Source organism: Franconibacter daqui, assembly GCF_014644275.1.
GTDB classification, from domain to species: domain Bacteria; phylum Pseudomonadota; class Gammaproteobacteria; order Enterobacterales; family Enterobacteriaceae; genus Franconibacter; species Franconibacter pulveris.
This window is the reverse complement of record NZ_BMKJ01000001.1, coordinates 1-55,246: the sequence shown is the minus strand read 5'-3', so window position 1 is coordinate 55,246 and position 55,246 is coordinate 1. Positions and strand designations below refer to the sequence as shown.

Annotated in this window: 51 protein-coding genes, 3 tRNA genes and 7 pseudogenes; 25 read left to right on the top strand and 36 right to left on the bottom strand. The window is 58.3% G+C overall.

Features of this window, described 5'->3' with window-relative positions; all coding sequences use genetic code 11:
* Window positions 1-63: 63 nt before the first annotated feature.
* The 3 genes and pseudogenes from IEX01_RS00290 to IEX01_RS00280 all read left to right on the top strand — a co-directional run bounded on the left by IEX01_RS00290 (window position 64) and on the right by IEX01_RS00280 (window position 1,629).
* Window positions 64-792, top strand: a complete 729-nt coding sequence (locus IEX01_RS00290; RefSeq protein WP_188723062.1) for a metallophosphoesterase — start codon at window positions 64-66, stop codon at window positions 790-792.
* Between the two features lie 156 nt (window positions 793-948).
* Window positions 949-1,152 (top strand): annotated as a pseudogene (locus IEX01_RS00285) (UbiD family decarboxylase); the annotation flags it as partial.
* 90 nt (window positions 1,153-1,242) lie between these two features.
* The gene (locus tag IEX01_RS00280) at window positions 1,243-1,629 is read left to right on the top strand and encodes an acyl-CoA thioesterase (protein WP_029590864.1); all 387 of its coding nucleotides are present in this window, start codon (window positions 1,243-1,245) and stop codon (window positions 1,627-1,629) included.
* Between the two features lie 53 nt (window positions 1,630-1,682).
* Here IEX01_RS00280 and IEX01_RS00275 read toward each other — a convergent pair whose 3' ends face one another.
* Window positions 1,683-3,278: an ABC transporter substrate-binding protein gene (locus IEX01_RS00275; RefSeq protein ID WP_188723061.1), complete on the bottom strand. Its 1,596-nt coding sequence runs from the start codon at window positions 3,276-3,278 to the stop codon at window positions 1,683-1,685.
* A 117-nt stretch (window positions 3,279-3,395) separates the two neighbouring features.
* On the opposite strand from IEX01_RS00275, the gene pepT reads away from it, so the two are divergent.
* Window positions 3,396-4,625 carry a peptidase T gene (gene pepT / locus IEX01_RS00270; RefSeq protein ID WP_024558385.1) on the top strand — a complete coding sequence of 410 codons (1,230 nt, stop codon included), beginning with the start codon at window positions 3,396-3,398 and terminating at the stop codon, window positions 4,623-4,625.
* A 131-nt stretch (window positions 4,626-4,756) separates the two neighbouring features.
* The gene (locus IEX01_RS00265) at window positions 4,757-5,203 is read left to right on the top strand and encodes a hypothetical protein (RefSeq protein WP_229701792.1); all 447 of its coding nucleotides are present in this window, start codon (window positions 4,757-4,759) and stop codon (window positions 5,201-5,203) included.
* Window positions 5,204-5,259: 56 nt separating this feature from the next.
* On the opposite strand, the gene IEX01_RS00260 is transcribed toward IEX01_RS00265, so the two are convergent.
* Both IEX01_RS00260 and IEX01_RS00255 read right to left on the bottom strand, forming a co-directional pair.
* A complete protein-coding gene (locus IEX01_RS00260; protein WP_024560489.1) occupies window positions 5,260-5,967 on the bottom strand; it encodes a DUF3142 domain-containing protein in 708 nt (235 codons plus the stop codon).
* Entirely contained in the window at window positions 5,937-8,081 is a 2,145-nt protein-coding gene (locus IEX01_RS00255) for a PA5441 family protein (protein ID WP_188723060.1), read from the bottom strand. Before IEX01_RS00255 ends, IEX01_RS00260 begins: the two co-directional genes overlap by 31 nt.
* Window positions 8,082-8,478: 397 nt before the next feature.
* Between IEX01_RS00255 and tssD the strand changes: the two are divergent.
* The 3 genes and pseudogenes from tssD to IEX01_RS00240 all read left to right on the top strand — a co-directional run bounded on the left by tssD (window position 8,479) and on the right by IEX01_RS00240 (window position 9,876).
* Window positions 8,479-8,963: pseudogene (gene tssD, locus IEX01_RS00250) on the top strand (type VI secretion system tube protein TssD).
* On the top strand, window positions 8,945-9,328 hold the full coding sequence (locus IEX01_RS00245; protein WP_308423919.1) for a tlde1 domain-containing protein: 384 nt from the start codon (window positions 8,945-8,947) through the stop codon (window positions 9,326-9,328). The pseudogene tssD and the gene IEX01_RS00245 overlap by 19 nt, the downstream one beginning before the upstream one ends.
* Window positions 9,325-9,876 (top strand): hypothetical protein, encoded by a 552-nt coding sequence (locus tag IEX01_RS00240; RefSeq protein WP_188723059.1) that lies wholly within the window; start codon window positions 9,325-9,327, stop codon window positions 9,874-9,876. Before IEX01_RS00245 ends, IEX01_RS00240 begins: the two co-directional genes overlap by 4 nt.
* Window positions 9,877-10,027: 151 nt before the next feature.
* Here IEX01_RS00240 and IEX01_RS21670 read toward each other — a convergent pair whose 3' ends face one another.
* Window positions 10,028-10,156, bottom strand: coding sequence for a hypothetical protein (locus IEX01_RS21670; protein WP_001347255.1), 129 nt, complete (start codon window positions 10,154-10,156; stop codon window positions 10,028-10,030).
* A gap of 388 nt (window positions 10,157-10,544) precedes the next feature.
* Between IEX01_RS21670 and IEX01_RS21775 the strand changes: the two genes are divergently transcribed.
* The gene (locus IEX01_RS21775) at window positions 10,545-11,174 is read left to right on the top strand and encodes a hypothetical protein (RefSeq protein WP_188723058.1); all 630 of its coding nucleotides are present in this window, start codon (window positions 10,545-10,547) and stop codon (window positions 11,172-11,174) included.
* 86 nt (window positions 11,175-11,260) lie between these two features.
* Here the strand turns inward: IEX01_RS21775 and IEX01_RS21770 are convergent.
* The 4 genes and pseudogenes from IEX01_RS21770 to IEX01_RS00220 form a co-directional block, all read right to left on the bottom strand.
* Window positions 11,261-11,437 (bottom strand): annotated as a pseudogene (locus IEX01_RS21770) (DUF6246 family protein); the annotation flags it as partial.
* Complete coding sequence (locus IEX01_RS00230) at window positions 11,434-12,027, bottom strand: hypothetical protein (protein WP_188723057.1); 594 nt, start codon at window positions 12,025-12,027, stop codon at window positions 11,434-11,436. The gene IEX01_RS00230 and the pseudogene IEX01_RS21770, both read right to left, overlap by 4 nt.
* Complete coding sequence (locus tag IEX01_RS00225) at window positions 12,009-13,466, bottom strand: glycosyltransferase family 2 protein (RefSeq protein ID WP_188723056.1); 1,458 nt, start codon at window positions 13,464-13,466, stop codon at window positions 12,009-12,011. The genes IEX01_RS00230 and IEX01_RS00225 overlap by 19 nt, the downstream gene beginning before the upstream one ends.
* Window positions 13,467-13,526: 60 nt before the next feature.
* Window positions 13,527-13,673: pseudogene (locus IEX01_RS00220) on the bottom strand (phage tail protein); the annotation flags it as partial.
* 172 nt (window positions 13,674-13,845) lie between these two features.
* Here IEX01_RS00220 and IEX01_RS00215 point away from each other — a divergent pair.
* Window positions 13,846-14,277, top strand: a pseudogene (locus IEX01_RS00215) (site-specific integrase); the annotation flags it as partial.
* Between the two features lie 14 nt (window positions 14,278-14,291).
* Here the strand turns inward: IEX01_RS00215 and IEX01_RS00210 are convergent.
* The 3 genes from IEX01_RS00210 to proB all read right to left on the bottom strand — a co-directional run bounded on the left by IEX01_RS00210 (window position 14,292) and on the right by proB (window position 16,849).
* Window positions 14,292-14,367: transfer RNA gene (locus IEX01_RS00210), tRNA-Thr, on the bottom strand.
* A 114-nt stretch (window positions 14,368-14,481) separates the two neighbouring features.
* Window positions 14,482-15,735 (bottom strand): glutamate-5-semialdehyde dehydrogenase, encoded by a 1,254-nt coding sequence (proA, locus tag IEX01_RS00205; protein ID WP_188723055.1) that lies wholly within the window; start codon window positions 15,733-15,735, stop codon window positions 14,482-14,484.
* Between the two features lie 10 nt (window positions 15,736-15,745).
* Window positions 15,746-16,849: a glutamate 5-kinase gene (gene proB / locus IEX01_RS00200; protein WP_024558395.1), complete on the bottom strand. Its 1,104-nt coding sequence runs from the start codon at window positions 16,847-16,849 to the stop codon at window positions 15,746-15,748.
* Window positions 16,850-17,143: 294 nt separating this feature from the next.
* Between proB and ompC the strand changes: the two genes are divergently transcribed.
* A complete protein-coding gene (gene ompC, locus IEX01_RS00195; RefSeq protein WP_188723054.1) occupies window positions 17,144-18,250 on the top strand; it encodes a porin OmpC in 1,107 nt (368 codons plus the stop codon).
* A 108-nt stretch (window positions 18,251-18,358) separates the two neighbouring features.
* On the opposite strand, the gene crl is transcribed toward ompC, so the two are convergent.
* The 3 genes and pseudogenes from crl to IEX01_RS00180 all read right to left on the bottom strand — a co-directional run.
* Entirely contained in the window at window positions 18,359-18,760 is a 402-nt protein-coding gene (gene crl, locus IEX01_RS00190) for a sigma factor-binding protein Crl (protein WP_024558397.1), read from the bottom strand.
* 57 nt (window positions 18,761-18,817) lie between these two features.
* The gene (frsA, locus tag IEX01_RS00185) at window positions 18,818-20,065 is read right to left on the bottom strand and encodes an esterase FrsA (RefSeq protein ID WP_024561763.1); all 1,248 of its coding nucleotides are present in this window, start codon (window positions 20,063-20,065) and stop codon (window positions 18,818-18,820) included.
* 108 nt (window positions 20,066-20,173) lie between these two features.
* Window positions 20,174-20,339 (bottom strand): annotated as a pseudogene (locus tag IEX01_RS00180) (type I phosphoribosyltransferase); the annotation flags it as partial.
* Window positions 20,340-20,518: 179 nt separating this feature from the next.
* On the opposite strand from IEX01_RS00180, the gene pepD reads away from it, so the two are divergent.
* Window positions 20,519-21,976, top strand: a complete 1,458-nt coding sequence (gene pepD, locus IEX01_RS00175) for a beta-Ala-His dipeptidase (RefSeq protein ID WP_024561762.1) — start codon at window positions 20,519-20,521, stop codon at window positions 21,974-21,976.
* 112 nt (window positions 21,977-22,088) lie between these two features.
* Here pepD and prfH read toward each other — a convergent pair whose 3' ends face one another.
* The 4 genes from prfH to dinB form a co-directional block, all read right to left on the bottom strand.
* Window positions 22,089-22,706, bottom strand: a complete 618-nt coding sequence (gene prfH / locus IEX01_RS00170; RefSeq protein WP_188723053.1) for a peptide chain release factor H — start codon at window positions 22,704-22,706, stop codon at window positions 22,089-22,091.
* Window positions 22,703-23,842: an RNA ligase RtcB family protein gene (locus IEX01_RS00165; RefSeq protein ID WP_188723052.1), complete on the bottom strand. Its 1,140-nt coding sequence runs from the start codon at window positions 23,840-23,842 to the stop codon at window positions 22,703-22,705. Before IEX01_RS00165 ends, prfH begins: the two co-directional genes overlap by 4 nt.
* A gap of 253 nt (window positions 23,843-24,095) precedes the next feature.
* Window positions 24,096-24,569, bottom strand: a complete 474-nt coding sequence (locus tag IEX01_RS00160; RefSeq protein ID WP_188723051.1) for a GNAT family N-acetyltransferase — start codon at window positions 24,567-24,569, stop codon at window positions 24,096-24,098.
* A 224-nt stretch (window positions 24,570-24,793) separates the two neighbouring features.
* A complete protein-coding gene (gene dinB / locus IEX01_RS00155; RefSeq protein ID WP_024558404.1) occupies window positions 24,794-25,849 on the bottom strand; it encodes a DNA polymerase IV in 1,056 nt (351 codons plus the stop codon).
* Between the two features lie 140 nt (window positions 25,850-25,989).
* Here dinB and IEX01_RS00150 point away from each other — a divergent pair, with 140 nt between their 5' ends.
* On the top strand, window positions 25,990-26,856 hold the full coding sequence (locus IEX01_RS00150; RefSeq protein WP_188723050.1) for a glycerophosphodiester phosphodiesterase family protein: 867 nt from the start codon (window positions 25,990-25,992) through the stop codon (window positions 26,854-26,856).
* Window positions 26,857-27,117: 261 nt separating this feature from the next.
* Entirely contained in the window at window positions 27,118-27,855 is a 738-nt protein-coding gene (dpaA, locus tag IEX01_RS00145) for a peptidoglycan meso-diaminopimelic acid protein amidase (protein WP_024558406.1), read from the top strand.
* Here dpaA and IEX01_RS00140 read toward each other — a convergent pair.
* Window positions 27,826-28,593 carry a class II glutamine amidotransferase gene (locus IEX01_RS00140; RefSeq protein WP_024558407.1) on the bottom strand — a complete coding sequence of 256 codons (768 nt, stop codon included), beginning with the start codon at window positions 28,591-28,593 and terminating at the stop codon, window positions 27,826-27,828. The genes dpaA and IEX01_RS00140 overlap by 30 nt on opposite strands.
* A 47-nt stretch (window positions 28,594-28,640) precedes the next feature.
* A complete protein-coding gene (gene lpcA / locus IEX01_RS00135; protein ID WP_024555167.1) occupies window positions 28,641-29,222 on the bottom strand; it encodes a D-sedoheptulose 7-phosphate isomerase in 582 nt (193 codons plus the stop codon).
* Between the two features lie 228 nt (window positions 29,223-29,450).
* On the opposite strand from lpcA, the gene fadE reads away from it, so the two are divergent.
* Entirely contained in the window at window positions 29,451-31,895 is a 2,445-nt protein-coding gene (gene fadE, locus IEX01_RS00130) for an acyl-CoA dehydrogenase FadE (protein WP_188723049.1), read from the top strand.
* A gap of 122 nt (window positions 31,896-32,017) precedes the next feature.
* Window positions 32,018-32,788, top strand: coding sequence for an amidohydrolase (locus tag IEX01_RS00125; RefSeq protein ID WP_188723048.1), 771 nt, complete (start codon window positions 32,018-32,020; stop codon window positions 32,786-32,788).
* Here IEX01_RS00125 and IEX01_RS00120 read toward each other — a convergent pair.
* The 6 genes and pseudogenes from IEX01_RS00120 to IEX01_RS00100 all read right to left on the bottom strand — a co-directional run bounded on the left by IEX01_RS00120 (window position 32,781) and on the right by IEX01_RS00100 (window position 38,517).
* Window positions 32,781-34,124 carry a nucleobase:cation symporter-2 family protein gene (locus tag IEX01_RS00120; RefSeq protein ID WP_024559185.1) on the bottom strand — a complete coding sequence of 448 codons (1,344 nt, stop codon included), beginning with the start codon at window positions 34,122-34,124 and terminating at the stop codon, window positions 32,781-32,783. The genes IEX01_RS00125 and IEX01_RS00120 overlap by 8 nt on opposite strands.
* Before the next feature lie 27 nt (window positions 34,125-34,151).
* Complete coding sequence (gene uraH, locus IEX01_RS00115; RefSeq protein ID WP_024559186.1) at window positions 34,152-34,487, bottom strand: hydroxyisourate hydrolase; 336 nt, start codon at window positions 34,485-34,487, stop codon at window positions 34,152-34,154.
* Complete coding sequence (uraD, locus tag IEX01_RS21455; RefSeq protein ID WP_268237259.1) at window positions 34,484-35,005, bottom strand: 2-oxo-4-hydroxy-4-carboxy-5-ureidoimidazoline decarboxylase; 522 nt, start codon at window positions 35,003-35,005, stop codon at window positions 34,484-34,486. Before uraD ends, uraH begins: the two co-directional genes overlap by 4 nt.
* Window positions 34,988-36,238: pseudogene (gene hpxK, locus IEX01_RS00110) on the bottom strand (allantoate amidohydrolase); the annotation flags it as partial. The gene uraD and the pseudogene hpxK, both read right to left, overlap by 18 nt.
* The gene (locus IEX01_RS00105; protein ID WP_188723046.1) at window positions 36,235-37,476 is read right to left on the bottom strand and encodes a pyridoxal-phosphate-dependent aminotransferase family protein; all 1,242 of its coding nucleotides are present in this window, start codon (window positions 37,474-37,476) and stop codon (window positions 36,235-36,237) included. The gene IEX01_RS00105 and the pseudogene hpxK, both read right to left, overlap by 4 nt.
* A gap of 201 nt (window positions 37,477-37,677) precedes the next feature.
* Window positions 37,678-38,517 (bottom strand): MurR/RpiR family transcriptional regulator, encoded by an 840-nt coding sequence (locus IEX01_RS00100; protein WP_024561196.1) that lies wholly within the window; start codon window positions 38,515-38,517, stop codon window positions 37,678-37,680.
* A 115-nt stretch (window positions 38,518-38,632) separates the two neighbouring features.
* Between IEX01_RS00100 and ggt the strand changes: the two genes are divergently transcribed.
* Genes ggt through hpxZ form a run of 4 tightly spaced genes read left to right on the top strand, consistent with a single transcriptional unit; the run spans window position 38,633 to window position 42,164 of the window.
* Window positions 38,633-40,216 carry a gamma-glutamyltransferase gene (gene ggt / locus IEX01_RS00095; protein WP_188723045.1) on the top strand — a complete coding sequence of 528 codons (1,584 nt, stop codon included), beginning with the start codon at window positions 38,633-38,635 and terminating at the stop codon, window positions 40,214-40,216.
* A gap of 9 nt (window positions 40,217-40,225) precedes the next feature.
* The gene (gene hpxX / locus IEX01_RS00090) at window positions 40,226-40,411 is read left to right on the top strand and encodes an oxalurate catabolism protein HpxX (RefSeq protein ID WP_024559191.1); all 186 of its coding nucleotides are present in this window, start codon (window positions 40,226-40,228) and stop codon (window positions 40,409-40,411) included.
* Window positions 40,408-41,784 (top strand): AtzE family amidohydrolase, encoded by a 1,377-nt coding sequence (locus IEX01_RS00085; protein WP_024559192.1) that lies wholly within the window; start codon window positions 40,408-40,410, stop codon window positions 41,782-41,784. The genes hpxX and IEX01_RS00085 overlap by 4 nt, the downstream gene beginning before the upstream one ends.
* The gene (gene hpxZ / locus IEX01_RS00080; protein ID WP_024559193.1) at window positions 41,781-42,164 is read left to right on the top strand and encodes an oxalurate catabolism protein HpxZ; all 384 of its coding nucleotides are present in this window, start codon (window positions 41,781-41,783) and stop codon (window positions 42,162-42,164) included. Before IEX01_RS00085 ends, hpxZ begins: the two co-directional genes overlap by 4 nt.
* Window positions 42,165-42,413: 249 nt before the next feature.
* On the opposite strand, the gene puuE is transcribed toward hpxZ, so the two are convergent.
* Genes puuE through IEX01_RS00065 form a run of 3 tightly spaced genes read right to left on the bottom strand, consistent with a single transcriptional unit; the run spans window position 42,414 to window position 44,834 of the window.
* The gene (gene puuE / locus IEX01_RS00075; protein ID WP_024559194.1) at window positions 42,414-43,367 is read right to left on the bottom strand and encodes an allantoinase PuuE; all 954 of its coding nucleotides are present in this window, start codon (window positions 43,365-43,367) and stop codon (window positions 42,414-42,416) included.
* 13 nt (window positions 43,368-43,380) lie between these two features.
* Complete coding sequence (hpxA, locus tag IEX01_RS00070; RefSeq protein WP_024561194.1) at window positions 43,381-44,118, bottom strand: allantoin racemase; 738 nt, start codon at window positions 44,116-44,118, stop codon at window positions 43,381-43,383.
* On the bottom strand, window positions 44,115-44,834 hold the full coding sequence (locus IEX01_RS00065) for a GntR family transcriptional regulator (protein WP_188723044.1): 720 nt from the start codon (window positions 44,832-44,834) through the stop codon (window positions 44,115-44,117). Before IEX01_RS00065 ends, hpxA begins: the two co-directional genes overlap by 4 nt.
* A gap of 141 nt (window positions 44,835-44,975) precedes the next feature.
* Here IEX01_RS00065 and IEX01_RS00060 point away from each other — a divergent pair, with 141 nt between their 5' ends.
* Window positions 44,976-46,457 carry an NCS1 family nucleobase:cation symporter-1 gene (locus tag IEX01_RS00060; RefSeq protein WP_188723043.1) on the top strand — a complete coding sequence of 494 codons (1,482 nt, stop codon included), beginning with the start codon at window positions 44,976-44,978 and terminating at the stop codon, window positions 46,455-46,457.
* 56 nt (window positions 46,458-46,513) lie between these two features.
* On the opposite strand, the gene IEX01_RS00055 is transcribed toward IEX01_RS00060, so the two are convergent.
* Both IEX01_RS00055 and dnaQ read right to left on the bottom strand, forming a co-directional pair.
* Window positions 46,514-46,590, bottom strand: a tRNA-Asp gene (locus IEX01_RS00055).
* Between the two features lie 133 nt (window positions 46,591-46,723).
* Complete coding sequence (gene dnaQ / locus IEX01_RS00050; RefSeq protein ID WP_024559198.1) at window positions 46,724-47,458, bottom strand: DNA polymerase III subunit epsilon; 735 nt, start codon at window positions 47,456-47,458, stop codon at window positions 46,724-46,726.
* Window positions 47,459-47,509: 51 nt separating this feature from the next.
* Between dnaQ and rnhA the strand changes: the two genes are divergently transcribed.
* On the top strand, window positions 47,510-47,986 hold the full coding sequence (rnhA, locus tag IEX01_RS00045; RefSeq protein ID WP_024561191.1) for a ribonuclease HI: 477 nt from the start codon (window positions 47,510-47,512) through the stop codon (window positions 47,984-47,986).
* Here rnhA and IEX01_RS00040 read toward each other — a convergent pair.
* The gene (locus IEX01_RS00040) at window positions 47,983-48,699 is read right to left on the bottom strand and encodes a class I SAM-dependent methyltransferase (protein ID WP_024559200.1); all 717 of its coding nucleotides are present in this window, start codon (window positions 48,697-48,699) and stop codon (window positions 47,983-47,985) included. The two genes, rnhA and IEX01_RS00040, sit on opposite strands and share 4 nt — an antisense overlap.
* Window positions 48,700-48,732: 33 nt before the next feature.
* Here IEX01_RS00040 and gloB point away from each other — a divergent pair, with 33 nt between their 5' ends.
* Together gloB and mltD are read left to right on the top strand one after the other, a co-directional pair.
* Window positions 48,733-49,488, top strand: coding sequence for a hydroxyacylglutathione hydrolase (gene gloB, locus IEX01_RS00035; protein ID WP_188723042.1), 756 nt, complete (start codon window positions 48,733-48,735; stop codon window positions 49,486-49,488).
* 71 nt (window positions 49,489-49,559) lie between these two features.
* A complete protein-coding gene (gene mltD, locus IEX01_RS00030; RefSeq protein WP_024561190.1) occupies window positions 49,560-50,930 on the top strand; it encodes a murein transglycosylase D in 1,371 nt (456 codons plus the stop codon).
* 100 nt (window positions 50,931-51,030) lie between these two features.
* Here the strand turns inward: mltD and IEX01_RS00025 are convergent, their stop codons facing one another.
* The gene (locus IEX01_RS00025; RefSeq protein ID WP_024559203.1) at window positions 51,031-51,834 is read right to left on the bottom strand and encodes an endonuclease/exonuclease/phosphatase family protein; all 804 of its coding nucleotides are present in this window, start codon (window positions 51,832-51,834) and stop codon (window positions 51,031-51,033) included.
* Between the two features lie 126 nt (window positions 51,835-51,960).
* Window positions 51,961-53,136, bottom strand: a complete 1,176-nt coding sequence (locus IEX01_RS00020; RefSeq protein WP_024559204.1) for an MFS transporter — start codon at window positions 53,134-53,136, stop codon at window positions 51,961-51,963.
* A gap of 106 nt (window positions 53,137-53,242) precedes the next feature.
* On the opposite strand from IEX01_RS00020, the gene yafC reads away from it, so the two are divergent.
* Window positions 53,243-54,145, top strand: coding sequence for a DNA-binding transcriptional regulator YafC (gene yafC / locus IEX01_RS00015; protein ID WP_024559205.1), 903 nt, complete (start codon window positions 53,243-53,245; stop codon window positions 54,143-54,145).
* Between the two features lie 13 nt (window positions 54,146-54,158).
* On the opposite strand, the gene dkgB is transcribed toward yafC, so the two are convergent.
* Both dkgB and IEX01_RS00005 read right to left on the bottom strand, forming a co-directional pair.
* Window positions 54,159-54,962 carry a 2,5-didehydrogluconate reductase DkgB gene (gene dkgB, locus IEX01_RS00010; protein ID WP_188723041.1) on the bottom strand — a complete coding sequence of 268 codons (804 nt, stop codon included), beginning with the start codon at window positions 54,960-54,962 and terminating at the stop codon, window positions 54,159-54,161.
* Window positions 54,963-55,120: 158 nt separating this feature from the next.
* Window positions 55,121-55,197, bottom strand: a tRNA-Asp gene (locus IEX01_RS00005).
* Window positions 55,198-55,246 lie beyond the last annotated feature (49 nt).

Genomic DNA, 55,246 nt, shown 5'->3' with positions numbered 1-55,246 from the left:
ATACAGGCACAGTGTGAACGGCGCTGATAAGCTGAAATCAACCGGCCGTTACAGGAGGAAGCGATGCGCATTGCGCACATTACCGATATTCACGCCACGCCCGATAACGGCAATCTGGGGCGACTGCGCCGGGTTATACGCTGGCTGGAGACGCTCGCGCCCGATCTGCTGGTGGTGACGGGCGACCTGGTGGATGACGGCTGGTATGAGGGATACGCGATCGTCGAAGCCGAACTGATGCGCGCGCAGTGCCGCCTCCTGATGCTGCCGGGCAACGCAGACAGTCGGGAGGCCATGCGCCATGTGTGGCAGGAAACGATGCGCTGGCCGCTCTGCGGCGCGCTGCACTTTAGCGACGTGATTAACGGCGTTCCCGTGATCGGCATCGATACCACCCTGCCCGGTGAAACCCGGGGCGATATCGCCCCGCATCTGACGTGGCTGACGGAAAAGCTGGCGAGCTTTACGCAGCCCGCGCTTATCTTCACGCACCATCACCTTTTTCGCTGCGGCATCGCGCCGATTGACGAGGTGATGTGCGGCGGCGACGCGGCGTTCTGGCAGGTGATAGCAGGCAACCCCGTTGCGCCGCTCGCGGTGTGCAGCGGCCACGTGCATCGCAGCATGTCGACGACGATAAGCGGCGTGCCCGCCTATATCTGCGGTTCAATCTGCCCTGCGAATCCGTTATGGCTGGACGAAAGCCGGATACCGCCGGTAACCGACCCGGCGGGACTAATGATTTATGACCTGCGAGGCGGTGGTCTCGTGGCAAGCCAGGTGAGCGTTTAGGGTGAGTAAGGACGACAATTCATTTGCCGATGCATTGCCTAACAGGGCGATGGATTTTTGACCGCTTCTGAGCGGGTGATAAACCACGCACTGCTCGCTCTCTTCAGGGCGGTCCAGCGCATCGAGCCAGGCCACATTTTCAAGGCGCATCGCATCGGCGTTCGCGGCCACCAGCTCGACCCTTCGCAGATGCCGGACTACAGCCCTTCCATTCGCGGCCAGGGCATTACCTGCAAGACTATCTTTGATTGCACCGTGCCCTGGGCGCTGAAGTCGCGCTTTGAGCGCGCGCCGTTTGCGGATGTCGACCCCCGCCCGTTCGCGCCGGACTATTTGGCAAAACGGGCGAAAAAACCGTAACCCCACGGGCACGCCGCCGCTCCCGCTTTATTCATCCGCTGAATTATGATCTGATGGGCGCATGACTTAATGCTGAAAAAGGATAAGTAGATGTTCGCTAAACACTATTCGGTTGATGAAAAGCATATCGATTTTCAGGGCGTGGTAGACGGTCTTTATTACCCGTTCTACATGGAGTGGGCGCGCCACGCCTACATGCGGGAAGGGCTGGGCATCGATATTGAAAAAGAGTTCACGTCAGGTCGCCTGTACATGGTGCTGGAGTATACGCTGCGCTTTCGCAAGAGCCTGCAAAAGGGCGACGAGATGGAAGTGACCTGCCAGCTTGTGAAAAACGAGAAGCGCAACCGGGTGAACTTCGAGCAGCAGATTCTGGTGGACGGCAAGGTCTACGCGGAAGCGACGTTTGTCGCCACCTGCCTTGAGAACGGCCGCCCCTGCGTACCGGCCGCCATTGCGGACTATCTGGCCGACTAAAACCGCGCCTTTTCTGACCCGGCGGGGTCCCTCACCCCGCCGTTTCGCCACGCTTACTTGTTAATATCCACCTGATAAAAAATATGCTTGCCGAACGGGTCGATTTCATAGCCCGTCACCTCCTTGCGCACCGGCTCGAAGATGGTCGAGTGGGCTATCATCACCGCCGGCATTTGTTCGTGCATCATCTGCTGGGCCTGCACGTAGAGCGCGGCGCGCTGCGGCTGATCGGTGGTGGCTTTGGCCTCGCTGATGAGCTTATCGAACGGGGCGTAGCACCACTTCGCCGAGTTCGAGCCGCCGTTGGCGGACTGGCAGGTGAAAAGCGGGCCGAAGAAGTTATCCGGGTCGCCCGTCGCGGTGGTCCAGCCCATCAGCGCCGCCTGGTGTTCACCGCCCTTCACGCGCTTGAGGTATTCGCCCCACTCGTAGCTGACGATTTTCGCCTTCACGCCGATTTTCGCCCAGTCGGCCTGGATGATTTCCGACATGCGGCGGGCGTTCGGGTTATAGGGGCGCTGCACCGGCATCGCCCAGAGATCGATGGTGAAGCCCTCCGGCAACCCCGCCTCTTTCAGCAGCGCCTTCGCCTTCTCTGGCGAGTACGCATAATCTTGTAAGCTCTCATCGGCGCTCCAGACGCCCGGCGGCAGCAGGTTTTTCGCCGCGGTGCCGGTGCCCTGGAAAACCGCATCGATAATGGCCGGCTTGTTAATGGCCATCGCCAGCGCCTGGCGCACTTTCACGTTATCCAGCGGCGGCTTCTGGGTGTTGAGCGCCAGGAAGCCGGTGTTCAGCCCCGATTTGCTCATCAGTTTGATATCCGGGTTCGCCTTCATGCGCGGCAGGTCCGCCGGGTTGGGGAAGGCCATCACCTGGCATTCGTTTTTCTCAAGTTTGGCATAGCGCACCGAGGCGTCGGGCGTGATGCTGAAGACCAGCCGGTCGAGCTTCGCCTTGCCCTGCCAGTAGTCATCAAACGCGGTGAAGAGAATGCGCGAGTCTTTCTGATACTGGGTGAGCTTAAACGGCCCGGTGCCGATCGGGTCCATATCCACCCGCTCCGGCGTGCCCGCTTTCAACATCGCATCGGCGTATTCCGCCGACAAGATAGAGGCAAAATACCAGGCGAGATCGGGCACGAACGGCGCTTCCGGGTGGGCCAGGGTAAAGCGTACGGTGTGGTCGTCTATTTTATCTATCGCGGTGATGAGCTTGCCGAACTCCAGGCTTTCAAAGTTGGAGTAGTTGCCGTTAGAGACGTTGTGATACGGGTGCTTTGGGTCTTTCTGGCGCATAAACGAGAAGATAACGTCGTCGGCGTTAAAATCCCGCGTCGGCTTAAAGTATTTATTGCTCTGAAACTTCACGCCCTTGCGCAAATGGAAGGTGTAAACCTTGCCGTCTTCGCTCACCTCCCAGCTTTCGGCGAGGCTCGGCACCAGCTCTGTGGTGCCGGTTTTAAAATCCACCAGCCGGTTGTAGACCGGCACAGCGCTGGCGTCCACGCTGGTGCCGGAGGTGTAGAGCTGCGGGTTGAAGTTTTCCGGTGAACCTTCAGAGCAATAAACCAGAGTTTTAGCGCCAGCCGCCGAGCTGGCTGTCAGGATGGCGAGCGTCAGAGCATGAATCGTGTGCTTGCTAATCATCGTAATTCCTTTATGTTTTTTTACTACGTGCCAAAGGATTCTGATTCTTCGTCACTCATCAATAACATTAAAAACACAACGCAAACACCTGATAACACAAATAGAGAAGGATCCACCATGCCATCTGCGCTCGGTAGTCAATTAACCCAACGCTTCTTTCGCTACCTCGCTATCACCAGCCAGAGTAATGCGTCCGCCACTACCCTCCCCACCACGCCGGGCCAGCATGAGATGGCGCGCGCGCTGGCGGAAGAGCTGAGAATGCTGGGCCTGGAGCAGATAGAGATAGACGAACACGCCACCGTCACCGCGGTGAAAAAAGGCAATGTGGCGGGCGCGCCGCGCATCGGGTTTATCACCCATATCGACACCGTGGACGTCGGCCTCTCGCCGGAGATTCATCCGCAGATCCTCACCTTTACCGGTGAAGATCTCTGTCTGAATGCGAAAGAAGGGATCTGGCTGCGGGTAAACGAACGCCCGGAGATCAAGGCTTACCCGAACGAAGAGATTATTTTCAGCGACGGCACCAGCGTGCTGGGCGCCGATAACAAAGCCGCGGTGACGGTAGTGATGACGCTGCTGGAGAACCTGACGCCAGAGATGCGGCACGGCGATATCGTGGTGGCGTTTGTGCCGGATGAAGAAGTCGGCCTGCGCGGCGCGAAGGCGCTGGATTTGACGCGTTTCGACGTGGACTTCGCCTATACCATCGACTGCTGCGAGCTGGGCGAAGTGGTGTATGAGAATTTCAACGCCGCGCAGGCGGAGATCCGCTTTACCGGCGTGACGGCGCACCCGATGGCCTCTAAAGGCGTGCTGGTAAACCCGCTGCTGATGGCGACGGATTTCATCAATCACTTCGACCGCCAGCAGACGCCGGAGCACACCGCCGGGCGCGAGGGCTATATCTGGTTTAACGGCATGCAGGCGAGCCAGAACAGCGCGCTGCTGAACGCCAGCATTCGCGATTTCGACCTCGCCTCTTTTGAGCGCCGTAAGCAGCAGCTCAACGACGTGGCGCAGAAGATTGCCGCCGAACACCCGACGGCGAAGGTGGAAGTGAGCATCAGCGACGTGTACAGCAATATCAGCAACGCGATTGGTGAAGACCGCCGACCGATTGAGTTGATTTATCAGGCGCTGGATGAGCTGGGCATTACGCCGAAAACCATCCCAATGCGCGGCGGCACCGACGGCGCGGCGCTTTCCGCCAAGGGGTTATTAACGCCGAACTTCTTTACCGGCGCACACAACTTCCACTCGCGCTTTGAGTTCCTGCCGATTACCTCGTTTGAGGCGTCTTATCACGTGGCGCTGAAGCTCTGTTTGCTGGCGGCGAAATAACGTTAAGGGGCCGGGAGACCGGCCTTTTTTATTTCTGGTAGCTGGCTACCTCCGCTTCGCCAGGGTATTTATGTCGCAGGTTATCAACGCGATGCTGTTTCGCTGAAAGTAAAAAAAAAGGACAGGGTTAAATGAAGGGTTATAACGGCCTGATTATGGCGGGGTTAATTGGTTTGTCTTTACCTGCGTACGCAGACATTACCTATTTCTCATGCGAAACCGGGAAAGGCACGGTCGCGTTGAAAGAAGCGAGCGGCGTGCTTCACTATACGATGACCAAAAACGGCAAAGAGGCGTTCAGTTTTGCCTCGAAGGGGCAAGATTTTGCGGGCTTTACGTATAATCACTACGCCCGCTACCAGACGGATTACCTGAATGTCTCCTTCAGCAATGGCGGATACCGGTACCTGGTGTTCAGCAATGAAGAAGGTAATCAAGAGCGCCGCGGCGTGACGGTCATTAACCTGAAAAACAGCAAAGATTATACTTACGATTGCACGTCTGCGGCCGTGGATCGCCTGAATGAGTTATCAGAGAAGCTGACGTGCGACATCGACTCGGCTCAGGGGTGCGAGTAGCCCTGCCCTGCTCTTTTTTCTTCACCGGCTTTTTGCGCTGCCCGGCGCCATCGGCCTTATGGCTTAAGCATAAAGACCACGGTGCCGCGATACCAGGGTGAGGCATTTAGCTGCGCCTCGGCCTGCGGTTCGCGGCTGCCGTTTTGCACCAGCCCAAGCTTAAACGGGATACGCAGCCGGGCGAGCGCGGGCAGGTACGCCTGATAATTCGCAACCGTATGCCGCCCCTGATAGCTTTGCACCACCAGTTCATCCACCGGCAGCGCATTCAGCGTGGCCACCTCGCCCGTTTTGGCCCAGTCGAGCAGCCCGGTAACGCCCAGCGCAAATTCCGGCGGCAACTGCTGGCGTAGCTCACGCAGAAAACGGGCGTAGTCTGCAAGCTGATGCGTCGCCGCATCAAAATCGACCTGCAACCCCACCACGTGATTCCCCGCCGCCTGCCAGCGTTGCATCAGCCGGACAAGCCGCGCCGGGATCGCCTGTGGCACCTCCAGCGTGGTGAAGCGCACGGTTAGCCAGATAGACGGAAACGTCAGGCGGCTGACCGGCAGCCCGAGTCGTTGAAACACGACCTGGCCCGAGCGCGTCAGCACCTCGCCCTGATGAAGATAGACCGTCTGCGCGTTTCGCAGCTCGTCGCTGGCCTTCACGCCGGACCACAGCCAGAAGGCGGCGTGGCGGCTTGCCGACACCGTCTCCGCCGCCTGCGCCTGGCCTGCCAGCAGCGCGGTTACCAGTAGTATTTGAGCTGTTGCGCCCACGGGCTCCCCGGATACTGCGTTTTTAACTGTGTGAACCACCCTTTGCGCTTCAGCTTATCGACCTCTTCCCCGCCGCAGTCGTTCGCGCCGGAGGGGGCATAACACATAATGGCGCGATAGAGCGCATAGCTTTTATCTTCGGGTTCCGCTTTGGGTGACGCGATGATGCGCTGGTAATAGCGCTGGCGATCGGACTGGCCGAACGGCTCCTTGCGGGAGATTGCCGCTTCGAGGACGCCATTGCCCGCACTCTCTTTCCACAAATCAACCTGCGTGCGCGTGGTGCGGAAAAACTCGCCCAGGCAGTTCAGCGCGTGCGGGTCTTTCGCGTTCTTGCCAAGCACGGTGACGGTTTCATGCAGGCTCTGGCAGACGTAACCCGGCTCGGCGGTGTCGCCGTTCCAGTCGAAAATGCTCAGGTTGACGTCGTCGAAGGCTTCACCAGTGACCGGCTGCGTAATGGCGCTGACGAGTTTTTTGTCATTCAACCAGTCACCGAAGCGGTTTTCGGTTAAATCGCGCACCAGCAGCGTGTGCAGGGCAATGGTGCGCTCCTCGCTGTTCGGCCCCATTGTCGCCTGCTGGCGCAATAGCTCAGGCGAAGCCTGGGTTTTCAGCACGCGGGAGCGATAGCGCAGACTGGTGACGGCGCTGTCTGGCGCGAATACCGCCGCCGTGTCGCCCATGTAAACCAGCGTGGCGGCGAGCTTAGCCTGTACATACTGCTGCTGCTCGTTATCCTGGCTAAGCTTCAGCAACCGCAGCCAGAAATCACGCGCGGCGGGCCACTGCTGTTGCGCCATCAACGCCTCGCCGTAGATAACCTGCTCGCTGAAGACGAGGATATCGTGCGCGGGGAGCGTCTGTGCGGGCGCCACCTCCTGCAGCACAGCGGCGTAGTTGCCCGTCGCCATCCACAGGTTGAGTTGCAGGTTGCGCCACAGCGGCAGCTTGCCGCCTTTTTCAAACGCCGGTTTGCTGGTATTCAGCGCGTCCTGCGTCAGTACCGGTTTATTGTCGCTGTTGAGGCGAAGGGCGCGCAGCAGTTCGATAAAGCTCACCAGCGACGCTTCGGGAAACGCCTCTGTTAGGGGTTGCTCGTAGAACTGCATGCCAAAGACATTATCGTATTCAGTTACCAGACCGCGCAGCGCCTGCGGACTGGCGGCGTGCTGGAACGCCTGCTCGTAGCGTTCCGCCAGTTGCGGCCAGGCCTGCAGATACCAGTTAATGCGGCGCAGCATGCCGCGTGCGGAGTCGGCATAGCGCCCCTGCGGCCAGCGTTGCAGATAAGCCTGCGCCGCGTTTTGCGCCTGGACGACATCGTCATGGCTGACGCGCGTCACGTCAAAATCGCCATACTCGCCCGTGCTCTGCTGGCTGCTTTTGTTAAGCGCCGTGCGCATCAGCATGTACTGCGCGGTTTCAGCTAACCATGGGCTATCGCTTTTCACCAGCGCGCTGAACCCCTGCGCAGCGCCTGCGTAATCCCCCTCATAGAACCGGGCGGCGGCGTCCAGATACGCTTTATATAACGCAGGCGCACCGGCCGGGAGCGCGGCTAACGAAGCGCTAACCTGCTCGCTGGTCGCGCCGGATAAAAGCGCCACCCGCGCCTGCGCCAGCGCGTGGCGCTGCTCAGGCGTTAATGCGCCATCCACCAGCAGCACTGCAAAAAACAGGCTTACGCTTTCTGTGTTATTCGAGACGAAGCGGTTTTCCTGCTCGCCGTTATCGGCGCGCATTGCTGCGGGGTCGATTTGCAGCGCGGCCAGTTGTTCAGCGAGGGCTTTATCTTCGATGGGCGCAGCGTCGGCAGAGGTAGATTGTGGGCTAACGTCATCCCACTGCGGATGGTAAGCGAAGTAGAAATCGCGGGAGCGCGTGATATCCGCAGGCATCGGCTGCACGGGCAGCGCGAACGACTTTGCCTCACTCAGCAAGCGCAGCAGGTTGTCGCGGGAATCATTATCCGGCGCCAGAACAGGAGCGCCTTTCAGCAGGCAGGTGTCGTCGCTCCAGGTGCAATCTTCCATATCGGAAGAGGCGAAGGCATGCGGGGTGTGCGCTAACAGCAGGCTTACAGTGACTGCGAGAGGGATCTTCCTGACCATAGCGTCAGTCCTTGTGGTTGTTTTTTATGGGCAAGATTTATATAGGGGAATGGTTTTGGCGGCAATAACTATGTATTTTCTACCCCGCTTCGCCATTTCTGGCACGGCTCAAGGTTGTTCATACCTGCCTGTAAACGCTCCGGCAACAAGCACACTTGCCTCCTTCTTACCGTTCTTACGAGGCAAAGTTAATAAGAAAGCGAAAGGGCCGAACGCTTCAGAGTTATTAGAAATAAATCAAAAAGTCGAAAGAATGATCTTGATAACAGTAAAGATTTGAGTCAAACCCCAAACCCGAAAAGGCTTGACTCAGATCATTCGACGTTTATTTTGCTATATCGCCTGACTCAATTCCGTAAAAAATAAAGCTCCACTTTAATGACATGGAGTTTATTAAATGGCTATACCTGTTTATTTATGGCTGGAAGATGTTAACGGATCTTTTATTAAAGGTTCTGTTGATATCTTCGGACGTGAAGGCTCTATCGAGGTTCTTGAATCTATGCATCCGTAGAGCTTCCTGTCGATCCGCATAGCGGTAAAATTATTGGAACACGCCTGCACAGCGGTTACGCTTTCATGAAAGAAGTTGATAGCGCCTCGCCTTATCTTTATCAAATGCTTACTACAGGCAGTAAGCTAAAGAAAGCAACCTTCAAATTTTACCGAATTAATTACAACGGTATCGAAGAAGAGTATTTCAGGGTAATACTTGAGAGCGCTCATGTGCTGGAAGTCGAACCATTCATGATGGATACCAAAAAACATAAGTGGGAAAAACATAATCATCTTGAATATGTTGATTTAGGTTATGAGAAGATAAGCTGGCATTATTTAGACGGCAATATTATTCACTCTGATACATGGAAGGAAAGGAGCTAGTCATGGCATGGGAATATGACGTTACGACACATACATTTACCAGAAATGGCGAGAGCTATACTGCAAACTATGCCGGGGCATCAGGGTATAAGAATGACAGCGCTCAGGAGTGCGTAGCAAACAAAGGACCACTTCCGAGAGGCACTTATACAATAGGTGCTCCACATCATTCAGCCCATACCGGGAAGTACACGCTGGACTTAACGCCAAATTCTTCGAATAACATGTGTGGACGGACGGCATTCAGAATTCACGGGGCCAGTAAAGCGCATCCACTGGACTCTTCTGAAGGGTGTATCATTGCCCCGCTGAGTGTTAGAAAAAGTATATGGGAAAGCGGCGACACGGAGTTGAAAGTAAAATGATTAAAAAAGCGCTGATACTTACCTTACTGACATCTCAAAGCGTTTTAGCCACTCAAATGGAAGCGTTTATACAGAAACACTATGATGAAACAGGCGAGGAAACAGAGGTTCAAAAAGACTTAACGCCCTCTATCGTCATCGGTAATCAACAAATAGTTATGGAGATACAGACTCTTGACGATGTTCATAAGCTAACCAAAGCGCCAATACAAGAAAGCCGCCATTACAAGTGGTTATGCATTACCGATAAAAAAGACGTCAGTTATGCTTTTATCTCAGACAATGCTATGGGGCGCGGTAACTTAACTTCTGTTGTGTTACTGGAAGATGGCGAAGGATGTGAAGTTTTTAATGGTCAGCTAAGTATAACGATAAAAGATGTTCCTTTGCTTTCCGCTACTAATAATAAACTGATTAAGGCATACGGCCAGATAGCGGATGCATATTATAATTATAAACCTGTTAAAGATGGATTTACGCAAGCAAATACCATCCAATACTTTCCCGATGAGAAAGGCGTTATTATTTATCAAATTACAACAAATTGAACAAAATCTTATCAGCACCATTGAATTAAAGAGTCGGTCATAAATATTAAACCAGCCCCATAACGGGAATAATTTTGGCCGTATCGATAACATAAAGAGTGTTTTTGTAGATTAACCAGGGTACAGACACTTTCTCTGGACCCTGACGATCTTACTTACCAGTGGATTTGCTGGGCTTTAATCCCGGCGTATTGCCGGGCGTATCTTTATTATCACGACGGCGTTGATCAGGTTTTCCTGTTGATTTGGCAATTGGTTTAGGACCAGGTTTAAGACCCATAATACTCATCCTTTAAATGCATGAATTAGAAGCCCTCAGCAGTAATGCAGAGAACGTTGTAAACATTATCAAGATAAATATCTACTGCCAAGGATTAATTTACTATTATGTGAGGAGTAGCATCTTCTGAAGAATAATGGAGATGAGGAGATATTTTTATTGCGCTACAAGCAAAAATCATCAAGCAAAGAGCGTACCAACTCATAGTAATAAACAGCAACGGAGTGTAAGTTACTATCAAATTGTAAGTAACAATATTTTATTGACACTATGAATGAATAAAGGGTTTCAGATTCTATTATCATATAATAGCTGCCATATAAAGCTCCTGAATGCGGGTTAATAATTTCGCTCTAGATTATCCATAGAAATATATAATTGAGGAATCATGAAAAAAGACACCAAACGTGGCAATGCCTTAATCAGCGCCTTAAAATCTGATGAAATAGTCGAGTTGAGCAAGGAATATATCGAGCTTGGTATTGATTCTTTGATTGAATCAGATGTGTTTGAATCTATTCCTTTTGTTGGTACGGCAATCGGGCTATATAAAGCCGCCGGTTCTGTCAGGGATCAATTATTTATTGAAAAGGTAATTCGTTTCCTTACTCATTTCTCAGACCTGCCTGATGCTGAACGTATTAATATGACCGAACGATTAAATGAGGATGATAAATTCGCTGGTAAAGCTGGCGCTAAATTGATTGAAATCATCGACCGGATGGAATGCGAAGACAAACCTGAAGTTGCAGCAGAGTTCCTTAAGGCATTCGGACGGAAAGAGATCGATTTTAATGTTCTTCGTCGCTTGCTCGTTGCTCTTGAACGAGTTCCCTCATTTGATATTAGAAAACTGGCGGTATTTGCTGCGATCGACCCTGACCAACCAATGAAAATGGAGGATGACTTTTTAGACAGTCTCGTTAATGCCGGAATGGCAAAGAGTAACGGGGCATGGAAAAGCATTATTGTCCCCACGGAGTTATGTCGTACTTTTGTACGCGCCGGAAAATTATAAGTAATCTGGCTTTTTCTTGTACCTGCAGAGGATTTACTTGCTGGCCTGCCTGACAGGCATCCCAACGTAAGATTAGAGAAGTCCACTTCTGACACTATGCTAACCAGGCTGGTTACTTCATCGTTGTGCAGGTCGTAAAACACCTGCACGATTTCCTCTGGCTCACCAATGCGTGACATGTTCACAAATGAAGGCCGGAAGAAATAATCCTCACCGTCAACGCTGATTAGGCACTCGCCAATCTCTTTAAGCGGGATATTCACCGGTAAAGCCTCCACGCTTTTCTTCTCTCGTTTCTCGGCAGGCCGTCGAAAGCCTTTTCCACGGGCATCTCGTCGGCATGGTCTGCGAGTGAGCAACAAGGGTAAACAACATCCCTTCCCCATGCGTCGCCGAGGGCATAGTCCGCCGGTTTGCGCGTGCTCCAGTTCATCAGGATGTGGTTAATTCCGCTGGCTGGCAGCGCATAGCAGACGCCGTGAATAAGCCTGTTCAGGGTGATGTAATCTGCACGGCACTTGTCAGCGGCGATAAGACGTTCAGCAATCTGCTGCTGATACTGCGGCGGGCGACCAGTTCCAAGATAGAAGCTGATTAGCTCATCAGGGAATCTGGCGCACCATTCAGCCGCTAGTTCTGCAAAACCATCCACCGGCTGGGCATCATCTTCCAGCACGACCACTCGCGCTGACTGGCCGGTAGCCCATTTAATGGCTCTCAGGTGATTCCAGTTAGCACCGTGGTCGGCATCATCGATAAAAAGTTGCGCATTAAGGCTCTCAGCAAGCCTGTGGGCCTGTTCAGCGCGTCGGTGATGACCTACCACCGCGAATGTCACTTGTGCTGCCACCATGCTGTTTCCTTGCCAATGCCGTTGGTCTTAAACACCGTGTGCACTTTCGGGCCGGTAATCACTCGGTCACCGAAGGACTTTGCCACGATACCGAATGCGATCATATCGCCTACTGCCCTGGCGGCCCCCTCTTTCTTCCAGAAACGCTCTGACTCGATGCGGTAGTAAAGCCGCACGATGCGGTGAGCAAACTCCATGACATCTTCACGTAACCCGCCAAGCAGTCCGGCGTTCAGCATGGTGTCGCTCGCGTAATGCTTCAGGAATGACTGATACACGCGCTCAGGATGATTTTTGATGGCCCATTCATCGGAATATGTCTTTGGCTCAGAGCCGACATAAATCACGCCCGGATGCATCTCACTCCACGGCTCGCGAAGCATCTCGACATCTGTGCCGTCGGTACACCAGACGAAACGATATTCCGGATGCTCGCGCAGGTGCTGCCAGATATGCAGCCAGCGCCGGAAGTAAACGTTCATATCTACAACAGGCACGCGCACCGTCGTCTGGCCTGGCGGTGAGTATTCAAACTCGTCAGCCAGAATTACCGCGTCGGCACCTTTAATAGATTCTGACCATCTGGCGACAAGCGACTGCTCTGGCTTCATCCTGGTTCCTCGCTGCGGGTCAGGATGACTGGTCAGCAGGGTTGTGATGACGGCATTACGCTGTCTGCGGTACGGGGCCCATCCGGTGTAGCCTGTGTCGCGGCGCTCATTGTGAATTTTTACGTTGCTGCTTACCTGCCGCTCACGTTCAGGCTTGGGCACTGAGCGCTCTACCGACTCATGTTCATCCAGCGAGTAAATCAGCTTCTCAGAGCCGATAACGTCGGCGTATGCCCATGAGGTAAGCCCCGCATTATGAATGCGCAGAGCGAGGTCTGAATGCTCATACATCCCGCGCCCGTAAGCCGGGTCGAACCCGCCGACCCTTTCAATCGCGCTGCGGTGGTAATAGAGCATCACGCCGCGCTGGCCGGTGTAGGCGATGTGTTTTTCATCGCGGTACAGGACTGAAAGGTCATTCAGCTTTCGCGGGCCTGCTAGGTCGAGAAACTGATATGCCAGATGAGGCTCAGGAGATTCGATATACGGAATATGCCAGCCATCAGCAATCGGCCATGCGTCATCGTCCCACAGGAACAGGTGTTCGCAACCGGAATCAATGAGGGCTTCAATGCTGGCGTTTTTGGATGCCACGATGCCATGGGATTGTTCGTGACGTATAAGTCGTGCAGATTCGGGTGCTGCGGCGGCCGGCACCGAGCCATCATCGACAATCACAACCACTGCGCCGGGCGGCAGATGTTTCTGGTGCTGCTCAAGAGCACGTGCCAGAACGTCTGGCCGGTTGTGGGTGGTGATGGCAATGCCAATGCCAGATGAGCGCGCAGAGGCTGGCACGTAGGGAATTCCGTTTATCAGAACCTGCATATCTCTGTCTCAGAAAGGGGGCTTGCGCCCCGCAGTGTTTTAGCTGGAAGGTTCGGAGGTATCAGTAACCTGCACGGTGCTGGAGTCGCCCACTTTGAACTCAGTGGAGAAGGTCACGATGTCGTTAGTGCCGCCATCAGAGCTGAGGGCAGTGATAACCATGTAACCCTGGAAGGTCACCGGACCGTATTCCATGCGAACCCAGATACAGGCAAGGACGGTGACGTTATCGACTCATATAGAATGAGTGATGGGCATACATCACTGTCAGTTACTGGAGCAGCAGGAGCGGACGGATAGTCGCAAGTTGTTTACATGTTCCGGATGTGGCGCTGAAGGTCTGGATGAGCCCCTGGAAACACGCTGCCACTGCAATGTAAACGCAATCGGCGTGCCATTGAACGAAACAGCATGTCAGATACTCGCAAAGCAGCAGGGAAAGCATAAGCGGTGGGTTTTCGTCCACACGACACCGGCTTACCGGAATGACGGCTCGAAAACAGCCGCAGTAAGGAAAATGCGAACGGACAGCAACAAGGCATGGAGGGGAGCGCTTAAGCGGGCAGGCATAAGCAACTTCCGTTTCCATGACCTTAGACACACATGGGCTAGCTGGTTAGTTCAGTCAGGCGTTTCACTGCTGGCACTCAAAGAAATGGGCGGATGGGAAACTCTGGAAATGGTGCAGCGATATGCCCACCTTTCTGCCGGACACCTTAGCGAGCACGCGAGCAAAATTGACACGATTTTGAATCGCAATGTCACAAATATGGCACAAGAGGAGAACGTGATTTATATCAACAGCAGGTAAGTCTTTGTTTTAACTGGTGCCGGTAATAGGAGTCGAACCTACGACCTTCGCATTACGAATGCGCTGCTCTACCAACTGAGCTATACCGGCCCTGAGAGATGTGTCCACGAGCGTGAAGCACGGTGTAAAAGGGTAAGCAAAAGCGGGTGATGCGTCAATACGGTGTTGTTTCAACCGCCTGTTTTTGCATCACCCTGCCCTCAGTTAAGCACGAATGGTATCGTCACCAAAGCCAATCCACTTGTAGGTAGTCAGCGCCTCCAGGCCCATCGGGCCGCGGGCGTGCAGCTTCTGCGTGCTCACCGCCACTTCCGCGCCCAGGCCAAACTGCGCGCCGTCGGTAAAGCGGGTGGAGGCGTTCACATACACCGCCGAGGAGTCCACTTCGTTCACAAAGCGGTTGGCGTTGCGAAGCGTGCGGGTGAGGATGGCGTCTGAATGCTGGGTGCCGTGCTCGCGAATGTGCTCAATCGCCCCGTCAAGGCCGCTCACCAGCTTCACGTTCAGGTCCAGCGAAAGCCACTCGTCGTCGTAGTTCTCCGCCTGCACCGCCACCGCCTTAGCCGGGCCGTTCGCCAGTAGCGCCAGCGCTTTCTCGTCCGCGTGCAGCGTCACGCCGCGCTCGCTCATCGCCTGACTCAGCTCCGGCAGGAAACGCGCCGCAATCGCGTCATGCACCAGCAGCGTCTCAACGGTGTTGCACGTGCTCGGGCGCTGGGTTTTGGCGTTGGCAATGATGTTCAGCGCCGGGGCGAACTCCGCCGTGTCGTCCACAAAAATATGGCACACGCCAATCCCGCCGGTGATCACCGGAATGGTGGACTGCTCGCGACAGAGCTTATGCAGCCCCGCCCCGCCGCGCGGAATCAGCATGTCGATGTACTTGTCCATGCGCAGCATCTCGTTCACAAGCGCGCGGTCCGGGCTTTCAATCGCCTGCACGGCGGCGGCGGGCAGGCCGCACTCTTCCAGCGCCTGCTGGATGACTTTTACCGTGGCGGCGTTAGTGCGCCACGTCTCTTTACCGCCACGCAGGATGGCGGCGTTGCCGGTTTTCAGGCACAGGGAAGCGACGTCCACCGTCACGTTCGGGCGCGCTTCGTAAATCACCCCCACCACGCCCAGCGGCACGCGGCGGCGTTCGATGCGCAAACCGCTCTCCAGCAGCCCGCCGTCTATCACCTGCCCTACCGGGTCGGCGAGGTTGCACACCTGGCGCACGTCATTGGCGATGGCGTGCAGGCGCTGCGGGTTGAGGGCCAGACGGTCTAACAACGCCTCGCTCAGGCCGTTGCGGCGCGCTTCCAGCAGATCCTGCTCGTTGGCGAGCAGGATCTCTTGCGCCTGCGCTTCTAAATAATCGGCGATCTTCTCCAGCACGCGGTTTTTCTCGCGCGAGGAAAGCAGCGCCATCTGGTAAGAAGCCGCTTTGGCGGCTTTGCCCATCTGTTCAAGCATTGCAGGCTCCTTAGCTGATGATCATGTCGTCGCGATGGACGGCTACCGGGCCATACTCATAGCCAAGAATAGCGTCAATCTGTTGTGAGTGATGCCCGGCAATACGGCGCAGCGCGTCGCTGTTGTAGCGGCTCACGCCGTGGGCGATGTCGCGCCCGTCAAGGCTGCGGATGCGAATGACTTCGCCACGCGAAAAGTTGCCGGAAACGCTCTTAATGCCTTTTGGCAAGAGCGAGCTGCCGCGCGCCTGAATGGCCGCCTGCGCCCCTTCATCCACGGTAATTTCCCCTGCGGGCGGCGCGCCGAAGATCCAGCGCTTGCGGTTCTCCAGCGGCGACTGCTGCGGGTGGAAACGCGTGCCCACCGGCAGCCCTTCCATTACGTCGCCAATCACGCCCGGCTTGCTGCCCGCGGCGATAACGGTCTCGATGCCGGCGCGGCCCGCCACGTCGGCGGCCTGTAATTTAGTGCCCATACCGCCAGTGCCCAGGCCGGAGATACTGTCGCCCGCGATAGCGCGAAGCGCATCGTCAATGCCATACACATCCTGAATCAGCTCCGCGTCCGGGTTGCTGCGCGGGTCGGCGGTGAACAGGCCCTGCTGGTCGGTGAGCAGCAGCAGCTTATCGGCGCCAGCCAGAATGGCCGCCAGCGCCGAAAGGTTGTCGTTGTCGCCCACTTTGATTTCCGCGGTGGCGACGGCGTCGTTTTCGTTGATGACCGGCACGATGCGGTTATCGAGCAGCGCGGTGAGCGTGTCGCGGGCGTTCAGGAAGCGCTCGCGGTCTTCCATATCAGCGCGCGTCAGCAGCATCTGCCCGACATGAATACCGTAAATAGAGAAAAGCTGTTCCCAAAGCTGGATCAGGCGGCTCTGCCCCACTGCGGCTAACAGCTGTTTGGAGGCGATGGTCGCCGGGAGCTCCGGGTAGCCCAGGTGCTCGCGCCCGGCGGCGATGGCCCCGGAGGTGACGATAACAATACGGTGCCCGGCGGCGTGAAGCTGGGCGCACTGGCGCACCAGTTCGACAATGTGGGCGCGGTTCAGGCGGCGCGATCCGCCGGTTAAGACACTGGTCCCCAGTTTGACCACCAGGGTCTGGCTGTCACTCATGATTCTCTGCCGTTTCAACGAAAATGGAAAAATTCAAACCAAAGAGACGTTGTAACAGGCGCGGCCCTTCTTGCCAACTGCTGCGCGGGAAAAGCGCACCGGATGTTGAGCAGGATCGGCAAGCGTAACGGCGGATATTGACATTTTTATGACGTTTACACTTTTTTAAGCGAATTTAAAATTTTTCTGAATCTGTAATAAATCTTTCATTTCGAACCGTTAAAACGCTCCTTGTTTTTTCACAGGTCTCACGACCCGCGAATATTAGCGCGTTTTACTTATCGGGATTTCAAAATGAAAAAGAGCACTCTGGCATTAGTGATCACTGGCGTAATGGTTGCCGCTTCCGCACAGGCCGCTGAAGTTTATAACAAGAACGGAAATAAACTGGATTTATATGGCCGCGTAAAAGCGGAACACTATATCAGTGATAACGCGTCCGTTGACGGCGACCAGTCTTATATCCGTTTAGGTTTTAAAGGCGCCACGCAAATTAACGACCAGCTGACCGGTTACGGCCAGTGGGAATATCAGGTTGCCGCTAACCGCGCCGAGGGCGATAACTCCTCCGGCGTGACTAAAACCCGCCTGGCGTTTGCGGGCCTGAAAATCACCGACTTCGGCTCTATCGACTACGGCCGTAACTACGGCGTGCTGTACGACGTGGAAGCCTGGACCGATATGATCCCGGAATTTGGCGCCGACTCGATGGTGAAAACCGATAACTTTATGACCGGGCGCACCACCGGTGTCGCCACCTACCGCAACACCGATTTCTTCGGTCTGGTTGACGGTCTGAAGTTCGCCCTTCAGTACCAGGGTAAAAACGAGAACGACGGCCGCGCCGCCAGCAAAGCGAACGGCGACGGCTTCGGCGCTTCTCTGACCTACGCGCTGGGCGACAGCGGCGTGAGCGTGGGCGCGGCCTACGCGAACTCTAACCGCACGCTGACGCAAAAACGCGGCGTGTATGGCCAGGGCGACAACGCCGAAGCCTGGACCTCCGGCCTGAAGTATGACGCCAACAACATCTACCTGGCCGCCATGTATGGCGAATCCCGCAACATGACGCCGTTCTCCGGCACCGCGGCGATTAACGGCGCCAACGCCAGCGTCAGCGGCTTCGCCAACAAAAACCAGGCGTTCGAAGTGGTCGCACAGTACCAGTTCGATTTCGGTCTGCGTCCGTCCGTGGGTTACGTTCAGTCCAAAGCCAAAGATGTGGAAAACGGCATTGGCGATGTTGACCTGGTGAAATATATCGACGTGGCGGCAACCTATTACTTCAACAAAAACATGTCCGCTTTTGTTGATTACAAAATTAACCAGCTGGATGACGATAACGCGCTTAATCTCAACAACGACGATGTTGTCGCGTTAGGCGTGGTTTACCAGTTCTGATTAATACCCCGGGCACCCTTAATAAAGGGCGCCCAAAATAAATCGTGTGGCTACGATAAAAAATTAACCCCGCTCAATGGCGGGGTTAGTCTTTTATTCAGCGCGCGATTACGCGGTTCTTTTCAGTAACTGCTCGCTGAAATTTTCCGCCGGCTCCAGCGTTAATTCCAGTGAAGCTAACAGCTGGCGCAACCTTTCATGGAAGCCCTGCAACGTTTGCTCAAGCTTCGCGGTCACTTCGCTGTCTTTGATGGCGGTCGGAACCCATTTCCCTTCTTTATCAAACAGCCCAAAATGCCAGCTGTAGGTAAAGCCGGTTTCATGGCCTTCCAGCTCCATCCACCATCCCCAGAACTCTCGCTTCTCCGGCGCAGGCTTCACGTTAACGCAAACGGCCAGGCAGTCAAAAAAGAAGCGGTTTCCTTCACATTGCTCTTCCCGGATGTACGGGCCAAGGGCAGTAAATTTCTTGATCAATCGGCTTCTCGGGTGTCCACTCGGTAACGTCATTGCGATCTCCTTTTGTGATGCAACTGTTTTACCAAACCGATGGAATTTAGCAATCAATTAACGCAGTTTATGAATCATCCACCCGGTAATTTCCGTGAGCGCCTTGTCAAAGTTGCTGTATACCGGGCTGGAGGCGATCTCCAGCAGCTTGCCATCGGCAGATGACGAGGTGATTAAACGCGATTCTTCTTCCGGGCTGAACGGGTCGTCCTGCCAGAAACCGGAGAGCATCGGCGTCGGGCAACGGCGGCCGAGCAGCCCCTGGGTTTTCAGCGAGTAGCGGTTAAGCTCCACGCGCAGCGCGCTGTCGGAGGCGTCATACATGCCGAGACGGCTTGCCAGCACATCCATATACATCTCCGGCACCTGCGCCTGGCGTGCCGGGTCGCTCAGCAACTGATGCACCACCGGCCCGAGGCAGGCCACCGCCTTCAGGCGCGACGCTTCAAGATACGCCAGCCGCACCGCCACGTTGGCGCCGAAGCGAAAACCAAACGCCGCCACACGGGTGTGATCCACCCACGGGAGATTCTCCAGCGCCTTCAGCACATGCTGGTGCAGCAGGCTTGAATCCTGGGTGAGTTTCCATTTAGAAGAAAAGCCGACGGAAGGCATGTCGATAGTGAGCATGGCGAGGCCGCGCGGCGCGAAGTAGTGCTCAAAGAGGTGATAGTAGTCGCTTTGCAGGGAATCGAGCCCGCCACAGATAAGCACCGTCGGGAACGGGCCGTCGCCGCCTTTAGGCAGGTGCAGAAAGCCATTAATCGGCGCGCCGCCGGGAACAGTAAACTCCAGCTCGCGCAGCTTGCCGGCAAGGCGGGTGGCGGCCTCTTCATAGGCGCGGTTCGCCAGCACCTGCGCCTGCTCCGCCAGTTCATCGCCCTTCAGGTGCGGATAGGCCGCGATGCTGTAGAGGTTCGCCGCCTGAAGCCAGGCTTTGCCGATGCGGGCTTCATCCGTTTCCTGCGCGGCGCGCTGCTGCCACGCCATCGCCTGCTTCGACCACTCATAGATCCAGTTGCCGCCGCGATAGCCGACCACCGTGTCGTACTGCGCCGGATCGGTGCGCTCGGCGTCGCTCAGCACGATGCGCGACTGCACGTCGAGAATTTCCAGCGGGTCGACGCCGCGCCAGACCCACATAATGCGGTTGATCATGCGATACCAGTGCGGCACCGTTTTGCCTTCCAGCGTGGATTCAATATGCGGCGCCGGCGCGTGATGCACGCGGCGGACCAGCGTCGAGGTTTCGGGGTGTTTAAAACGCGGCTTGAACAGGGTTTCGCTAAGGTTGGCCTGCGACATAGCTTTCCGGCTCCATGAAAACAACAGGAACTCTAATTGTACTCGCCCGGGCGCCAAAAAAACAAAACGCCCGGCAAAGCCGGGCGTAAAACATCGTAAGAATAGCGATTAACGGCCGGACAGCGGCGGCACGAAGACCCTGCGGAATGTCGATCACGTAGTCGTCCACCAGCGGCTTACCGGCCGGCTTGGCGAAAATGGTGACGAAACGCGCTTTTGGATACATTTCACGGATAGCGACGGCGGTGCCGCCGGTGTCAACCAGGTCGTCCACCGGCCAGTTAAAAAAATCCTTGCGCGGGTGCGCCTTGGTTTTTACTCGCTGCGGGCTACATGGCGCAGCATAAAGTGGTATTCTCAGCCCATCGCCCAGGCAAGGCTTGCGGCACATTTCAATGATAACCTGTGACCCGCCAGCGAGGCTTCGCCGGGTCGTCGTCAAGGAGACTTAACGTGTCTGAACTGTCTCAGCTTTCCCCCCAACCGCTGTGGGATATTTTCGCTAAAATCTGCTCCATTCCTCACCCTTCCTACCATGAAGAACAACTCGCCGAACACATCATGGGCTGGGCGAAGGAAAAGGGGCTATTTGCACAGCGCGACCAGGTAGGCAACATTCTGATCCGCAAACCGGCCACCGCCGGCATGGAAAACCGCAAGCCGGTGGTGCTGCAGGCGCACCTCGACATGGTGCCGCAGAAAAATAACGACACCGTTCATGACTTCACCAAAGATCCTATCCAGCCTTACGTTGACGGCGAATGGGTGAAAGCGCGCGGCACCACCCTTGGCGCCGACAACGGCATCGGCATGGCCTCCGCGCTGGCGGTGCTGGCGGACGACGCCGTTCAGCACGGTCCGCTGGAAGTGCTGTTGACCATGACCGAAGAAGCGGGCATGGACGGCGCGTTTGGTCTGCAGGCGAACTGGCTGCAGGGCGATATTCTCATTAACACCGATTCCGAAGAAGAGGGTGAAATCTACATGGGCTGCGCAGGCGGCATCGATTTCATCACTACCCTTGCGCTTGAGCGCGAAGCGGTGCCGGCGGGCTACCAGACCGTTAAGCTGACGGTAAAAGGCCTTAAGGGCGGCCACTCCGGCGCGGATATTCACTTAGGCCTCGGCAACGCCAACAAGCTGCTGGCCCGCTTCCTGTTCGCTCACGCCAAAGAACTGGACGCGCGCCTGATAGACCTTAACGGCGGCACGCTGCGCAACGCTATCCCGCGTGAAGCGTTCGCCACGCTTGCCGTTCCGGCGGATAAAGCTGATGCGCTGAAAACACTGGCGGCGGCGTACCTTGATATCCTGAATAACGAGCTCTCTGCAAAAGAAAAAAACATCACCGTGCTGGTTGAGCAGGCGACGGCTGAGCATGGCGCGCTGACTGCGAAATGCCGCGATGCCTTTATCGGCCTGCTGAACGCCACGCCGAACGGCGTTATCCGCAACTCCGACGTCGCTAAAGGCGTGGTGGAAACCTCGCTGAACCTCGGTGTGGTGACGACCGATGCCGACAAAGCGCAAATCATCTGCCTTATCCGCTCGCTTATCGACAGCGGCAAAGATTACGTGGTGCAGACGCTGGAAGCGCTGGGCCAGCTTGCAGGCGCCGAAACCGTCGCCAAAGGCAGCTACCCGGGCTGGCAGCCGGACGCCTCTTCCCCGGTAATGGCGCTGGTGCGTGAAACTTACCAGAAGCTCTTCAACAAGACGCCGAACATTCAGGTTATCCACGCTGGCCTGGAATGCGGCCTGTTCAAGAAGCCGTACCCGGAGATGGACATGGTCTCCATCGGGCCGACCATTACCGGTCCGCACTCCCCGGACGAGCAGGTTCACATTGAAAGCGTGGGCCAGTACTGGACGCTGCTGACCGAGCTGCTGAAAGCCATTCCGGCTAAGTAAGCGAAAGCGTGTAATAAGGCGGCCAGCGGGCCGCCTTTTTTGTTTGTCGCGCTTACTCAGCACACTCCCCCGCAGAACGAAAAACCCCGCCTTACCAGGGCGGGGTTGTTTATTACTTCACGGGCGTAAAGCCTTTGCCCGTAAAGCAGCGCTGCGGGTTGCCGCGCGCTATCTGATGATGAAACTGCCGCCGCTGCGCCTTCTGCCCGGCGTGCTGCGCTGCACGCAACGCTTCCAGCTTGTGGGCTAGCAGCAGCCGCGCCAGCTTTTTATTGGCGTGCTGGCTGCGCTCTGACTGCACCTTCACGCTGATGCCGCTCGCCAGATGCGTGGCGCGTATCGCCGAGTCGGTTTTATTGACGTGCTGGCCGCCCGGCCCGGAGGCGCGCTGCGCCTCAAAGCGAATGTCGCTTTCCGGCACCTCGCTCACCGGCGTAAATACCTCCGCGCCAATAAACCAGTTTTTGCGGCCATGGCGCGGGCGATAAGGGCTTTCGCACGTCCACTGCAACGTGCCGCGCCAGCGTTCGGCAAGCGCCTGCGCCTGTTCGCCCGTGAGCGAAACCAGCACCGAGCGCAGCGTGCCCGCCACGCGTCCCGGCTCTTCTTCCACCCTGTTCAGCGTTACGCCTGCGGCGCAGGCCTCCTCAGCCAGCCGCGCCAGCGCTTTGCTCACCGCCAGACAGCATTCGTCCGGCCCCTGAGCGGAGGAGAGTTGCAACAGCCTCATTCGCTTCGCTCCCCGCTGGTTTTCAGCGTCAGCACCGGCTTCAGGCGCGCCAGCGGCTTCACCAGCCCGGCGCCCGTGAGGCATTCCATCACGCTCTCTATTGATTTGTACGCCTGCGGCGCCTCTTCATAGATAAGCTGGCGGTCGCGGCAAATCACCCGGCTGCCAAGCGGCGTACGGGCAAGCTGCGCCGGGCTGAATTTCCCGGAAAGCCGCCCTTTGCACTCGGTGCGCATCCATTTGCGCCCGGCGCCGTGAGCCAGCGAATCAAGCGCATCGCTGCTGTTTAACGGCTGCACCAGATAGCTGTAATCGCCGCGCGAGCCGGGAATAACAACCGGGCCGCAGCTGGCGGGCGTGGCGCCCTTACGGTGCAGCCAGCCGGGCTGGCCGTTGAAAACGTACGGCTCTACCAGGTTGTGGTTCACGTCGAGCAGCCGCTCCCCCTCTTCCCTGAAGTGCTCAAGCAGGCGACGGGCGATAAGCGCGCGGTTGGCGACGGCGAACGTAAGCGCGTCGTTATGCTGCGCCAGGTAATCGTTCGCCGCGTCGCTGCCCTCTTCCAGGCCGCTGTGGGAGAAGCGCTCCACGTGGGCGCGCAGGATCTGCTGGCCAAGGCCGCGCGAACCGCTGTGCGCCAGCAGCAACAGCTGCTTTGCGTTAATGCCGAGCGCGCTGACCGCCTCGTCATCGTAAACGCTCTCCACCTGCTGCAATTCGGCGAAGTGGTTGCCGCCGCCGACCGAGCCGAGCGAAGCGGCATAGGGGTGCGCCGCCAGCGTCGGCGGCAAAGCCGCTTCCAGCCACTCTGGCGGCGCCGCATCGCTGTAGCTCTGCGCACGCTTTTCCAGCTTATCGAGATTCACTTTGCGGCTCTGCAGCGAGGTTTGCCACAGCCCCATGCCGCAGCCGATATCGTTGCCTACCAGCGCCGGGTAAAAATGGTTAACGGAGAAAAATGCCGCGCCGACGGGATACCCGCGGCCTGGATGCAGATCCGGCATGCCGACGACGCGCGTCATGCCCGGCAATCTGGCGGTGTTTAAAAGCTGCCGGGTGGCGTCGCTTTCGATCCAGAGGTCATCCGACGTAACGTAAGCGACGGCGTCAGATAAGGGACGTATAAAATTGCCCATATACCCATCCTGTAACAGGAAAAAAATAAGGATGTGGCAGACGAAAACCCGGGCAAAAAAAGCGAGGAAATTATTCCTGGGTCAGTCTGCAAAGCGTAATCAGCGGTGAGTAAGTCATGATGTGCCTCCTTTGCAGATGAAGAGAATGGAAAAAAACGGCTTGCATAATAACCACATGGCCACCCCGCCACAACCGCCAGCGGCGAAAAAAAGCGCCTGCCTATTAGTTTAGGTAGGAGCAGCCCGGGCTGCTTTATGTTGTCGACAGTGTTTTTACCATGCGGTAGTTAGTAAACGTTTCTCCGCGCAGCGCCACGGTTTGCACCTGCTCAATGCTAAAGCCGTTGGCCGCAAAAAACGGCCGCGCGGTGAGGCTCGCATCGGTAGTCAGACGGGTTAACCGCTGCTGGTGGGCCGCCTGCTCCAGACGCGCCAGCAGCGCGGTGGCAACTCCCCGGCGCAGGGCCAGCGGGTGGACAAACAGCAAGTCGATATGCCCTTCATGCTCAAGCGAGATAAACCCAAGCCGCTTTTCACCGTCGCAGGCGACGAAAACGCGGGCGCGGGCGAGCCGTTCCCGCCAGCAGGCTTCGTCCACCTGCGCCCAGGCACGGATCTGGGCGGCATTGTAGTCCCGGCTGGCCACTTCGGTAACCGAGAGAATGAACAGCTGCGCCAGCCAGGGGAGATCCTGCGGCTGGTAGTCGCGAAGGGTGACATGGTTCATCGTGATTTTTCCGGTCGGCTGCTGGAGGAAGCGTAACGCATTACGTTTGTGTTGTCGTCAGCCACTTACCCCGGCGGGGAGGGAACCGGCCAGCGAGTGAATAGGCGCCCGCGCAGGTCCGCGCCCTTTCCCCCTCGCCCTTCCAGGGAGAGGGCCAGGGTGAGGGTTTACGGCATATCCGGGGCGGAGAACTGCACACCACCGCAGAACACTCCTGCCTGCCCTTAAAGCCCCAGCACCAGCTGACGCTCAATTTGCGGGTCGAGCAAGGTAACGTGCAGTCCCACCAGCCGCACGCCGCGCCCGCCCCGGCGTTCTTCCCACGTTTTACGGGCGGTGGCGAGCAAATCGTCTTTGTTCAGCATCGGCCAGACGTGCTCCTGCGTGGTGAGCTGGAAATCGTTGAATTTCAGCTTCACCCCCTGACGGGCGATGCGCAAATCCGGCTGTACGGCGGCGAGGCGGCGCTCCAGCTCCGGGTAAAGGCGCTCGACAATCGCCTCGCACTCGGACCATTCATGAATATCCTGTGCAAGTGTACGCTCCACCCCTACCGATTTACGCTGCCTGTCACTGCTTATCTCGCGCTCGTCTATTCCCTGGCTGCGCTCCCACAGCACGCGGCCAAACTTGCCAAAGCGCTTGAGCAGCGCGGCGAGATCGCTGTTTTGCACATCCTCGCAGGTGCGCAGCCCGAGGCTTTCGAGCTTTGCCGCCGTCACTTTCCCCACGCCCGGGATCTTGCCGAGCGGCAGCGTGCGCAGAAACTCCGGCACCTCTTCCGGCGTTATCACATACTGCCCGTTGGGCTTGTTGAGATCGGAGGCTATCTTGGCGAGAAACTTCACTGGCGCGATGCCCGCCGACGCGGTGAGCTGCAGCTCGTCCAAAATAGTCTGGCGAATCTCTTTCGCCATCAGCGTGGCGGAGCCGTAGCAGTGCGGGCTGTGGGTGACATCTAAATAGGCTTCGTCGAGCGACAGCGGTTCAATCAGCGAGGTATAGCGGGAGAAGATTTCACGGATATGGGCGGAAGCTTCTTTATAGGCGTCAAAACGCCCCGGCAGCAGCGTCAGGTGCGGACAAAGCTTGAGGGCCATGGCGGTGGGCATGGCGCTGCGCACGCCATATTTACGCGCCGGGTAGTTCGCGGTGCTGATTACGCCGCGCCGTTCGCGGCTGCCGCCGATGGCGAGCGGAATATCGCGCAGGGCCGGATTGTCGCGCATCTCGACAGCCGCAAAAAAGCAGTCCATATCGACATGAATGATTTTACGCATCGCGAAGCCCCGCACTGTATGTTCATACAGTCTGGCAAAAAATGGGCGCGGCGGCAACCACCCTCCATTCACTGTCATAAAGCTGTGATACCAAGAAGCCTCCGCCGCCTGTTGAATAATAAAGATTAAGGAAGAAAAGCATGACCCGAGTTTCGCTTGCCACGCTGCTGCTTGCCGCCTCCACCCTGGCCTGCGCCAGCCCACAGCTGATAGCCCACCGGGGCGGCACCGGCGACGCGCCGGAAAACACCCTGCCCGCTATCGAGCTGGCGCTAAAAAACCGCGCCGACGCGGTGTGGGTAACGGTGCAGTTCAGCAAAGACGGCGTGCCGGTGCTTTATCGCCCGAGCGACTTAAGCGCGCTGACGAACAGCAACGGCCCGGTCTCCCGTTTCACCGCTGCAGAGCTCGGCGCCATCGACGCGGGCTGGAAATGGGGCGACACCACGCCCCCCTGGCGCGGCAAAGGCGCCACTATCCCGACGCTGGAAGCCGTGCTGAAAAAGTGGCCGCAGACGCCGTTTTATCTCGACATTAAATCGCCGGACGCCGCGCCGGAGGAGATGGGGCGACGGCTGCTGGCGGTGCTTGAGAAAACACACAGCCTCGGGCGCGTACGCGTCTACTCAACGGAAGACCGGTATATCAGCGCCCTGCCCGCCGCCGTGCCGCGCTTCGTCACCCGCAGCGAAACCCGCACCCGGCTGGCTACGGTTTCGCTCTCGCACCAGTGCCCGCCGCCTGTCGCCGATGAACAACCGCGCTGGTATGGGCTTGAACTGAACCGCAACGTGGAGGTGGTGGAAAAATTCACGCTGGGCGAAGGCGTCTCCGCTGCGACGCTGACCTGGGATAAAGAGGCAATGGCGTGCTTTCGCTCGCACGGCGAAGCGCACATCCTCTTTTTCGGCGTTAATTCGCCACAGGACTATGAAAAAGCGGTGGAACTGAACGCCGATGGCGTGATGGTGGATGCGCCGAGTCAGTTTAGCGCCCGCAAGGGTTAACGTTTCGCGCCGCGAAAGCGGCGCGCGACATCTGAATTTTTACGTTTAAGCCAGACGTTTTTTGCGAACCTTCTGGCTCGTCTCCGGTCACATTACGCAGCGCTTTGGCGGTTTAAGTAAAACTGAAGTGTAAACGCAGCAGTCAACGCTTGCGAAAAATAACAGCGGTGCTAATGTGAGCGCTCCCGAGACAGAATAATCTTATTTTGGGCTCTCTCGCCGTCCTGGCATTGTTACAGATTTATCAAGGAAATAAGCAGTATGCGTAAAATTGCATTGTTTATCGCAATGCTCCTGATGCCGTGCATGTCTTTTGCCAGTTTGCTCAGCAGCGACAGTAACACCCCTATCAAATCAGAACTAAAACAGCAGTTAATGGGTTCGCCGGTCTATATCCAGATCTTCAAAGAAGAGCGCACGCTGGATCTTTACGTGAAGATGGGCGAACAGTATCAACTGCTCGACAGCTATAAAATCTGTAACTACTCCGGCGGTCTGGGCCCGAAACAGCGCCAGGGCGATTTTAAAAGCCCGGAAGGGTTCTACACCGTGGAGCGTCCGCAGCTTAAGCCGGACAGCCGCTTCTATAAGGCTATCAACATCGGCTTCCCGAACGCCTATGACCGCGCGCACGGTTATGAAGGGAAATATTTAATGATCCACGGCGCCTGCGTGTCGGTGGGCTGCTACGCCATGACGGACAAGAATATCGACGAGATTTTCCAGTTCGTGACCGGCGCGCTGGTGTTCGGCCAGCCTCGCGTGCAGATAAGCATCTACCCGTTCCGCATGACCGACGCCAACATGGAGCGCCACAAGTACTCCTACTACATCAACTTCTGGAAACAGCTGAAGCCGGGCTACGACTACTTCGCCATGACCCGCCAGCCGCCGGTAGTTTCCGTCTCTAACGGCAACTACGTGGTGAGCAAGCCTATCAGCAGCCAGGTGGTTCACCCGCAGCTGGCGTCAAACTATACGCTCCCCAAGGCAGAATAACGCCCACTCGCCTGGCATTATCTTGTGCCAGGTTTCATTGCCCGTCAGCGGCTGAGTGGCAATCACCGTGACCACATCGTTAGGTGTGGTCTCTTTCTGGAAGTCTATCTCCACGTCCTGATCCAAAAGCTTCGCCACGCCAAACGGCGCGCGCCTTGTTATCCAGAACAGGTTAGTGGAGCAGAACGCCATCACGTAACGCCCGTCCGAAAGCAGCATGTTAAAAACGCCTTTCTCGCGAAGCTCGGTCGCCAGCGTGGCGATATAGCGAAACACCGCTTCCATATTGCCCGGCGTGCGCGGATAGCGCTGGGTCAGCTTGTGCAACAGCCAGCAGAACGCCTTTTCGCTGTCGGTTTCCCCCACCGGGCGGAACTGACCGGTTTGCAACGTTTTGTAGCCTTTAAGCTGGCCGTTATGGGCGTAGGTCCAGTTGCGGCCCCACAGCTCGCGGGTAAAAGGGTGGGTGTTTTCCAGCGCCACCTCGCCGCGGTTCGCCTGGCGGATATGCGCGACAACAGAGCAGGATTTTATTGGGTAATCCTGCACTAATTTCGCGATGGGGGAGTTATAGCTTGGCTGCGGATCTTTAAACGTGCGGCAGCCTTTGCCTTCATAGAAGGTAATGCCCCAACCGTCTTTATGCGGCCCTGTGCCGCCGCCGCGCTGCACCAGGCCGGTAAAGCTAAAGCAAATATCCGTTGGCACATTGGCGCTCATCCCGAGCAGTTCACACATTTCCACCTCCCACCGCGCTGAAAAGGGGGCCGCGGCCCCCGACTGCCTTACGCCTTCACCATCTCTTTTTCGATAAGCTGGATCAGGATATGGATAACCTTGATATGGATTTCCTGAATACGGTCAGCATAGCCAAAGTGCGGCACGCGGATTTCGATATCCGCCGAGCCCGCCATTTTGCCGCCGTCTTTACCGGTCAGAGCAATCACCTTCATGCCTTTCTCGCGCGCCGCTTCAATCGCTTTAATCACGTTAGCGGAGTTGCCAGATGTGGAGATGCCGAGCAGCACGTCGCCCTCGCGTCCGACCGCTTCCACATAGCGGGAAAAGATGTGGTCGTAACCGAAATCGTTGCCGACGCAGGAGATATGGCTGACGTCGGAAATGGCGATAGCCGGGTAGCCCGGACGGTTTTCACGGTAGCGCCCGGTCAGCTCTTCGGCGAAATGCATGGCGTCGCAGTGGGAGCCGCCGTTGCCGCAGGAGAGCACTTTGCCGCCCGCCTTGAAGCTGTCCGCCAGCAGCACCGCCGCGCGCTGAATGGCGTGAATATTGGCGTCTTCTTTCAGGAAATTCGCCAGCGTTTCCGCCGCTTCGTTCAGTTCGTTACGAATCAGATCCTGGTACATGAGGATGTCCTTCAACATTTAGAAAATATCACCACGCAGTGTACCGGATAGCGCCGAAAGCGAGAAGCGTCGCGGGGTGAGCGCGGCGGCGGTTTTGTTTTTCCGTGCGGCAACAATGTGAGCCAGGTTGTAATTATTTTGTGAACACATTGCTAAAAAACGTCACATCCTCTACAACCATAACATCACAAGTGGTCAGACCTCCTACAAGCCAGGGAGCTTTTCTCTATGATGATTTTGAGTATTGTTGCAACCGTCATTCTGCTCGGTGCGCTCTTCTATCACCGGGTGAGCCTTCTGCTAAGCAGCCTGATTCTGCTGGCGTGGACAGCGGCGCTCGGCGCGGCGGGCCTGTGGTCCATCTGGGTGCTGGTGCCGCTGGCGATTATTCTTGTCCCCTTCCTCTTTACGCCAATGCGCAAAGCCCTTATCTCCGCGCCGGTATTCCGCGGCTTCCGTAAAGTGATGCCGCCGATGTCCCGCACCGAGAAAGAAGCGATCGATGCGGGCACCATCTGGTGGGAAGGCGACCTGTTCCGCGGCAACCCGGACTGGCAGAAGCTGCATAACTACCCGAAACCGCAGCTGACCGCCGAAGAGCAGGCGTTTCTCGACGGCCCGGTAGAAGAAGCATGCCGCATGGCGAACGATTTCCAGATAACCCATGAAATGGCGGATCTGCCGCCGGAACTGTGGGCGTACTTAAAAGAGCACCGCTTCTTCGCGATGATCATCAAGAAAGAGTACGGCGGGCTGGAGTTCTCCGCTTACGCCCAGTCTCGCGTGCTGCAAAAACTGGCGGGCGTTTCCGGCATTCTCGCCATCACCGTCGGCGTGCCGAACTCCCTCGGCCCGGGCGAACTGCTGCAACACTACGGCACCGATGAGCAAAAAGATCACTACCTGCCTCGCCTGGCGCGCGGCCAAGAGATCCCCTGCTTCGCGCTCACCAGCCCCGAGGCGGGCTCTGACGCAGGCGCTATTCCCGACACCGGCGTGGTTTGCATGGGCGAGTGGCAAGGCGAGCAAGTGCTCGGCATGCGCCTGACCTGGAACAAGCGCTACATTACGCTTGCCCCTATCGCCACCGTGCTGGGCCTCGCGTTTAAACTCTCCGACCCGGACCATCTGCTGGGCGACCAGGAAGAGCTCGGCATCACCTGCGCGCTTATCCCGACAAGCACCCCGGGCGTGGAGATTGGCAGACGCCACTTCCCGCTGAACGTGCCGTTCCAGAACGGCCCGACCCGCGGCAAAGATATCTTCGTGCCGATCGACTACATCATTGGCGGACCGAAAATGGCCGGTCAGGGATGGCGTATGCTGGTGGAATGCCTCTCCGTGGGCCGCGGCATCACCCTGCCGTCTAACTCCACCGGCAGCCTGAAAACCATCGCGCTGGCGACGGGCGCTTACGCTCATATTCGCCGCCAGTTCAAAATCTCTATCGGCAAGATGGAAGGGATCGAAGAGCCGCTGGCGCGCATTGCGGGCAACGCCTATGTGATGGACGCCGCCGCCTCGCTTATCACCTACGGCATTATGCTTGGCGAAAAACCGGCGGTGCTGTCGGCGATTGTGAAATACCACTGCACGCACCGCGGCCAGCGCTCGATTATCGATGCGATGGATATCGCGGGCGGCAAAGGCATTATGCTTGGCGAAAGCAACTTTCTGGCCCGTGGTTACCAGGGGGCGCCTATCGCCATCACCGTGGAAGGGGCCAACATCCTTACCCGCAGCATGATGATCTTCGGCCAGGGCGCCATCCGCTGCCATCCGTACGTGCTGGAAGAGATGGCCGCCGCGCAGAACAACGATGTGAACGCGTTCGACAAGCTGCTCTTCCGCCATATCGGCCACGTGGGCAGCAACACGGTGCGCAGCTTCTGGCTCGGCCTGACCAACGGCCTGACCAGCGCCGCGCCGACCAAAGACGCTACGAAGCGCTACTATCAACACCTGAATCGCCTGAGCGCTAGCCTTGCGCTGCTGTCGGATGTCTCCATGGCGGTGCTGGGCGGCAGCCTGAAACGCCGCGAGCGCATCTCCGCGCGTCTGGGCGACGTGTTAAGCCAGCTCTATCTCGCCTCGGCGGTGCTCAAGCGCTATGACGACGAAGGTCGCCACGAGGCGGATCTGCCGCTGGTGCACTGGGGTGTGCAGGACGCGCTTTATCAGGCGGAACAGGCGATTGACGACCTGCTGCGCAACTTCCCGAACGGCGCGGTGGCAGGCCTGCTGCGTCTGGCTATCTTCCCGCTGGGCCGCCGTTATGACGCGCCTTCAGACAAGCTTGACCATAAGGTGGCGAAGATCCTGCAAATCCCGTCGGAAACTCGCTCCCGCCTTGGCCGCGGCCAGTACCTGACGCCGAGCGAGCATAACCCGGCGGGCCTGCTGGAGGCGGCGCTGGCGGATGTGATGGCCGCCGAGCCGATTCACCTGCGTCTGTGCAAAGAGCTGGGCAACAACATGCCGTTCACCCGTCTGGATGAGCTGGCGGCGCTGATGCTCAAAGAAGGTCGCATCAATCCGCAGGAAGCGGAAATTCTGACCCGCGCCGAAGCGAGCCGTCTGCGCAGTATTAACGTAGACGATTTCGAGCCGGAAGCGCTCGCCACCCAGCCGGTAAAGCTGCCGGATAACGTGCGAAACGTAGAAGCCGCCTAACCCTCAGCCCCGCAACATGCGGGGCTTTTTTATCCCGCCTTTTGCCTCTTGCTCTTCTTGCCAGTTTGTTCGCCTCTCGTGCTACAGTGGAAACATCGCCCTTTTTACAGAGAGCCTTAATCGTGCCTGGTTTAAAACTCACCCTGTTGCAGCAGCCGCTGGTCTGGATGGACGGCCCTGCCAATTTGCGTCATTTCGATATTCAGCTGGAAGCCATTACCGGACGGGATCTTATCGTGCTGCCGGAGATGTTCACCACCGGCTTCGCCATGGAAGCGGCGCAGCAGTCAATGCCGGAAGCGGAAGTGGTGGCCTGGCTGCGGGAAAAAGCGCAGCAGACTGGCGCGATGGTCGCAGGCAGCGCGGCGCTGCAAACTGAACGCGGCCCGGTGAACCGCTTTTTGCTGGTGGAGCCGGAGGGCAACATGCATTTTTACGACAAGCGCCACCTGTTCCGCATGGCTGACGAGCATCATCACTACGTGGCGGGCGAAGCGCGTCTGGTTATCGAGTGGCGCGGCTGGCGCATCCTGCCGCTGGTCTGCTACGACCTGCGCTTCCCGGTCTGGTCGCGCAACCGCAACGACTACGATCTCGCGCTCTATGTCGCCAACTGGCCCGCGCCGCGCTCGCTGCACTGGCAATCCTTGCTGGTGGCGCGCGCCATTGAAAACCAGGCTTACGTGGCGGGCTGCAACCGCGTCGGCAGCGACGGCAACGGCCACCATTATCGGGGCGACAGCCGCATCGTCAGCCCGCAGGGGGAGATTCTGGCCGAAGGGGTGGCCCATCAGGCGATGCGCCTTGACGCCGAGCTCTCGCTCAGCGCCCTGCGCGAGTACCGCGAGAAGTTCCCCGCCTGGCAGGACGCCGACCCGTTTACCCTTAGCTAACCGTCTTCGCCCTCCCCCGCGCGGCGAGGGCGACAAACTTGCCGTTAAACAGAATATTCAGCACGAAGGCGACAAGGCAGGTGGCGCTGATGCCCGAGTGAAACAGCGTACGTACCCAGCCGGGGAACTGATCGTAAAAAGCGGGCATCACGATGGGGATCATGCCGAAGGCCAGCGACGTCGCCACCACCACCAGGTTCATATTCTCTTTGTAATCCACTTTCGACAGCGTCCGGATGCCGCTCGCCGCCACCGAGCCGAACAGCACTACGCCCGCGCCGCCCAGCACCGGCATGGGAATAGCGGCAACCACGCGGCCTAATACCGGCAGCAGGCCGAGCACGAGCAAAATCACCCCGCCCGCGCTCACCACAAAGCGGCTTTTAATGCCGGTGAGCGCCACCAGCCCAATATTCTGCGCAAAGGCGCTCTGCGGGAAAGAGTTAAACACCGGCGCCAGCGCGCTGGTGAGCATGTCGGCGCGCAGGCCGTTGGCGATGCGCCGCCCGTTGACGTCGGTGCCGACAATCTCCCCCACCGCCATCAGCCCGGCGGTGGTTTCGGTCAGCAGCACTAACACGATCAGGAACATGGAGAGAATGGCGGCGCTGTCAAACACCGGCATGCCGAAGGCGAAGAGCGTCGGCATCGCCAGCCAGTCGCCCTGAAAAACGGCGCTGAAATCCGCTTTGCCGGCGGCGACGCCCGCCAGCGTGCCGATGACCATCGCCGCCAGCACCGCGATGCGGGTAACGCCGCCGCGCCCAAGGCGGTTGAGCAGCAAAATGACGCCAAGCGTCAGCGCGGCGAGGCCGATATTCGACGGCGCGCCCCAGTCCGGCGCTTTCGCGTTACCGCCCATCGCCCAGCGGGCCGCCACCGGCATCAGCGACAGGCCGATAACCGTAATCACGCAGCCTGTCACCACCGGCGGGAAGAAGCGAATAATGTGCGCAAAGAAAGGCGTAATCAGCAGCCCGAGCAGCGAAGAGGCGATCACCGCGCCAAAGACCACCGGCAGCCCGCCGCCGCCGGAGACGATAGTCACCATCGTCGCCACGCCGGCAAAGGAGACGCCCTGCACCAGCGGCAGCTTTGAGCCGAAAAACGGCAGGCCGAAGGATTGCAGCAGCGTGGAAAGCCCGCTGATAAACAGCGCGGCGGTTACCAGCAGACCGATATCCTCCCCCGAAAGCCCGGCGGCGGAGCCGATAATCAGCGGCGGCGCGATGATGCCGCCGTACATGGTCAACACGTGCTGTAAGCCCCAGGCGAAGGTTTTTACCGCCGGGTAACGCTGGTCTTCCGGGCGCGCGCAGGCGCTTTCTCTGTTCATAGTGCCCTTCCGTTACGTGAGTGAGAATCAGCTGCCGCGGTAGGTGGACCACGACCAGGGAGAGATCAAAAACGGCAGATGGTAATGCCCGCCGCCTGCGGCAACGACGAAATCTATCTGCGCCGTCGGGTAGAGCGTTTCGCGCAGGGTCTGGGCAAAATAGAGACCAATTTCCGCCGTCAGCCGGTAGCGGCCAGCGCTCAGCGGCGCCTGCGTGAACGCGTTATAGCGGCCGTCGGCGTCGGTCAGCGCTTCGCAAAGCGTCTCCCAGCCTTGCGCTGTCTGCTGCTCCAGGCGAAGCGCCACGCCGCTGGCGGGCTTGCCGAGCGCGGTATCGAGAATGTGGGTTGAGAGCGAACTCATGGGTGCAAGGCTCCTTCCAGCCGTAACAGGGTGATTTGCCGCAGCTGGTCCAGCGCTTCCGCCGCTTCCTGCTCAGCATCGTTCTCCATGCGGCGCGACAGCTCACTTAAGATCTCCTCGCCGCTGCGCCCGCTGGCGCGAATAAGAAAGACGCGGCCAAAGCGCGCCTCGTAGGCGGCGTTGCCAGCCGCCAGCGCGTCGGCAAGCGCCGCGTCCCGGGCGTTAACCGCCGCCTGTTCGCCGCGTGAAAGCGCGGCCTCTTTGCTTTCGCCCCGCGCTTTTTCGCCAATGCGCGGATGCGCGCTCAGCGCCAGGTTCAGGTCGTCAAGGCTCCAGCCGCGCGCCAGCGCATCCGCTTCATCCAGCAGGTGGCCGGGCGAGGCGTAAGGCCGCCCCCGCACCAGCGACGCCGTCCAGTGTGGCAGGGCCACACAGGGAGAGATCATCGCCGCCGCGTCCTCTTCGCTCGCGCCGTTGAAGCGCGCCAGCGGCGAGGCGTGCTGCGCAAGCGTCGTCACCGTCTGGCTCAGGGCGACCAACGCCAGCGCCACGTCCGTTTCCTGCACCGCTTCCGCCGGATGATGACTGACGCCCCCCGCGCAGCGCGCAAACAGCATGCCGACCGGCCAGCGTTCGGCGATGGCGATGGCGTCGTGGCCCGCGCCGCTCGGCAGCCGCAGCGCCTGCCCCTGCGTCGCCTCCAGTGCGCCCGCCAGCGTCTCCTGCAGGGTTTGATCGCAAAGCGTCGCCGGGATCGCGTAATAGGTATCCTGACTGAAGGTGAGCCCCCGGCGGATCGCTATCTGCTCCGCCTCTTCCAGCAGGCGGGCCAGCAGCGTTTCCAGCTGCGCGTCGCTGGGGCTGCGGATATCCAGCGTCAGGTTGACCGCGCCGGGGATAACGTTCACCGCGCCCGGCTCGCAGGCGAGCGTGCCAACGGTCGCCACCAGCTCCGGTCCCCAGCTGCGGGTAGTCTGCTCGATAAACACCATCCATTCGGCGCTCGCCGCCAGCGCGTCGCGGCGGTGGCTCATCGGCACCGTGCCCGCGTGCCCCGCCTCGCCCGTAAAGCGGCAGGCAAGGCGTTTCGCGCCGTTGATGGCGGTGACCACCCCCAGCGCCAGGTTTTCGCGCTCCAGCACCGGGCCCTGCTCAATGTGCAGCTCCAGGTAAGCGCTGAAGTCCGCCGCGTTCCGCGCCGCCTCGCCGATGCGCGCGGGGTCAAGCCCGGCGTTAACCAGCGCCTGCGCCATCGTGACGCCCTGCGCGTCCCGCTCCTCCAGCCAGCCTGCGGGCCAGCTGCCGGTCAGCCCGCGGCTGCCAAGCAGCGTAACGCCAAAGCGGGTGCCCTCTTCATCGGCGAAGCCGACAATCTCAATCGCCTGCGCCAGACGCAGGTTATGGCGGTTGAGCCAGTCGACCAGCTCAATCGCGCTTATCACGCCCAGCATGCCGTCGTAGCGCCCGGCATTGCGCACCGTATCCAGGTGCGAACCGAGCAGCACGGCGCTGGCGCCTTCCGTCGCCCCCTCGTAGCGGCCGCAGATATTCCCTACCGCATCCTGCCAGGTGAGCATACCCGCGTCGTTCATCCACTGCGCCACCAGCGCGTTGGCGCGCAAATGCTCCGGCGAGAGGTAAACACGGGTGAGCTGCCCCGGCGTTTCGCTGATGTGCGCAAGCTGGTCGCAGCGCTGCATAACGCGCGCGGCGCCGAGGCTCGCCTCGTGGCTGGTCATCAGTGCATTCATACGGCGCTCCGCGCATAAACGTCCCACGCCGCCTGCATCGCCGCGCCCTGGGTGGTTTTAAAGCCAAGGCGGTTGAGCACCGCCTCCAGCGCCGTCAGGGTTTGCAGCACGCAGTCTTTGCGGGCGTTGTAGCCCATGGTGCCGATGCGCCAGATTTTCCCCTGCAGCGGGCCGAAAGAGGTACCAATCTCAATATGGAAATCTTCCAGCAGCAGCTTGCGTACCGCCTCGCCGTGCACCTGCGAAGGGATAACCACGCCGAGCACGTTGTTCATCTTGTGGCGGAGATCGCCGAACGGCTCAAGCCCCATACCCTGAATGCCCGCCAGCAGCGCGTCGCCGTGCAGTGCATGACGGGCGATAAGGTTATCCATGCCCTCTTCCAGCATGATCCGCGCGCACTCGCGGGCGGCGAACAGCATGCTGGTGGCTTCGGTATGGTGGTTCAGCCGCTCCGGCCCCCAGTAATCCATCACCATGCCGAGGTCGAAATAGTTGGAGTAGATTATCTCCTCATCGCCATCCTCATGGGCGGCGGTGCGAATGCCCTCCTCCACGTGCTTACGACGGCGGATAGCCTCTTCCATCTGCGCGCTCAAGGTAACAGGCGAGCTGCCGGACGGGCCGCCGAGGCACTTTTGCAGGCCGGCGGAGACAGCGTCCAGCCCCCAGGCGTCGGTTTGCAGCTCGTTGCCGCCGAGCGACGCGGTGGCGTCGGTATAAAAGAGCACGCCGTGGCGACGGCAGATGTCGCCCAGCTCCGCCAGCGGCTGGAGCATGGTGGTGGAGGTGTCGCCCTGCACGGTAAGCAGCAGGCGCGGCTTCACTTTTTTGATAGCCTCTTCAATCTGGTCCGGGGTAAACACCTCTCCCCACGGCGCCTCAATAGCGTGCACCTCGGCGCGGCAGCGGCGGGCGATTTCACACAGCAGATGGCCGAAGCGGCCAAACACCGGCACCAGCACTTTGTCGCCGGGGCGAATGGCGGAGACCAGAATCGCCTCGATGCCCGCACGCGACGTGCCGTCCACCAGCATTGTCCAGCGGTTTTGCGTGCGAAAGACGTCGCGGTAGAGCGCCATCACTTCGTTCATGTAGCCGGTCATCACCGGGTCATACTGGCCGACAAGCTGGCTCGCCATGGCGCGCAGCACGCGCGGGTCGGCGTTAATCGGCCCCGGCCCCATCAGCAGGCGGTGCGGCGGGTTGATCTGCGGGTAGTGTGCATTTGCTGGCATGAGAAATTCCTTTATGGTCTGGCCGGGCGACATGAAACAAACGATTCGTTAAGAATTATTTTGCAACTAATGTGCCACTGGCAAAAACAACGGCGAAAGCGAGAAAGCTCGCGGCCTCCGTCCGGAAAGGGAAAAGGTGCGAAATGACGCGCTGAACCAAAGCGGGACATCCCGGTGGTGCAACTGCACCACCAAAGGGCGTTAACGCTGCTCCAGTTCGTCCAGTTCGCCATAGAGCGCGGCGATATGATGAATGCGCTGACGGCCTTCGCTCAGCGTGTTGTGCAGCACGGCGTTGGCCAGCAGATTAACGAGGCTCATCGCCCCGCTGTAGCTGTCGAAGGCAGACACGCTGTCGAGCGGCGTGGCGAGATGCCAGTGGGCAAGCCCGCTCAGGCCGCTCGCCTGCGGTTCGCTGATAAGCGCCACCGGGACGCCCTGCTGCTTCAACTGCGCAAGCAGCGGGCGGATAACGCGGGGCCGACGGCGAAACGCCACCACCACCACGCAATCTTCCGCGGTTAAATCCACCAGCTCTTCCGCCAGCGTCTGGCCCGGCTGCGGGATAAGCGTAACGCCGCCGCGGCTTTGCAAGAGTTGCTGGCGCAGATGCAGCGCCACCGGCGCGCTGTTGCGCAGGCCGAGAATAAAAACCCGGCGCGCGCTGCCAAGCGCGCCGACCACCCCGGCGAACTGCTGCGCGTCCAGCGCGTTCACCCATTGCGCCAGATTCGCCATCTCCTGCTTGTAGTGGCGCGCCAGCAGCGTGTTGCCCTGCACCGCGTCGCGGTTCTCCGCAAGCGGCATGCCGCTCTGGCGCAGCTCGCGCAGCTCTTCGCGCATCGCCTTATAACGATCATAGCCAAGGCGCTTAAAAAGGCGGCTTACCGTCGCTTTCGATACCCCGCTAAGGCGGGCCAGCTCGACGCTGTTGTAGCTAATCAGGTCGTCGAAATGATCCATAATGAAAGCCGCCACGCGCTGCTCCTGCACGGAAAGCTGGCTGTAGCAGGCGCGCAGGCGCTCGTCTAACTGTTGCATGGCTGCTCCTGTAACTTTCGTTTCATCTTACCCTCGCACAATGAAACGAATACGGTCAACCTGGAACGGTTTTTGCCTCACTCCCTACCTGACTTGCCCATAAGAGAGCAACACGATGCAAAGCAATATGGCCCCTTCCGGCATGGCGGTAACGCCGCATCACCTCGCCAGCGAAACCGCGCTTTCGGTGCTGCGCCACGGCGGCGACGCGATAGAAGCGATGGTGGCCGCCGCCGCGACCATCGCCGTGGTGTATCCTCACATGAACGGCATCGGCGGCGACGGCTTCTGGCTGATTGTGCCGCCGGAGGGCGAACCGGTGGCGATAGACGCCAGCGGCGCGGCGGGTTCGCTCGCCACACTTGAGTGGTACGCTGACCATGCCGCCATTCCCCATCGCGGCCCCCGCGCGGCGCTGACGGTGCCGGGGACGATAAGCGGCTGGGATGAGGCGCTGAAGCTTTCCGCCCGCTGGGGCGGCGGGCGCTTGCCGCTGTCTCGCCTGCTTGCCGACGCCATCCGCTACGCCGCCGACGGCATTCCCGTTACGCTCTCCCAGGCGCACGCTACAGAGAATAAATACGCTGAACTGGTGGAGATGCCAGGCTTTGCGCAGACCTTTCTCACCCGGGGCGAAACACCGCGCCCCGGCTCGCGTTTCTGCCAGCCGAAGCTTGCGCAAACCCTGACGCGGCTGACCACCGAGGGGCTGGAGAGCTTTTATCGCGGGCCGTTGGCAAAGCTGATGGCGCAGGAGATGGCGGAGCTCGGCATGCCGATAACGTACCAGGATCTCGCCGCTCACCACGCCCGTCAGCGGGTGCCGCTGCGCCTGCACCACTCCCATGGCGAAATCTATAACATGACGCCGCCGACCCAGGGGCTGGTGTCGCTCGCCATTCTCGGCATCACCGACCATCTGGATATGGCTCACGCCGACGAAGAGGAAACCGTACACCGCATCGTCGAGGCGACCAAAAAGGCGTTTGCGCTGCGCGATAAGTACATTACCGACCCGCGCCACGTTACGCTGCCGGTGCAAAGCCTGCTGGAAGCAGACAAGCTGGCGGCGCTGGCGGCGGAAGTGGACGACAACCGCGCCGCCGGATGGGGCGCCGGCAAAGGCCCGGGCGACACGGTGTGGATGGGAGTTATCGACAGCAACGGCATGGCGGTGTCGTTCATCCAGAGCATTTATCACGAATTCGGCAGCGGCGTGGTGCTGCCGCAAAGCGGCGTGCTGTGGCAAAACCGCGGCGCCGCCTTCAGCCTCGACCCGGCGCATTTGCTGGCGCTCGCCCCTGGCAAACAGCCATTCCACACGCTCAACCCCGCCGCCGCCCGGCTGGCGGATGGCCGCACGCTGGTTTACGGCTCCATGGGCGGCGACGGCCAGCCGCAAACTCAGGCCGCCATTTTCACCCGCCATGTGATTCAGGGGATGGGATTGCAGCAGGCGGTAAGCGCGCCGCGATGGCTGCTCGGACGTACCTGGGGCCAGGCGAGCGATAGCCTGAAGCTTGAAGGGCGCTTCAGCGCGCAGATCTTCCAGCGGTTGCGCGAGCTGGGCCATGAGGTGGAAGCGCTGCCCGACTTCAGCGAGGCGGTGGGCCACGCGGGGGCGATTGTTCGCCATACCAACGGCATGCTGGAAGGCGCCTTCGACCCGCGCAGCAACGGCAGCGCCGCCGGATTTTAAGGAGAGAAAATGAACGAAACTTTCGACTGGCCGGCTTACATCCGGCTGATGGAACAGCTGCTGGCCGTGCCGCTGGACGATGCCCGGCGCGCCGAGCTTGAAACCCAGCTTTCGCGCATCGCCAGCATGGCCGCGCCGCTGCTCGCCTTCCCGCTGGACCAGCGCCAGGAAGTGGCGGGAGTGTACCGGCTATGAGTTTATCCATTAAGGCTATCCGTGAAGGGCTGGCGCAGGGCCATTTTTCCGCCGCCGAACTGGCGCGACAGACGCTTGCCGCCATTGAGCGAAGCAACCCGGCGGTGAACGCGTTCACGCACGTTTCGCAGGAGAGAATGTTGCAGGAGGCGGCGCGCGTCGACCAGCTTCGCGCGCAGGGCCAGCCGCTGCCACCGCTTGCCGGCGTGCCTTACGCTGTAAAAAATCTCTTCGACATCGACGGCGTAACCACGCTTGCAGGCGCGGCGCTTTTCAGCCAGCAGCCGCCCGCGGCGAAAGACGCGTTCGCCGTCTCGCAACTACGCCGCGCGGGAGCGCTGCTCGGCGGGGCGCTGAACATGGACGCTTACGCTTACGGCTTTACCACCGAGAACAGCCATTATGGCGCCACGCATAACCCGCACGACCTGACGCGGGTGGCGGGCGGCTCCTCGGGCGGCTCCGCGGCGGCGGTGGCGGCCGGGATGGTGAACTTTACGCTCGGCACCGACACCAACGGCTCCATACGCGTGCCCGCCTCGCTGTGCGGCGTGCTGGGGTTGAAACCCACTTTCGGACGCCTTTCGCGCAGCGGCAGCGTGCCGTTTGTCGCAAGCCTTGACCACATCGGCCCGCTGGCGCGTTCAGCGGAAGACCTGGCGCAGGTTTACGACGCGCTGCAGGGCGCGGATGAGACAGACCGCTTTCAGTCGCCCCGCCCGGTTGAACCGGCGGCAACGCGGCTTGCAGCAGAGACGCCGTTGCGTTGCGCCGTGCTGACAGGCTACTTCGATACCTGGTGCGATGAAGACGCGCGCACGGCGGTGGCGCAGGTGGCGAAAGCGCTCGGCGCCCAGGAAACGCTGACGCTGCCGGAAGCGGAGCTGGCGCGCCAGGCGGCGTTTTTGCTGACCGCCGCCGAGGGAGGAAATCACTATCTGCCGCAGCTTCGAACCGAGCCGCACCGCTTTGAACCCAACTCCCGCGAACGCCTGCTGGCGGGCGCGATGACCCCTTCAGCCTGGTACACGCAGGCGCAGCGTTTTCGCGGCTGGTTTCGCGACCAGACGCTGGGGCTGTTCGATAATGTCGACCTGCTGCTGGCCCCCGCCACGCCCTGCTGCGCAACGGAAATCGGCGCGGCGACAATGCGTATCAACCATACCGATTTGCCGGTCAAAGCGAGCATGGGAATGCTGGCGCAGCCCATCTCGTTTCTTGGCCTGCCGGTCGTTACCGTACCGGTGATGACCGCGAAGGGGTTGCCCATCGGCGTGCAGCTTATCGGGGCGCCGTGGCGGGAGGCGACATGTTTGCAGGCGGCGAAACGGCTTGAAAATCTGGGTGTGGTCAACGTGGAGGTGAAGAGATGAACAGGGATAATATCGATCGCCCGGCGGTGTTAAACGAGGTTCGCGCCGCCTTTTATCGCTACGAAGAGGCGCTGGTCACGAATGATGTGGCGACGCTGGATGCGCTTTTCTGGGTGGACGAGCGCACGGTACGCTACGGCGCGACGGAAAACCTGTATGGCATTGAGCAAATCCGCGCGTTTCGCGCGGCGCGCCCTTCGCAGGGCTTAGACCGGACGTTGCGCAATACCACCATCACCACCTTCGGCGACGAGATGGCGGTTGCCAGCACCGAGTTCACCCGCGAAGGCAGCGATCGCATCGGCCGTCAGATGCAGACGTGGGTGAAGTTTCCGTTCGGCTGGCGCATTGTGGCCGCGCATGTGAGTTTGATGGAATAGCGGCGTTTTACTGCGGCCCCTCACCCTAACTCTCTCCCCATGGGGAGAGGGAAACGGTATGCGCCGTTGGTCAGGGCACTTTCACCGCGCTTAGGCTAAAAACCGTATCCATAAAGCCAAGCTGCTTTCCGGCGCCCCTCACCCCAGGGGAAAGGGAACCCGGGTTTCGCCGCTCTACACGCGCCTCTCCCACATCCGCAAAGCTGACCGACCCTCTCTCCCTGCCGGGGAAAGGGCCGGGGTGAGGGGCTACTTCGCGTAGGGGTGCGTTTTCAGCCAGTGGTCGGCGATATCCTGGCGGCGGCAGACCCACACGCGGTCGTGGCTCTGCACATAGTCCAGAAAACGCTGCAACGCGCGAAAACGCCCCGGTCGACCCAGCAGGCGGCAGTGCATGCCCACCGACATCATCTTCGGCGCGGTCTCCCCTTCGGCATACAGCACGTCGAAACTGTCCTTCAGATAGGTATAAAACTGCTCGGCGGTGTTGAAACCCTGGGCAGTGGCGAAGCGCATGTCGTTAGCATCCAGCGTGTAGGGGATGACCAGATGCGGCTTGCGGCCGCCATCTTCGCACTCCACCTCCGTCCAGAACGGCAGGTCGTCGCCGTAATAATCGCTGTCGTACTGAAACCCGCCCTGCTCCACCACCAGCCTGCGGGTATTGGGGCTGTCGCGCCCGGTGTACCAGCCGAGCGGCTTTTTGCCAAACAGGGTCTCCAGCGTGTCGATGGCCTGACGCAGGTGCGCGCGCTCCTCTTCCACGCTCATATGTTGATAGTGGATCCAGCGCCAGCCGTGGCTCACCACGTCGTAATCCGCCGCTTTGATCGCCTCGACAATCGCCGGGTTGCGGGCAAGCGCCATTCCCACGCCGAAGATAGTCATCGGCAGGCCCCGGCGTTGGAACTCTTCATGAATGCGCCAGAAGCCCGCCCGGGAGCCATATTCATAGAGCGAGTCCATCGACATGTGGCGATCCGGGTAGCTTGCCGCGCCAATGATATCGGAGAGAAACTGCTCGGAGCCGCTGTCGCCATGCAGCACATGGTTCTCGCCTCCCTCTTCGTAATTCAACACAAACTGCACGGCGATGCGCGCCTCTCCCGGCCAGCGGGCATGGGGCGGTTTGCCTGCATAGCCCAGCATGTCTCGCGGGTAAGCTTCATTCAGGTGATGGCGGTGATCCGGTACAGTTTGCATCCTTAGTATCCTCTTAGCTCAGCATTTCAAAACAGCCGGTGAGCGGCTTTTTGTTGGGATACGCGAGGTCGCCGTGTTTACTGGTGCCAAGACCGAGCGACAGCAGGGATTCCACCATTTTCACCGCCGCCGTTACGCCGTCGATGACCGGAATGCCAAGCTCGGCGGTCAGCTCGCGGGCAAGGTTCGCCATGCCGCCGCAGCCGAGCACAATCGCCCCGCTGTTGTCTTCGTTCTTTGCCTGTATACAACGCTCGCGTACTTTCTGCTGAGCAAGACCCGTGCCATCTTCAAGCGCCAGCACCGGTAAATCGATGGCGTGCAGCGCTGCGCAGTGGTGTTCAAAGCCATACTGGCGCAATAAATGGCGGGCGATGATGACCGTGCGCGGCAGCGTGGTGACCACAGAAAAACGCGTCGCCACCAGCGTCGCCACGTGCATGGCCGCCTCGGCGATGCCAATCACCGGCCCTTTCGCCAGCTCCCGCGCCGCCAGCAGCCCCGGGTCGCCAAAGCAGGCGATAATATGCCCGTCGACGCCCTGCGCCTGACCGCGCTTTATCTGCTCAAGCACCCCGACGGCGGCGATAGCTTCATCGAAATGCCCTTCGATGGACTCCACCCCTTGCGTCGGGCAAACCGCCAGAATTTCCGTGCCTGGCATGGCGACAGCGCGGGCCGCCTCGCCGATGGTGCGCGTCATCTCAACGCTGGTGTTGGGGTTGATAACTTGTATACGAAAACCGCTCATGGCTGCGCCTCCGCCTTGCCAAACAGGCGGGTGAAATCCGCCAGGGTTTCTCCACTGCGTTCAAAGCAGAGGCTTTCTACAATGTGGGTGAAATGGTGCGCCAGCGCGTCCGTCAGCCCGGCGAGATCTTTTTCGCGCAGCAGATCGATAAGCTTTTCGTGATCGTCGCAACGACAGCCGCGCTGCCAGGGCGATCCCCATGCGGCGATAACGAGTGAGGAGCGCTGGGTAAGGCTTGTCACCATCTCCGTTAGTACGGCGTTGCCAGAGATAGCCTGTAGCTGAATATGAAAAGCGGCGGAGTGGCGAATCGCCGCCGGGCCGTCGCCTTCGCGGTGCGCCTGCTCTTCCAGCGCCACGACCTTTTCCAGCCCCGCCAGATGAGGCGGCTGAAGGCGGGCAAGCACGTGCGGCAGGTTAGCGCACTCAATGACGCTGCGGGTCTGAAAGATAGCTTTTGACGCTTCCACCGTGGGGCTGGCGACAAATGCACCACGCCTGGGCGTCATGTCGATCATTTGCACCGCCGCAAGGCGCGTCAGCACTTTACGGATGCCGGTGCGGCTAACGCCAAACACCTCCGCCAGCGCCTCTTCCGGCAGTTTGCAGCCCGGCGGCAGCTGGTGCTCGACAATCGCATTCAGCAACGAGTGCCAGATATGCGCTTCTTTATCCGGTAATTCCTGCGGGGCGCTTAAGCCCGTTTCACGCTTCATTTATAGCTCCCGTCTATGGTCGGCTTTCACTTCTTGTATACAACAAATAATTCTCTTGTACACAAAAAAGAAAAACCTGGCCTGGTTCCTGCAAAGACAATGGCAGACATTTCGTCGCCATTGTTCAGAGGAGCAGATTCCATGCCAAACCATGAGCCCGCAGAAGTGAACCCGAATGCCGGATACAGCCCCCGGCTCTGTAATGACGACCTGGCCCCTACCCGCAACCAGACCTGGTCCTGGTACAATATCTTTTCATTCTGGATGTCGGATGTGCACAGCATGGGCGGCTACGTGGTCGCCGCCAGCTTCTTCACCCTGGGGCTTGCCAGCTGGCAGGTGCTGCTCTGTCTGCTGGTAGGGATTTGCATCGTGCAACTGTGCGCCAATCTGGTGGCGAAACCGAGCCAGATGGCGGGCGTGCCTTACGCCGTCATCTGCCGCCAGGCGTTCGGCGTGTTTGGCGCGAATATCCCGGCGGTGATCCGCGGCCTTATCGCCTTCGCCTGGTACGGCATTCAGACTTACCTTGCCGCTAACGCGTTAATGCTGGTGGCGCTGAAGTTCTGGCCTTCTCTCGCAACCATGACCGAGGGCCATTTCCTTGGCCTTTCGCACTTAGGCTGGGTTTGCTTTGGCATTATGTGGGTGCTGCAGGCGATGGTGTTCTGGCACGGGATGAATGCGATTAAGCGCTTTATCGACGTCGCCGGGCCGGCGGTTTACGTGGTGATGATGGCGCTGGCGGGCTGGATTTTGTACCAGACCGGCTTTGACGGCATCTCCTTTACGCTTGCCAGCAAATCGCTTTCTACTGGCGAGCAGACCTGGCAGATGATTACCGCCACGGCGCTGGTCGTCTCCTATTTCTCCGGCCCGCTGCTGAACATTGGTGATTTCTCTCGCTATGGAAAAAGCATGAGCGAAATTAAGCGCGGCAACCGCTGGGGCCTGCCGTTTAACTTCCTGCTGTTTTCCATTGTCACCGTGGTGATTGTCTCGGGTACGCAGTCGTTGTTCGGCCAGATGATAACGGACCCGATCGAGACCGTCAGCCGCGTGGGCAACAGCCTCGCCATGGCGATTGGGCTGCTGACGATGATCACCGCCACCATCGGCATTAATATCGTGGCCAACTTTGTCTCGCCGGCGTTTGACTTCTCTAACTGCTCGCCGCAAAAGATTAGCTTTCGCACCGGCGGGATGATCGCGGCGGTAGGTTCCGTTTTACTGACGCCGTGGAATCTGTTCCAGTCGCCCGAGTTGATTCACTATACGCTGGACGTACTGGGGGCGTTTATCGGCCCGCTGTTCGGCATTCTGCTGGCGGACTTCTACCTGATTAAGCGCGGCAAGGTGTTTGTCGACGACCTCTTCGATGATACGCCGAAAGGCCGCTACTGGTACAAGAACGGCTTTAATCCGAAAGCGATTGTTGCACTCATTCCATCCGTGGCGGTAGGCCTGATCATCAGCTTTATTCCAGGGCTGCATGAGGTGGCGAACTTTAGTTGGTTTATCGGCGCGGCGCTGGGCGCGGGCTGCTACCGCTGGGTGGCGCGACACGAACGCGCGGCGGATGTCCGCGGCTTCCCGGCGCAGGTGGCGATGTCGAAGGAATAACCGAAGGCGGAAAAGACGAAAGCCTGAATCATTGCTGATTCAGGCTTTCTGAATAGTGGCGGAACGGACGGGACTCGAACCCGCGACCCCCTGCGTGACAGGCAGGTATTCTAACCGACTGAACTACCGCTCCGCATTGTTCCCGTTGGGGAACGAGGCGCATATTACGGATTGCCCCCAGGGCCGTCAACGCTTTTTCTCACACTTTTAACCGTTTGCTGCAAATTTCGCCCGGCCGTTGAATTTCTCTTCATTATAGCCCGCCATCAGGCGCGCCACAGGCAGCTGCCGCCCTTTTTCTGCACCAGATCCAGACGCGATTCGTGCGCCATTATCTCTTCATCGCTGGCCCTTATCACCCGTAGCGACGAGGCCTGACGGACAACGCGCTGAATTGCCGCCTCGCCGCCCTGCTGCTGCTGCCCCTCGCCGTCCATAGAGAATTTCAGCGACGTCTGGCCGCCGGTCATCGCCAGGTAGACATCCGCCAGGATTTGGGAGTCGAGCAATGCGCCGTGCAGGGTACGCTTGGTGTTGTCGATTTCGTAACGCGAGCAGAGCGCGTCAAGGCTGTTGCGCTTGCCCGGGAACATGCGGCGCGCCAGCGCCAGGCTGTCGGTAATTTTGCAGAAGGTTTCTGTCTTCGGAATACCGCGGTTGAGCATGCCGAATTCATAATCCATAAAGCCGATATCAAACGAAGCGTTATGGATGATAAGTTCGGCGCCGCGAATATAGTCGAGGAAATCCTCCACCACGTCGCCGAACGTCGGCTTATCCATCAGGAACTCGTCGGCGATACCGTGAACGCCGAAGGCTTCCGGGTCCACCAGCCTGTCGGGTTTCAGGTAGACATGAAAGTTGTTGCCGGTCAGGCGGCGGTTTATCACTTCGACCGCACCGATCTCAATAATACGGTGCCCTTCATAGTGAGCGCCGATCTGGTTCATACCGGTGGTTTCTGTATCGAGGACAATCTGTCTTGTAATAGCTGTGCTCATAGCGCTCGTTGTGTCAGACTTGGGCTTTTAATCACAGGAAGTCTACCAGAGATGCGTAAAGAGGTAGAAATTTTCACCGATGGATCCTGCCTTGGCAACCCGGGGCCCGGCGGTTACGGCGCTATTTTGCGCTATAAGCAGCACGAGAAAACGTTCAGCGCGGGTTATCGTCTTACCACTAACAACCGCATGGAGCTGATGGCCGCTATCGTGGCGCTGGAAGCGCTGCGCGAGCACTGCATTATCACCCTCAGCACCGACAGCCAGTACGTCCGCCAGGGGATAACCCAGTGGATCCACAACTGGAAAAAGCGCGGCTGGAAAACGGCGGAAAAGAAACCGGTTAAAAACGTCGATCTCTGGCAGCGGCTGGATGCGGCGCTTAGCCAGCATGAGATTAAATGGGAGTGGGTGAAAGGCCACGCGGGCCACCCGGAAAACGAGCGCTGCGATGAGCTCGCACGCCAGGCGGCTAATAACCCGACGCTTGAAGATGTGGGTTATCTGCCCGAAGCGCCCGCGCTTTAAGGTTTACGGTATTGCCTTGTCGCCCCGACGGCGGGGCGCAGCTGCGCTTTGGCTTTGCGCGCTTTCATTGGGTTGAGCGTAAGGGGAATGGTTCGCTTACGGGCCACGATAAGCTGCATACAGCCCAACGCCGGCAGGTGCGTGCTCAGCAATCTGCCGCCCTGCCGGTGCCAGGGCAGCACCTGAAAATTCCCGTGATGCATCACTTCGAAATTTAATAAGGTGAGCCAGTCCAGCTGGCGCATCATGGTGAACATGCGGCTGTTATAGGGCATTTTGCGGCGCAGGAAAGGCACCATTTTCCCGGCGCCGAGGAGGCTTAACGGACTGAAGCTGCTGAGGATCATCCAGCCGTCGTCAATCAATACGCGATCGACTTCCCGCAGCAGGCGGTGCGGATCCGGGCACCAGGGCAGCGTATGCGCCAGCAGACAGGCATCTACCGACTTTTCGGCAAAGGGTAAATGAAGCGGGTCAGCTTTTACCTGCAACGTTTCCCCTTGCGGGGCAATGTTAACCTGATGTGAAATGGCGCAGGCTTCCGTGCTGACCTCCGCGCTCAGGTTGCCTATCTTAAGCAGATGAAAACCATACATCTTCCCAAGCCATGGCGTAAGCTGCTGCTCCAGCGCCGCGCGGTAAAAGTCGCCCCAGGGCAACTGGCTCCAGTGAGCGGGCGCGGTGAAGGCCGCAGGGGTCCTTGCAGGTTTCATCACAACCTTCCGTAACGTAATGTGAGGTGATTTATGAATCTTAACAGTATTCCTGCTTTTCAGGACAACTACATATGGGTGCTGAGCGATGAACAAGGAAAGTGCCTGATTGTCGATCCAGGCGAAGCCGCACCGGTTCTGAAAGCGATAGAGGAAAACGCGTGGCAGCCGGTCGCCATTCTGCTGACGCATCATCACGATGACCATACAGGCGGCGTTAAAGCGCTGCTGGCGCGTTATCCTGACCTCATTGTGTATGGGCCGCAGGAGACGGCGGGCAAAGGAACCACGAAGATAGTCCATGAAGGCGATGCGGTTGTCATACTGGGGCATGAATTCAGCGTTATTGCCACGCCCGGTCACACTTTAGGACATCTCTCTTATTTCAGTTTTCCTTATCTTTTTTGCGGCGACACGATGTTTTCCGCAGGCTGCGGACGTCTCTTCGAAGGCACGCCAGCGCAGATGTACCAATCATTCCAAAAATTAAATCAGCTGCCGGAAGAAACCCTGATTTGCTGCGCGCATGAATATACGTTAAGCAATTTAACGTTTTCAGTGGCTATCCTGCCTGAGGATATGCACTTAACCCAATATTATCGAGAAGTTAAAGAGTTACGTGCAAAAAACCAAAAAACACTCCCCTCAAATCTGAAAAAAGAACGGCAAATCAACTTATTTCTCCGCGTGGATGATATTGATTTAATTAATAAAATAAACACAGAAACAACTTTGCAACACCCTGAAGAGCGATTCGCCTGGTTACGGGCAAAGAAAGATAGTTTCTAAAAATTTCTGCTTGTGATCTGCGGTCTTCAAAGTTATCATCGCTCGTCTTTTAAGCAACTATTGACACACACATGAAGGCAAAAGCGATATTACTCGCCTCTGTCCTGCTTGTGGGGTGCCAGGCAACCAAGCAAGACGCCGGCGTTCAACAGCATGCACAGAGCCTTTCTGCGGCTGGTCAAGGGGAAGCAGGAAAGTTTGCTGGTCAGACTGCGCGATGGATGGACGATGGAACCTTCCTCGCGCAAGATCAGGACCTGTGGTCTTTCATTGGCGACGAGCTAAAGATGGGGATACCGGAAAATGACCGGATCCGCGATCAAAAACAGAAGTATTTGAGAAACAAGAGCTATCTCCACGATGTAACTTTACGGGCAGAGCCGTATATGTACTGGATAGCCGGGCAGGTTAAGAAACGTAACATGCCGATGGAGCTGGTACTCCTACCCATAGTGGAGAGCGCTTTTGACCCCCACGCCACATCGGCTGCGAATGCCGCTGGCATCTGGCAGATTGTGCCGAGCACGGGGCGTAATTATGGTTTAAAACAGACCCGCAATTATGATGCGCGTCGCGACGTGGTGGCCTCAACAACCGCCGCGCTCAATATGATGCAGCGTCTTAACCGCATGTTTGACGGCGACTGGTTACTGACCGTGGCGGCCTATAACAGCGGCGAAGGTCGTGTATTGAAGGCAATGAAAGCGAATAAAGCACGAGGAAAATCCACGGATTTTTGGTCGCTTTCACTGCCACAGGAAACCAAAATCTACGTGCCTAAGATGCTGGCTTTGAGTGATATTCTCAAAAACAGCAAGCGTTACGGGGTACGTTTGCCTACGTCCGACGAAAGTCGTGCGCTGGCGCGCGTGAAGGTCAATAACCCGGTTGATATGGATCAGCTGGCGGAAATGGCCGGCATGCCTGTCAGCAAGCTGAAAACGTTCAATGCGGGCGTGAAAGGCGATACGCTGGGCAAAAGCGGGCCGAAATACGTCATGGTGCCGCAAAAGCATGCTGAGCAGTTGAGAAGCTCGCTGGCGGCCGGGGAAATCGAAGCTATCCAGCCGCAGATGCTGGCGGATGCGAGCCCGGTTGAAAGCCGCACTTATAAAGTGCGCTCCGGCGATACGCTTTCCACTATCGCGGCGCGAATGAACGTTTCGACGAAGGATCTGCAACGCTGGAATAACCTGCGCGGCGCGAACCTGAAAATCGGCCAGACGTTAACAGTAGGCAGCGCCAGCGGCGCGACAAGCCTCGCCAGCAACAGCGACAGCATTACCTATCGCGTGCGTAAAGGCGACTCTCTGTCGAGCATTGCGAAGCGCCACGGCGTAAACATCAAGGATGTAATGCGCTGGAATAGCGATGCGGATAAATTGCGGCCTGGCGACCAGCTCACGCTCTTCGTGAACGATAGCGCGACGCCGGACTCCTGATCGTAACGCAAAAATGCTAAAAATGGCACCGATTCCCCCGGTGCCTTTTTTATTGCGCCGCTTTCAGACTAAGCGGGCGACCAGACGCGTTTATGCCGCCCTACTTCTTCTCAGGCTTGCCCGGACTGAATTCGACCAGCAATGGGTTATGGTCGGAAGCGCGGGTAACCAGCACGGAAGCTTCATGCACGGCTAATCCCCGGTAAAAGACAAAATCGAGCGGACGGCCAAAAGCGCGACGACGCTGGTCGTCAGTAAAGCGAACCTCACGCAGCGCCATCTCGCGGGCGAAGCGATATAACGCGTTTTTACGCGGCCGGCTCCAGGCGTTGAAATCCCCTGCCATAATGACCGGACCATTGTGATGCGCCAGCTGATCGCCAATCGGTCCTAACTGTTTACTGTAAACATCCACCCCAAGGCTGAAGTTTACCGCGTGCACATTCACCACCATCAGCATGCGGCTATCCGGCAAAGGATAGACCGTCACCAGCGCCGATTTCGCCAGCCGCAGGATGGGCTCCCGCTCACGCAATGGGCAGCAATAAACCGGGTGAGCCGCAGCCAGCGTCATTACGCCGGAGGGGTGTTGCGGCAGCACGAAAGCAGGCACCTGGTCGGCAGCCAGATAATTTTTTGTGGCGAAAGAGACCAGTTCAGGCGTGGTCTGCGCCTCCTGGAGCAAAACCAGATGAGCATCTTTACCAAAGGTCTGTAATACGGATAACCATTCGGCACGCTGCTGTTTGAAGATGTTCCATACCAGCACACGCAGCACATCATGTCCGGGCAACGGTTCCCCCGCCGGCAGCGCCTGGCCAATGCCCGAGAAGGAGCCTGGCGGTAAGATTCGCTCTGCTGGCTGGCCGGCAATGTAGCGCATGGCATAGGTTGTTTTTCGCACGTTTCGCTGAATGCCTCCATTGAGATGGCCGTCACAATGACGTGACGGCTTATCAGTTATAGGGATTTTAGCTCACAGTTTCAACGCCAGGCAGTGAGGAAATGTACGAACTGTCTTTAGCTAAAATTAACCCAGCGCCAGACGCGGCTTGCTATCGAGACGGCCGCTCAGGCTCACCAGCACCAGGGCGACAGCCACAATTACCGCGCCGATCCACGGCGTCTGGGCAAGCCCGATATGCGCTACCGTCTGGCCGCCTATGACCGATCCCATCGCTATTCCTACGTTAAACGCCGCGATATTCAACCCGGAAGCGACATCGACAGCATCCGGCGCATACTGCTCCGCCTTTTGCACGACATAAACCTGTAAACCCGGCACGTTGCCAAACGCAAAGATGCCCATTACCAGCACGGTCGCCAGCGCCGCATACTGTATGGAAGCGGTGAACTGGAAGACAAGCAGCAACAACGCCAGCGCGGCAAAAATAAACTTAAGCGCAGGCACTGCGCCATGGCGATCGGCCAGTTTGCCTCCCCAGATATTGCCGACAGCAACAGAAACACCATACCCGAGCAGGATCCAGCTCACTGCCGCAGGGCTAAAGCCCGCCAGACTCTGCATCATCGGCGCAAGGAAGGTGAACGCAGTAAATACGCCGCCGTAGCCCAGCGCAGTTATCGCGTAGATCATCAACAGGCGGGGATGCGTCAGCACGTTAAGCTGTGCCTTAAGGCCCGCAACGGCGCGACCAGGAATGTCCTTCGGCACCAGAATCAGGCTGCTGATAAGCGAAATCACCCCAAGCGCCGAGACCGCAAGAAACGTTTCACGCCAGCCAAAGTGCTGCCCGATGAAAGTCCCCAGCGGCACGCCGGTGACCAGCGCGACGGTCAGGCCGCCAAACATAATGGCAATGGCGGAAGCCGCTTTCTCTTTTGACACCAGACTTGTGGCAATAGTCGAACCAATTGAAAAGAAAACGCCGTGCGCAAGGCCTGTTAGCACTCGCGCCACAACCAGCGTTTCATAACCCGGCGCCAGCCAGGCGAGCACATTGCCCGCGGTAAAAAGCGCCATCAGCCCGACCAGCAGCTGTTTACGCGGCACTTTTCCCGTCAGCGCGGTCAATACCGGCGCGCCAACCGCCACGCCCAGAGCATAAAGCGAAACCAACAATCCCGCCGAAGGCAGCGAGACGCCAAGCTGTTCAGCGATAGTGGGCACAAGGCCAACGATAACAAATTCGGTCGTGCCTATTGCAAAGGCACTGATGGTCAGAGCGAGCAATGCCAGAGGCATAATTTATCTCCATAAGCAGTGGTTCAGTGTTGGCGTGCAGTATGGAGAAATGCTTAAATAACAAAAATATTCAAAATCACAATAAAATTTTGCCGGAGAAGCAACAATGAAGGCAACGTCTGAAGAGCTGGCTATTTTTGTCGCGGTGGTGGAAAGCGGCAGCTTTAGCCGGGCGGCAGAACAGCTACGGCTCGCGAACTCGGCGGTAAGTCGATCGGTAAAGAAGCTGGAGATGAAGCTTGGCGTGAGCCTGCTGAACCGCACGACGCGTCAGCTTAGTCTCACCGAAGAAGGCGAACGCTATTTCCGTCGCGTTCAACAAATTTTGCAGGAGATGGCTGCCGCCGAGAATGAGCTAATGGAAACCCGCCATACGCCGCGCGGTTTACTGCGGATTGATGCCGCTACGCCTGTAGTCCTGCATTTTTTAATGCCGCTAATCAAACCTTTTCGTGAACGCTATCCGGAGGTCACGCTCTCGCTGGTCTCCTCTGAAACCTTTATCAATCTCATTGAGCGTAAAGTGGATGTGGCTATTCGCGCCGGTAATCTGACAGACTCCAGCCTGCGGGCTCGCCCTCTGTTCAGCAGTTACCGTAAGCTCGTCGCCTCGCCTGACTATCTGGATCGTTATGGCGTGCCGCAAACCGTCGAAGATCTCGACGATCATGTTTGCCTTGGCTTTACCGAACCCGTGTCGCTGAATACCTGGCCGGTGGCGCGGCAGGATGGTCAGCTGCATGATATTCAGGTGGGATTATCTTCCAACAGCGGGGAGACAATTAAGCAACTCTGTCTGACAGGTAATGGGATTGCCTGTCTGTCGGACTATATGATTGATAAAGAAATAGCGAGTGGAGAGGTCGTGGAATTGCTCGCTGAGCATCGCTTACCCGTAGAAATGCCGTTTAGCGCAGTTTATTACAGCGACCGTGCCGTTAGTACACGCATCCGGGCATTCATCGATTTTCTGAGCGAACATGTGAAACAGCCCCGTGAAGGGCTGTAAATAGAGCAGACGCTTAGTCCCACTGGGGCGCTAAACCTTCCGGGCTTACCAGACGCTCGTTACGATCGAGCGCGGCAATGGCGTTCATATCTTCCTCATCAAGCGTTAGCTGTTGCGCCTGCAGGTTACTCTGCAGGTTTGCTCGCTTCGTTGAAGACGGAATGACGGCATACCCCAGCGCCAGCGCCCAGGCCAGAATCACCTGCGCAGGCGTAGCCTGATGCTTTGCCGCGATACGGGCAATGGCTTCGTCTTCCAGCGCCTTGCCGTAAGCCAGCGTCATATACGATGTAACAGGGATACCATGTGCTTTAGCCCATGCCGCGACCTTTTTATTTTGCAGATAAGGCGAAAGCTCAATCTGATTAGTCGCAATCTGTTCAGCACCGACAGCGGCAATGGCCCGTTCCATTAGCGGAATGGTGAAATTAGAGATACCGAGTTCACGCGTCAGCCCTTCTTTCTTCGCTTCAAGCAGCGCTTGCATAAATTCTTCAACCGCCACGGCATCACCAGGCGATGGCCAGTGAATCAGCGTCAGATCGACATAATCAGTGCGGAGTTTTTGCAGACTCGCTTTCAGGCTGGGAATGAGCTTTTCCTTGCTCAGATTTTCGGTCCAGATTTTTGTCGTGATGTAGAGATCGCGACGCGCAACGCCGCTCTCTTCGAGAGCCTGACCAATAGCTGCTTCATTGTCATAAATTTGTGCGGTATCGATAGCGCGATAACCCAGCTCAAGAGCGGTTTTAACGGACGCGATGACGACGTCATCTTTGAGACGGAAGGTACCAAGACCAAATGCAGGAACTGTCATAAATCCTCTTTAACTCATTTTCGTTGAGAAAGAAGATTATCGAGGGTCAGCTGCAGAAGAAAAAGATCGCTAGTGACAGAGGATTATTGCTGTTAAAGCAATAATGGGGCTGCAGAAACAAAAAAGCCCTGAGCTAATGCTCAGGGCTTCATAATAAGTGGCGGAACGGACGGGACTCGAACCCGCGACCCCCTGCGTGACAGGCAGGTATTCTAACCGACTGAACTACCGCTCCACCGAATTTTTCTACAACCACCGGTTTGTTGCCCCGGTTTTACTGCTTA

Bases quoted from the DNA above. Each gene is read 5' to 3' on its own strand.
- gloB (WP_188723042.1), top strand. From the start codon at position 48,733: ATGAATCTTAACAGTATTCCTGCTTTTCAGGACAACTACATATGGGTG.
- IEX01_RS00060 (WP_188723043.1), top strand. From the start codon at position 44,976: ATGCCAAACCATGAGCCCGCAGAAGTGAACCCGAATGCCGGATACAGC.
- IEX01_RS00265 (WP_229701792.1), top strand. From the start codon at position 4,757: ATGAAGGGTTATAACGGCCTGATTATGGCGGGGTTAATTGGTTTGTCT.
- prfH (WP_188723053.1), bottom strand. From the start codon at position 22,706: ATGAGGCTGTTGCAACTCTCCTCCGCTCAGGGGCCGGACGAATGCTGT.
- IEX01_RS21670 (WP_001347255.1), bottom strand. From the start codon at position 10,156: ATGGGTCTTAAACCTGGTCCTAAACCAATTGCCAAATCAACAGGAAAA.
- IEX01_RS00140 (WP_024558407.1), bottom strand. From the start codon at position 28,593: ATGTGTGAACTGCTCGGGATGAGCGCCAATGTGCCAACGGATATTTGC.
- hpxZ (WP_024559193.1), top strand. From the start codon at position 41,781: ATGAACAGGGATAATATCGATCGCCCGGCGGTGTTAAACGAGGTTCGC.
- IEX01_RS00255 (WP_188723060.1), bottom strand. From the start codon at position 8,081: ATGGTCAGGAAGATCCCTCTCGCAGTCACTGTAAGCCTGCTGTTAGCG.
- mltD (WP_024561190.1), top strand. From the start codon at position 49,560: ATGAAGGCAAAAGCGATATTACTCGCCTCTGTCCTGCTTGTGGGGTGC.
- dinB (WP_024558404.1), bottom strand. From the start codon at position 25,849: ATGCGTAAAATCATTCATGTCGATATGGACTGCTTTTTTGCGGCTGTC.
- lpcA (WP_024555167.1), bottom strand. From the start codon at position 29,222: ATGTACCAGGATCTGATTCGTAACGAACTGAACGAAGCGGCGGAAACG.
- hpxA (WP_024561194.1), bottom strand. From the start codon at position 44,118: ATGAGCGGTTTTCGTATACAAGTTATCAACCCCAACACCAGCGTTGAG.
- IEX01_RS00085 (WP_024559192.1), top strand. From the start codon at position 40,408: ATGAGTTTATCCATTAAGGCTATCCGTGAAGGGCTGGCGCAGGGCCAT.
- IEX01_RS00245 (WP_308423919.1), top strand. From the start codon at position 8,945: ATGGAAGGAAAGGAGCTAGTCATGGCATGGGAATATGACGTTACGACA.
- IEX01_RS00120 (WP_024559185.1), bottom strand. From the start codon at position 34,124: ATGAACAGAGAAAGCGCCTGCGCGCGCCCGGAAGACCAGCGTTACCCG.
- IEX01_RS00275 (WP_188723061.1), bottom strand. From the start codon at position 3,278: ATGATTAGCAAGCACACGATTCATGCTCTGACGCTCGCCATCCTGACA.
- IEX01_RS00240 (WP_188723059.1), top strand. From the start codon at position 9,325: ATGATTAAAAAAGCGCTGATACTTACCTTACTGACATCTCAAAGCGTT.
- IEX01_RS00100 (WP_024561196.1), bottom strand. From the start codon at position 38,517: ATGCAACAGTTAGACGAGCGCCTGCGCGCCTGCTACAGCCAGCTTTCC.
- hpxX (WP_024559191.1), top strand. From the start codon at position 40,226: ATGAACGAAACTTTCGACTGGCCGGCTTACATCCGGCTGATGGAACAG.
- IEX01_RS00160 (WP_188723051.1), bottom strand. From the start codon at position 24,569: ATGAACCATGTCACCCTTCGCGACTACCAGCCGCAGGATCTCCCCTGG.
- puuE (WP_024559194.1), bottom strand. From the start codon at position 43,367: ATGCAAACTGTACCGGATCACCGCCATCACCTGAATGAAGCTTACCCG.
- IEX01_RS21775 (WP_188723058.1), top strand. From the start codon at position 10,545: ATGAAAAAAGACACCAAACGTGGCAATGCCTTAATCAGCGCCTTAAAA.
- yafC (WP_024559205.1), top strand. From the start codon at position 53,243: ATGAAGGCAACGTCTGAAGAGCTGGCTATTTTTGTCGCGGTGGTGGAA.
- IEX01_RS00165 (WP_188723052.1), bottom strand. From the start codon at position 23,842: ATGGGCAATTTTATACGTCCCTTATCTGACGCCGTCGCTTACGTTACG.
- IEX01_RS00280 (WP_029590864.1), top strand. From the start codon at position 1,243: ATGTTCGCTAAACACTATTCGGTTGATGAAAAGCATATCGATTTTCAG.
- dpaA (WP_024558406.1), top strand. From the start codon at position 27,118: ATGCGTAAAATTGCATTGTTTATCGCAATGCTCCTGATGCCGTGCATG.
- IEX01_RS00020 (WP_024559204.1), bottom strand. From the start codon at position 53,136: ATGCCTCTGGCATTGCTCGCTCTGACCATCAGTGCCTTTGCAATAGGC.
- pepT (WP_024558385.1), top strand. From the start codon at position 3,396: ATGCCATCTGCGCTCGGTAGTCAATTAACCCAACGCTTCTTTCGCTAC.
- uraH (WP_024559186.1), bottom strand. From the start codon at position 34,487: ATGAGTTCGCTCTCAACCCACATTCTCGATACCGCGCTCGGCAAGCCC.
- ompC (WP_188723054.1), top strand. From the start codon at position 17,144: ATGAAAAAGAGCACTCTGGCATTAGTGATCACTGGCGTAATGGTTGCC.
- IEX01_RS00230 (WP_188723057.1), bottom strand. From the start codon at position 12,027: ATGGTGGCAGCACAAGTGACATTCGCGGTGGTAGGTCATCACCGACGC.
- IEX01_RS00290 (WP_188723062.1), top strand. From the start codon at position 64: ATGCGCATTGCGCACATTACCGATATTCACGCCACGCCCGATAACGGC.
- IEX01_RS00150 (WP_188723050.1), top strand. From the start codon at position 25,990: ATGACCCGAGTTTCGCTTGCCACGCTGCTGCTTGCCGCCTCCACCCTG.
- frsA (WP_024561763.1), bottom strand. From the start codon at position 20,065: ATGTCGCAGGCCAACCTTAGCGAAACCCTGTTCAAGCCGCGTTTTAAA.
- rnhA (WP_024561191.1), top strand. From the start codon at position 47,510: ATGCGTAAAGAGGTAGAAATTTTCACCGATGGATCCTGCCTTGGCAAC.
- IEX01_RS00040 (WP_024559200.1), bottom strand. From the start codon at position 48,699: ATGAAACCTGCAAGGACCCCTGCGGCCTTCACCGCGCCCGCTCACTGG.
- proB (WP_024558395.1), bottom strand. From the start codon at position 16,849: ATGAGTGACAGCCAGACCCTGGTGGTCAAACTGGGGACCAGTGTCTTA.
- IEX01_RS00225 (WP_188723056.1), bottom strand. From the start codon at position 13,466: ATGCAGGTTCTGATAAACGGAATTCCCTACGTGCCAGCCTCTGCGCGC.
- proA (WP_188723055.1), bottom strand. From the start codon at position 15,735: ATGCTTGAACAGATGGGCAAAGCCGCCAAAGCGGCTTCTTACCAGATG.
- dkgB (WP_188723041.1), bottom strand. From the start codon at position 54,962: ATGACAGTTCCTGCATTTGGTCTTGGTACCTTCCGTCTCAAAGATGAC.
- crl (WP_024558397.1), bottom strand. From the start codon at position 18,760: ATGACGTTACCGAGTGGACACCCGAGAAGCCGATTGATCAAGAAATTT.
- fadE (WP_188723049.1), top strand. From the start codon at position 29,451: ATGATGATTTTGAGTATTGTTGCAACCGTCATTCTGCTCGGTGCGCTC.
- dnaQ (WP_024559198.1), bottom strand. From the start codon at position 47,458: ATGAGCACAGCTATTACAAGACAGATTGTCCTCGATACAGAAACCACC.
- IEX01_RS00105 (WP_188723046.1), bottom strand. From the start codon at position 37,476: ATGCCAGCAAATGCACACTACCCGCAGATCAACCCGCCGCACCGCCTG.
- IEX01_RS00065 (WP_188723044.1), bottom strand. From the start codon at position 44,834: ATGAAGCGTGAAACGGGCTTAAGCGCCCCGCAGGAATTACCGGATAAA.
- ggt (WP_188723045.1), top strand. From the start codon at position 38,633: ATGCAAAGCAATATGGCCCCTTCCGGCATGGCGGTAACGCCGCATCAC.